The 57671-nt window shown below is 41.2% G+C and carries 49 protein-coding genes (1 of these 49 cut by a window edge); 22 read left to right on the top strand and 27 right to left on the bottom strand.

Annotated elements, in window-relative coordinates:
* Position 1 precedes the first annotated feature (1 nt).
* Positions 2 to 1096 carry a type 1 glutamine amidotransferase domain-containing protein gene (locus J4E76_RS02225; RefSeq protein WP_208500933.1) on the bottom strand — a complete coding sequence of 365 codons (1095 nt, stop codon included), beginning with the start codon at positions 1094 to 1096 and terminating at the stop codon, positions 2 to 4.
* A gap of 144 nt (positions 1097 to 1240) precedes the next feature.
* Here J4E76_RS02225 and J4E76_RS02220 point away from each other — a divergent pair, with 144 nt between their 5' ends.
* Entirely contained in the window at positions 1241 to 1993 is a 753-nt protein-coding gene (locus tag J4E76_RS02220; protein ID WP_208500931.1) for a CPBP family glutamic-type intramembrane protease, read from the top strand.
* 10 nt (positions 1994 to 2003) lie between these two features.
* Here the strand turns inward: J4E76_RS02220 and J4E76_RS02215 are convergent, their stop codons facing one another.
* Complete coding sequence (locus J4E76_RS02215; RefSeq protein WP_208500930.1) at positions 2004 to 4427, bottom strand: ABC transporter permease; 2424 nt, start codon at positions 4425 to 4427, stop codon at positions 2004 to 2006.
* Positions 4428 to 4589: 162 nt separating this feature from the next.
* On the opposite strand from J4E76_RS02215, the gene J4E76_RS02210 reads away from it, so the two are divergent.
* The 3 genes from J4E76_RS02210 to J4E76_RS02200 are packed head-to-tail and all read left to right on the top strand — an operon-like array spanning position 4590 to position 7882.
* Positions 4590 to 5915: a sigma-54-dependent transcriptional regulator gene (locus tag J4E76_RS02210; RefSeq protein ID WP_370592787.1), complete on the top strand. Its 1326-nt coding sequence runs from the start codon at positions 4590 to 4592 to the stop codon at positions 5913 to 5915.
* Positions 5905 to 7224 carry a PAS domain-containing sensor histidine kinase gene (locus J4E76_RS02205; RefSeq protein WP_208500926.1) on the top strand — a complete coding sequence of 440 codons (1320 nt, stop codon included), beginning with the start codon at positions 5905 to 5907 and terminating at the stop codon, positions 7222 to 7224. Before J4E76_RS02210 ends, J4E76_RS02205 begins: the two co-directional genes overlap by 11 nt.
* A 1-nt stretch (position 7225) precedes the next feature.
* Positions 7226 to 7882 (top strand): HAD family phosphatase, encoded by a 657-nt coding sequence (locus J4E76_RS02200; RefSeq protein WP_208500924.1) that lies wholly within the window; start codon positions 7226 to 7228, stop codon positions 7880 to 7882.
* Between the two features lie 200 nt (positions 7883 to 8082).
* Here J4E76_RS02200 and J4E76_RS02195 read toward each other — a convergent pair whose 3' ends face one another.
* The 6 genes from J4E76_RS02195 to J4E76_RS02170 form a co-directional block, all read right to left on the bottom strand.
* On the bottom strand, positions 8083 to 10080 hold the full coding sequence (locus J4E76_RS02195; RefSeq protein WP_208500922.1) for a M1 family metallopeptidase: 1998 nt from the start codon (positions 10078 to 10080) through the stop codon (positions 8083 to 8085).
* Positions 10081 to 10232: 152 nt separating this feature from the next.
* Entirely contained in the window at positions 10233 to 12899 is a 2667-nt protein-coding gene (locus J4E76_RS02190) for an ABC transporter permease (protein ID WP_208500921.1), read from the bottom strand.
* Positions 12889 to 13200, bottom strand: coding sequence for a PadR family transcriptional regulator (locus J4E76_RS02185; protein WP_208500920.1), 312 nt, complete (start codon positions 13198 to 13200; stop codon positions 12889 to 12891). Before J4E76_RS02185 ends, J4E76_RS02190 begins: the two co-directional genes overlap by 11 nt.
* 221 nt (positions 13201 to 13421) lie before the next feature.
* Complete coding sequence (locus J4E76_RS02180) at positions 13422 to 13574, bottom strand: hypothetical protein (RefSeq protein WP_208500919.1); 153 nt, start codon at positions 13572 to 13574, stop codon at positions 13422 to 13424.
* A gap of 402 nt (positions 13575 to 13976) precedes the next feature.
* Positions 13977 to 16709, bottom strand: a complete 2733-nt coding sequence (locus tag J4E76_RS02175; RefSeq protein WP_208500918.1) for a prolyl oligopeptidase family serine peptidase — start codon at positions 16707 to 16709, stop codon at positions 13977 to 13979.
* 83 nt (positions 16710 to 16792) lie between these two features.
* Entirely contained in the window at positions 16793 to 18874 is a 2082-nt protein-coding gene (locus J4E76_RS02170; protein ID WP_208500917.1) for a winged helix-turn-helix domain-containing protein, read from the bottom strand.
* 144 nt (positions 18875 to 19018) lie between these two features.
* Between J4E76_RS02170 and J4E76_RS02165 the strand changes: the two genes are divergently transcribed.
* From J4E76_RS02165 to J4E76_RS02155, 3 genes are all read left to right on the top strand, one after another.
* On the top strand, positions 19019 to 19864 hold the full coding sequence (locus J4E76_RS02165) for a hypothetical protein (RefSeq protein ID WP_208500916.1): 846 nt from the start codon (positions 19019 to 19021) through the stop codon (positions 19862 to 19864).
* 168 nt (positions 19865 to 20032) lie between these two features.
* Positions 20033 to 21064 (top strand): AI-2E family transporter, encoded by a 1032-nt coding sequence (locus J4E76_RS02160; RefSeq protein WP_208500914.1) that lies wholly within the window; start codon positions 20033 to 20035, stop codon positions 21062 to 21064.
* Between the two features lie 223 nt (positions 21065 to 21287).
* Positions 21288 to 21686, top strand: coding sequence for a hypothetical protein (locus tag J4E76_RS02155; RefSeq protein ID WP_208500912.1), 399 nt, complete (start codon positions 21288 to 21290; stop codon positions 21684 to 21686).
* A gap of 47 nt (positions 21687 to 21733) precedes the next feature.
* Here J4E76_RS02155 and J4E76_RS02150 read toward each other — a convergent pair whose 3' ends face one another.
* The 3 genes from J4E76_RS02150 to J4E76_RS02140 all read right to left on the bottom strand — a co-directional run bounded on the left by J4E76_RS02150 (position 21734) and on the right by J4E76_RS02140 (position 25399).
* Positions 21734 to 22186 carry a cold-shock protein gene (locus tag J4E76_RS02150; RefSeq protein ID WP_208500911.1) on the bottom strand — a complete coding sequence of 151 codons (453 nt, stop codon included), beginning with the start codon at positions 22184 to 22186 and terminating at the stop codon, positions 21734 to 21736.
* A gap of 150 nt (positions 22187 to 22336) precedes the next feature.
* The gene (locus J4E76_RS02145) at positions 22337 to 25069 is read right to left on the bottom strand and encodes an ABC transporter permease (protein WP_208500910.1); all 2733 of its coding nucleotides are present in this window, start codon (positions 25067 to 25069) and stop codon (positions 22337 to 22339) included.
* Positions 25070 to 25399: a PadR family transcriptional regulator gene (locus J4E76_RS02140; RefSeq protein ID WP_208500909.1), complete on the bottom strand. Its 330-nt coding sequence runs from the start codon at positions 25397 to 25399 to the stop codon at positions 25070 to 25072. It abuts the gene before it with no gap.
* Positions 25400 to 25638: 239 nt separating this feature from the next.
* Here J4E76_RS02140 and J4E76_RS02135 point away from each other — a divergent pair, with 239 nt between their 5' ends.
* Positions 25639 to 25983, top strand: a complete 345-nt coding sequence (locus J4E76_RS02135; protein WP_208500908.1) for a PadR family transcriptional regulator — start codon at positions 25639 to 25641, stop codon at positions 25981 to 25983.
* Positions 25983 to 28622 (top strand): ABC transporter permease, encoded by a 2640-nt coding sequence (locus J4E76_RS02130; RefSeq protein WP_208500907.1) that lies wholly within the window; start codon positions 25983 to 25985, stop codon positions 28620 to 28622. Before J4E76_RS02135 ends, J4E76_RS02130 begins: the two co-directional genes overlap by 1 nt.
* A 5-nt stretch (positions 28623 to 28627) precedes the next feature.
* On the opposite strand, the gene J4E76_RS02125 is transcribed toward J4E76_RS02130, so the two are convergent.
* From J4E76_RS02125 to J4E76_RS02095, 7 genes are all read right to left on the bottom strand, one after another.
* Positions 28628 to 30007: a GH1 family beta-glucosidase gene (locus J4E76_RS02125; RefSeq protein ID WP_208500905.1), complete on the bottom strand. Its 1380-nt coding sequence runs from the start codon at positions 30005 to 30007 to the stop codon at positions 28628 to 28630.
* Positions 30008 to 30127: 120 nt separating this feature from the next.
* The gene (locus tag J4E76_RS02120; protein WP_208500903.1) at positions 30128 to 30583 is read right to left on the bottom strand and encodes an RES family NAD+ phosphorylase; all 456 of its coding nucleotides are present in this window, start codon (positions 30581 to 30583) and stop codon (positions 30128 to 30130) included.
* Positions 30583 to 31083 carry an antitoxin Xre/MbcA/ParS toxin-binding domain-containing protein gene (locus J4E76_RS02115; protein ID WP_208500901.1) on the bottom strand — a complete coding sequence of 167 codons (501 nt, stop codon included), beginning with the start codon at positions 31081 to 31083 and terminating at the stop codon, positions 30583 to 30585. The genes J4E76_RS02120 and J4E76_RS02115 overlap by 1 nt, the downstream gene beginning before the upstream one ends.
* A gap of 99 nt (positions 31084 to 31182) precedes the next feature.
* Positions 31183 to 31311 carry a 30S ribosomal protein THX gene (locus tag J4E76_RS02110; RefSeq protein WP_208500900.1) on the bottom strand — a complete coding sequence of 43 codons (129 nt, stop codon included), beginning with the start codon at positions 31309 to 31311 and terminating at the stop codon, positions 31183 to 31185.
* Between the two features lie 71 nt (positions 31312 to 31382).
* A complete protein-coding gene (locus J4E76_RS02105; RefSeq protein WP_236017259.1) occupies positions 31383 to 32474 on the bottom strand; it encodes a sialidase family protein in 1092 nt (363 codons plus the stop codon).
* A gap of 83 nt (positions 32475 to 32557) precedes the next feature.
* Positions 32558 to 32830: a MoaD/ThiS family protein gene (locus tag J4E76_RS02100; RefSeq protein WP_208500898.1), complete on the bottom strand. Its 273-nt coding sequence runs from the start codon at positions 32828 to 32830 to the stop codon at positions 32558 to 32560.
* Between the two features lie 101 nt (positions 32831 to 32931).
* Positions 32932 to 33303, bottom strand: coding sequence for a cupin domain-containing protein (locus J4E76_RS02095; RefSeq protein WP_208500896.1), 372 nt, complete (start codon positions 33301 to 33303; stop codon positions 32932 to 32934).
* Positions 33304 to 33635: 332 nt separating this feature from the next.
* On the opposite strand from J4E76_RS02095, the gene J4E76_RS02090 reads away from it, so the two are divergent.
* The 5 genes from J4E76_RS02090 to J4E76_RS02070 all read left to right on the top strand — a co-directional run bounded on the left by J4E76_RS02090 (position 33636) and on the right by J4E76_RS02070 (position 40519).
* On the top strand, positions 33636 to 34445 hold the full coding sequence (locus tag J4E76_RS02090; protein WP_208500894.1) for a 1-acyl-sn-glycerol-3-phosphate acyltransferase: 810 nt from the start codon (positions 33636 to 33638) through the stop codon (positions 34443 to 34445).
* Between the two features lie 15 nt (positions 34446 to 34460).
* Complete coding sequence (locus J4E76_RS02085) at positions 34461 to 35414, top strand: GNAT family N-acetyltransferase (RefSeq protein WP_208500893.1); 954 nt, start codon at positions 34461 to 34463, stop codon at positions 35412 to 35414.
* An 87-nt stretch (positions 35415 to 35501) separates the two neighbouring features.
* Positions 35502 to 36596, top strand: a complete 1095-nt coding sequence (locus tag J4E76_RS02080; protein ID WP_208500892.1) for a carboxylate-amine ligase — start codon at positions 35502 to 35504, stop codon at positions 36594 to 36596.
* Positions 36597 to 36704: 108 nt separating this feature from the next.
* A complete protein-coding gene (locus tag J4E76_RS02075) occupies positions 36705 to 39980 on the top strand; it encodes a S41 family peptidase (protein WP_208500891.1) in 3276 nt (1091 codons plus the stop codon).
* Between the two features lie 32 nt (positions 39981 to 40012).
* Positions 40013 to 40519 carry a hypothetical protein gene (locus J4E76_RS02070; RefSeq protein ID WP_208500890.1) on the top strand — a complete coding sequence of 169 codons (507 nt, stop codon included), beginning with the start codon at positions 40013 to 40015 and terminating at the stop codon, positions 40517 to 40519.
* 255 nt (positions 40520 to 40774) lie between these two features.
* Here J4E76_RS02070 and J4E76_RS02065 read toward each other — a convergent pair whose 3' ends face one another.
* From J4E76_RS02065 to J4E76_RS02055, 3 genes are all read right to left on the bottom strand, one after another.
* Positions 40775 to 42985, bottom strand: a complete 2211-nt coding sequence (locus J4E76_RS02065; RefSeq protein WP_208500889.1) for a DUF5916 domain-containing protein — start codon at positions 42983 to 42985, stop codon at positions 40775 to 40777.
* A 103-nt stretch (positions 42986 to 43088) separates the two neighbouring features.
* The gene (locus J4E76_RS02060) at positions 43089 to 43739 is read right to left on the bottom strand and encodes a hypothetical protein (RefSeq protein WP_208500888.1); all 651 of its coding nucleotides are present in this window, start codon (positions 43737 to 43739) and stop codon (positions 43089 to 43091) included.
* Between the two features lie 118 nt (positions 43740 to 43857).
* Positions 43858 to 44214, bottom strand: coding sequence for a DoxX family protein (locus J4E76_RS02055; protein WP_208500886.1), 357 nt, complete (start codon positions 44212 to 44214; stop codon positions 43858 to 43860).
* A 111-nt stretch (positions 44215 to 44325) separates the two neighbouring features.
* Here J4E76_RS02055 and J4E76_RS02050 point away from each other — a divergent pair, with 111 nt between their 5' ends.
* The 5 genes from J4E76_RS02050 (at position 44326) to J4E76_RS02030 (ending at position 49839) form a co-directional block, all read left to right on the top strand.
* Positions 44326 to 45447, top strand: a complete 1122-nt coding sequence (locus J4E76_RS02050) for an AraC family transcriptional regulator (RefSeq protein WP_208500884.1) — start codon at positions 44326 to 44328, stop codon at positions 45445 to 45447.
* Between the two features lie 89 nt (positions 45448 to 45536).
* The gene (locus J4E76_RS02045) at positions 45537 to 46544 is read left to right on the top strand and encodes a dienelactone hydrolase family protein (RefSeq protein ID WP_208500883.1); all 1008 of its coding nucleotides are present in this window, start codon (positions 45537 to 45539) and stop codon (positions 46542 to 46544) included.
* A 233-nt stretch (positions 46545 to 46777) separates the two neighbouring features.
* Positions 46778 to 47143 carry a hypothetical protein gene (locus tag J4E76_RS02040; protein ID WP_208500882.1) on the top strand — a complete coding sequence of 122 codons (366 nt, stop codon included), beginning with the start codon at positions 46778 to 46780 and terminating at the stop codon, positions 47141 to 47143.
* Positions 47144 to 47229: 86 nt separating this feature from the next.
* A complete protein-coding gene (locus J4E76_RS02035) occupies positions 47230 to 47916 on the top strand; it encodes an SGNH/GDSL hydrolase family protein (protein ID WP_208500881.1) in 687 nt (228 codons plus the stop codon).
* 60 nt (positions 47917 to 47976) lie between these two features.
* Positions 47977 to 49839, top strand: a complete 1863-nt coding sequence (locus tag J4E76_RS02030; protein WP_208500880.1) for a cation:proton antiporter — start codon at positions 47977 to 47979, stop codon at positions 49837 to 49839.
* Here the strand turns inward: J4E76_RS02030 and J4E76_RS02025 are convergent, their stop codons facing one another.
* Complete coding sequence (locus J4E76_RS02025; RefSeq protein WP_208500879.1) at positions 49840 to 50745, bottom strand: hydroxypyruvate isomerase family protein; 906 nt, start codon at positions 50743 to 50745, stop codon at positions 49840 to 49842. It lies immediately after the preceding gene.
* 73 nt (positions 50746 to 50818) lie between these two features.
* Here J4E76_RS02025 and J4E76_RS02020 point away from each other — a divergent pair, with 73 nt between their 5' ends.
* Positions 50819 to 51880 (top strand): bestrophin family protein, encoded by a 1062-nt coding sequence (locus J4E76_RS02020; RefSeq protein ID WP_208500878.1) that lies wholly within the window; start codon positions 50819 to 50821, stop codon positions 51878 to 51880.
* Positions 51881 to 51889: 9 nt separating this feature from the next.
* Complete coding sequence (locus J4E76_RS02015) at positions 51890 to 52606, top strand: DUF6090 family protein (protein ID WP_208500877.1); 717 nt, start codon at positions 51890 to 51892, stop codon at positions 52604 to 52606.
* Here the strand turns inward: J4E76_RS02015 and J4E76_RS02010 are convergent.
* From J4E76_RS02010 to J4E76_RS01990, 5 genes are read right to left on the bottom strand one after another with little or no spacing between them, the layout of a single operon-like run.
* A complete protein-coding gene (locus J4E76_RS02010) occupies positions 52603 to 53118 on the bottom strand; it encodes a hypothetical protein (protein ID WP_208500875.1) in 516 nt (171 codons plus the stop codon). The two genes, J4E76_RS02015 and J4E76_RS02010, sit on opposite strands and share 4 nt — an antisense overlap.
* Before the next feature lie 55 nt (positions 53119 to 53173).
* Positions 53174 to 53758 carry a YqaA family protein gene (locus J4E76_RS02005; RefSeq protein WP_208500873.1) on the bottom strand — a complete coding sequence of 195 codons (585 nt, stop codon included), beginning with the start codon at positions 53756 to 53758 and terminating at the stop codon, positions 53174 to 53176.
* 57 nt (positions 53759 to 53815) lie between these two features.
* Positions 53816 to 54199 carry a response regulator gene (locus J4E76_RS02000; protein ID WP_208500871.1) on the bottom strand — a complete coding sequence of 128 codons (384 nt, stop codon included), beginning with the start codon at positions 54197 to 54199 and terminating at the stop codon, positions 53816 to 53818.
* A complete protein-coding gene (locus tag J4E76_RS01995) occupies positions 54196 to 56079 on the bottom strand; it encodes a sensor histidine kinase (RefSeq protein WP_208500870.1) in 1884 nt (627 codons plus the stop codon). Before J4E76_RS01995 ends, J4E76_RS02000 begins: the two co-directional genes overlap by 4 nt.
* Complete coding sequence (locus J4E76_RS01990) at positions 56076 to 57410, bottom strand: M24 family metallopeptidase (protein WP_208500868.1); 1335 nt, start codon at positions 57408 to 57410, stop codon at positions 56076 to 56078. Before J4E76_RS01990 ends, J4E76_RS01995 begins: the two co-directional genes overlap by 4 nt.
* A gap of 118 nt (positions 57411 to 57528) precedes the next feature.
* Here J4E76_RS01990 and J4E76_RS01985 point away from each other — a divergent pair, with 118 nt between their 5' ends.
* Positions 57529 to 57671: the 5' end (the start) of a hypothetical protein gene (locus J4E76_RS01985; RefSeq protein WP_208500867.1), read on the top strand. The gene runs 892 nt beyond the window's last position; 143 of the gene's 1035 nt are visible here — the first part of the coding sequence; it begins with the start codon at positions 57529 to 57531; the stop codon falls past the right edge of the window.

Raw genomic sequence — 57671 nt, 5'->3', positions numbered from 1 at the left:
TCTATGCGTTATTCTTTGAGAAAGAAACTAATCCGACTATGCTGAAAAATCGTCCAACTTTTCCTTGCATAATCGCCAATACACCATGTGTAGCAATGACGATTCTATCGATTGGTTTGTTACCTTCTAATGCCATAGACATTATTAGTTCTTTTGCTTGCTCTGAGCCCTCCTTTTCGAAAACCTCTAACACTTTTATTGCATTCTCTTCTGCAGTGATTTGCCTGGGCTTAGGTGTATATCCCAATTGTTCAATCATTGTTTCTGCCAGTTTCCAGGTAGACCATGGATTTTGACCTGTGATCAAATTTTTGTCATGACTAATATTCTCCAAATACATCAGCCCTTCATTAAACCGTGCACCCTGAGCGGCAAGTTTGTCCTGAAGAAGAAAAGGAAATATTGTCTTTGCATCTTTGATTAACAGTAACTCCTCATTGTTTGTAAATCCACTTACAACTTTGTTTTCAATTAGCGGACGACCATTGTCTAAAGTTACATTGACCAAAGCGGCTGGTCCATGGCATACAGCACCAATGACTTTACCAGATTGATAGTGATTCAGCACTAATGCCTGGATATCTTTATTCTCCGGGAAATCAAACATCGCTCCTTTTCCACCCACAAAAAACACAGCTTGATAGTCTTCTGCAACCACATCTTTCATCGCAATGGTATGACTTGTTTTATATTGAGCAACCGAATCATTTAAAAAGGCGTAATCGAATTTCCCCATGTCGTCATCATCAAGAACAACTGGTGGTCTACCACCTAGGGGGCTTGCTATATCAACATCGAAACCATTGGCTTTAAAGACATAATAGGCACGCGATAACTCTGTTAATTCATAGCCAGTACTTTTACCACTGGCTCCCATTTCAGCGCTACTGGTTACTACAGCTAATATTTTGCCTCGATGCGGGATAATGTTTTCTGATAGATATGACAGATTCTCAACCGAGCTTGTTTTCACATCTATTTCTGCTTCTTCTGAGGGAAGTAAGCTAATAAACCAGATTCCAAAGGAAGCGAGTACTACTATTAGACTGGTAATTGAAATTATTGTCCATTTAAGGATGGGGCGTTTTTTAAGCATGACGTTTTACTTTGTTGTTTAGCGAAACAAAGTAACGGAGGCTATAAAAGCTGACGAATTTATAATTCCGTCAGAGTTAATGATCATTACATTGGAGACTTATTGGCTTGATACCTAAACTTGTGACCAACCCATACTGGCATCATGAGATTAAATTTATTAAGACCAAGGTATTACTGGAGCGAGTTCAAACGGCTGAAAGCATTCGTCATTGCTCCAGATCACAATCCATATAAATCCTTGACCATATCAGAGAAAATTGAAGGTACGTGGTTCTTATTTGTCGTGAAATTCTTGTTAGCGATCATTGTTGGTGTAACAATTGGGATTTTTTTCGACCCTGAGAATAAGACTACAATTAGCATGGCGGCCCGATTTTCCGCTTCAGAACTCTTCTTTGTTACAGTAATTGCACTTCCTTTATTGGAAGAGGTTGGCTTTCGGCTGTCACTCAGGTTCAGGCCAGTTTTTTTGGCTTTAACCTTGGGTGTATTCGGTTATTATATCGCTAGTAAAGCCCTTTATCATGTCAAGCTAAGTGATATCCACACTCATTTTACTGAACGAGTTACCGTCATAGGAGCAATTCTTATAATCAGTTACCCCTTGCTCTCCATTCCGAAGGTTAAAAAGAAACTTGAGCGTTTGTGGCAAACGCACTTCAAATGGATATTCTATATCTTTTGCTTAACATTCGCTTGGATGCATATCTTCAATTATGAATTGAGTACGCGCCACTTACTTCTCATGCCTCTCATTACTTTACCAAAGCTGGTAAGCGCAGTATGCTTTGGTTATGCCAGAATAAACTATGGGTTCATTTATAGCTTCGCCATACATGCAGCCAATAATATTATTGGTTTCATCTCAAGCGTGCTCATTTCAAGTTCAGATTGATGTCAATCATCTATTCCACCTGCAAAGTCACAGCTGGGTTTGTACGTGCTGCTCTGAAAGAGATGTAGCCAACAGTTATCAATGTCAACATGAGGGTTACGGTCAATCCAATGGCAAACAGGTCCCAGCTTAGGGGTATTCTGTAGATATAGTTATCTAGCCATAAGGTCATTGCCTGATATGCCAACGGAGCACTTAAAAGAAAGGCTATAAAGGTCAGCACATAGAACCTTTTTGAAAAGCTAAATAGAATCTGTCCAAAAGAAGCGCCCAACACCTTGCGGATACCAATCTCCTTGGTACGCTTTACCGCCATGAAAGAAACCAAACCATATAGGCCTAAGCAACCGATAATGATGGCGACCAATGAGAAGATTCGAATGCTCTTGAGCATAATGTCTTCTACTATGTATGACTCTTTAATGAAGTCATCAACTGTTTCGTATTGGAATGAACGCGATGGAAAAACTTGAAGCCACTCACCTTCTAGCCTTTTCAATACCTTAGGTAAGTTGCTCGATGCCACCTTTACATTGGCAGTATTCACCTGATCACGCCAAGGGAACATAATCATTGGCTCAATAGGTAAGTTCAATCTGTCTATATGAAAGTCCTTTGTGACACCTATGATTCGAGCCTGAGTACCATAGCAACGTAACAGTTTGCCAATCGCTTCCTGAGGACTGTCTACCTCAAGCTGTTTTACTAGGGTCTCATTAACGATATAGTTGTCAATGGTGTCATTGTATTCATCGGCACGAAAATTTCTTCCTGCAACGAGTTCTATACCATAAGTATCAAGATATCGGTGATCAACCCACTTGTTCCTAACCCTAATATCGCCCTTGTCCTCGTGTCCTACTTCTCTAAAGGAAGTTGAATAGCGACCAGCATCCATTGGAGGTCCTGACGCAAAGGAATAAGAGGTTATTTCCGGCATGGACTCCATTGCTTGTGAAAGACGGTCCATCTGCCTTTTATCAGGACTAAAAGTAGTGATGGTAATCATCTCCTCTTTATCAAAGCCCATTTCCTTGTTCACGAAGTAATCCATTTGGACAGAAACCACTATGGTGCCAATAATCATTAATTGTGTGATGGAGAACTGGGTAAGTACCAATGCTTGACGCAGGTTTAATCCAGACTTATTCTTAGTCAATGCCGAGAAACCACTTCTTAGGGCTTCCGAAGGACGATAAGCTGAGAGTTTTATAGCAGGGTAAATACCGGCTAGAAGACTCACAAATAAGATAAGGCCTATACCGAATACCCATACAGAATTATCAATCTCCATGTTCATTTGTACTATGGAGAGTAAATCATTCCAGCCATTCAATGCCAATTCCGTCAGCCAGATGGCCAGAAAGAATGATATAGTAGTGAGAAAAATAGTCTCCGCGAGAAACTGCAGGATTAATTGCAGCCTACTGCCTCCCAACACCTTTCTTACACCCACTTCCTTAGCACGCGTTACTACCTGAGCAGTCTGAATATTAATAAAGTTAATGCATGCTGAAAGGGCAATAAACAAGCTTAGCGCCCAAAAGGCTATGGATATTGAAGGATCGTTTGTGTAGTTACCTGAAAAGCCCCACTGTGGATCACCGTGAATATCTTTAAGGTTGATCAGGCTATATGTCGTGATTTCTGCGTCATCCTTAGCTCGGTACTTGTCTACCATCTGGGGAAAGCGAGCTTCAAAATCTTCTGGTCTTTGCCCCTCTTTTAAAACCACATAGGTCAAACCAGCAGAAACATTCCCCCAATTATCCCTATCCCAGTTGTTCATACGATAATAGATCTCGGTTGATGTAAGCATCTGGAAGGGTGTATTACTATTACTCGGAGGTGTATCGATAACACCTGTGATATAGACTCTCATAGAGTCAAACAAAGCGACTTCCTTACCCAAGAGTCCAGCTTCCTTGCCTACGAACTCTGGGTAATACTTTTTGACCATGCGCTTGGATAGCACTAAAGAACTTGGATCGTCTAGAGCTGTTCTTTTATTGCCTGCTATAAAATCGTAATCGAAATACTTCAAGAAGGCACTATCTGCAAATAGCATCTTTCTGTCCTCTTCAAAAACCTTCTCGGCAGAGCTTCCTGGATCAATTGTGACTAAAGAAAAGTTAGGGCCGATAACCTGAATAGCTGCCTCTAGTTCTGGATATTCGTTACGAATAGACTTGACCAACATAGACTGGGTGTTTCCAGTTTTCAAGAGTCTATTTGGATAGTTCTGGGTTAGATTGACACGATAGATTTGATCGCCCATAGGCTGATCCATATCAAAGCTGTTTTCATATCGTTCCTGAACATATAAGAACAAGAGACTTGTTAGTCCCAAGGTGAGCGCAACCACGTTGATAGCCGAGGTAACTCTGTTTTTCCATAAGTTTCTGATAATCGAAAGGAAGAATGTCTTAGTCATAATTGTAGGTATTTGACCATATAAGGCCAAAAGGCTGCCATAATATTTAACTATCAGATATTCAGTTGATTAAGTTGATTTATGATCAAGAAACCCTAAAAAGTGATCGCTCTGGTACAATCAACTGTTCCAACCTAGAACAGTAAATTACTATATTTATCCGTGGATATACTGGCCCTAGACGATGATCCTTTAATGCTTCATACAATTCGTATGGTTTTAGAAGAATCGTTCGGAGAAATTCATGCCCTCGAACACCCCAGTGCCGCACTTCCCCTTTTAGAAAGCATAGACATCAAAGTCATTCTTTTGGACCTCAATTTTGCCATTGGTGATTCTGACGGTGCTGAAGGACTGGCATGGATAAAGAGGCTCAAAGAAATGAGACCTCATGTTTCCATCATTGTGTTAACTGCTCATGGATTTCTGGATATAGCAGTTAAGTCTTTAAAGCAAGGTGCCAACGACTTTTTGGAAAAGCCTTTCTCAAATGAAAAGCTGGTTGCTACTGTTCAGGCTGGCTTAAACCTTTCTAATTCTCAACGTGACTTAGCAGCCGTCACCTCTAGCAGAGATTTATTGATCAATCAGTCCAACCAGCTAGGCAGTATGGTTATGGGCCAGTCTAAGAGAATGGACCAGGTGATGCACACTGTATCTAAAGTTGCAAGCACAGATGCGTCAGTGCTGATTACAGGGCCGCATGGAACAGGAAAAGAAGTACTAGCACGCCTTATACACCAGCAATCGACACGTGCGGCACAGCCCTTCATTAATGCAGACTTGAGTGCTGTCTCCTCCGGTCTGTTTGAATCTACCCTATTTGGTCATGTTAAAGGAGCTTTTACGGATGCCAGCGAAGACAAAACAGGCATGATGGAAGGCGCTAACCTGGGTACACTCCTCTTGGATGAAGTAGGAAGTATTCCTATCGAATTACAATCTAAACTCCTTTCGGCATTACAGAATAGAGAGGTGAACCGCGTTGGAGAACATCGGCCAAGAGCCATAGATATTAGATTAATCAGTACTTCTCATAAATCCATGGAGGCTTTAAGCGATCCATCACAATTTCGGCAAGACCTACTGTTTCGAATCAACACAGTTCATATCGAGCTACCCCCACTTCGCAATAGAAAGGATGATATAAAACCTTTGGCCGAACACTTTCTTTATCAATTCAATAGAAAATATGACAAGGGCTTTGGGTTGACCAAAGAGCAATTCAAAGACCTAGAAGACTATCATTGGCCAGGTAATATTCGTGAGCTTAGAAACAATATCGAGAGGATGGTAATCATGGATAATACGGAAGCTTTTAAAGGAGATGACCATACAGAAGCTCCTGCTGACAATCTTTATGAGGTTGAGAAACGAAAAATAGTTGAGGTCATGGAAAGGCACTCGGGAAATATCACTCATGCCGCTGCAGAACTTGGGATTGGCAGAAACACTTTATACCGAAAAATGAAGAAGTATGATCTTTAACAAAGGCTTCTTACTCATTTTTATTCGCGTTTTGCTCATTGTTGGGGCTACCATTGGTTTGGTCTACTCCTATCTAGAAACTGAACTGTCCATAACGCCATATATGTTTGGCGGACTGATTGTAATCTTCTCTCTTGAACTTACCTGGCGCCTGCATCTGCAAGAGCGCAACTGGGCAAGCTTTCTTCATTCCATCAAATATGGAGACTTCAATCGCACCTATCAGAATAAAACGAATTCTAAGGAGCTTCAAGGCGCTTATGATTTGATAACCGAGAGTATGGAGACTCTCCAAACCAATAGAGAAGCTGAATTTAGGCTACTCCAAACGGTTTTGAGGCATGTTTCTGTAGCGGTAGTATGCTATGACAATGAAGGTAAGGTTAGCTTCACTAACAAAGCGTTTGACCTGTTGTTGGAGCTCCCGGGGCTAATCAATCTAAATCGTATTAAGGAGGAATTCCCAAAAATTCATCAAGTTATGATCTCCAAGGACCGAATGCCTGCGGAATGGATCGACCATAACAACGGACAAAAGCTTTTTGTAAAGACAGAATCATTTAAGCTGAAAGACAAATCACTGAAGTTGGCCTCCCTTGCTGACATCCGAAGTTCTCTAGATGCAAAGGAATTGGATAGTTATCAAAAGCTAATGCGTGTGATGACGCATGAGATCATGAACTCCACTACTCCTATCCTTTCATTAATTAAAGTGGTAAACAAGAAACTGATTCAGGATGATGAGCTTATCTCATTAGAGCCTAAGGATCAAAAGAACATGGCAACTAGCTTGAGAGCCATTGAGGAACGTACTTCAGGCATGCTCAAGTTTGTAGAGGCTTATAAGCAGATCAATCGCCCCATTGAACCGCACTTGGAGACTATTGATAGCAAAGTGTTGATTGAATCAGTTGCCTCTCTGATGGATACCGAAGAGAAAGTCAAGTTCATAGTAGAGAATAATTATTCAGGCAAGCTCCATATTGATAGAGCACTGATGACACAGGTGTTGATCAATCTGATTAAGAATGCAAAGGAAGCCATTTCAGAAGTTGATGATCCATCGGTATGGCTCAGGCTTTATAGCATTGCTGGTCACATTATCATTCAAGTGGAAGACAATGGGCCTGGAGTACCTGAAAATGCCATCTCAGAGATCTTTGTGCCATTCTATACAACTAAAGCCGAAGGCTCTGGTATTGGACTCGCGCTATCTCGAAAGATTGTGAAAGCACATGGTGGTGTACTCGAATACAATCGTCTTGCACAGGTCACGAAATTGTCAATTGCACTACCACAAAAAAAGTAAAATGCTGAAAGCCGTAATCTTCGATATGGACGGAGTGATAATAGATAGTGAGCCACTCCACTCAAAGGCGTACCACGCGATGTTCGAAGAAGTTGGCATCTCCGTGTCCCCTGACCTCTATGAATCGTTAACAGGTAAGTCTACCATTAACGTCTGCAATCTATTGATAGAGCACTTTGAGTTAAACCGAACAGCTCAAGAAATGGCGGTGATAAAAAGGAGGCATTTTGACTTCATTTTTGATAATGACAAGACCTTTGACTTAATAAAAGGCGTAAGGTCTCTTATTCATAACTATCACAGCAATGGTCTCACACTGGTATTGGCCTCATCCGCCACCATGGTGAGTATAGAGCGAACCTTCAATCGGTTTGGCCTAAATCCTTATTTCAAAGCGAAGTTGAGTGGCTCAGAACTCAAAGAATCCAAACCCCATCCAGAAATCTTTATTAATGCTGCCACCGCCACAGGATTTAGTCCTGAGGAATGCATTGTAATAGAAGATGCTACCAATGGTATTGAGGCAGCTAAAAGAGCCGGCATCTACTGCATTGGTTTCGACAGTATACACTCCAAAAATCAAGATTACAGCAAGGCTGACTTAGTGATCAATGAATTTGATTCAATACACTTTGACAGACTCCAGAATCTTTTCTAATCCATCAGAAGGTTTTATAGACCCTGAAATGAATTCAGGGTGACGTTTTTTTTGTTTGCCGTCATTCTGACCCCGTTTTTCAGGGGGAAAGAATCTCCTGATTGTTTGCGGATTCCCTGCCTATCGGCAGACAAGGATCTCATTATGTTGAACGAGATCCTTCGGTCGTACCTCTCTCAGGATGACGAAATAGAAGAGGATTAATTATTCGTCCATACGTTATCCTTTGGATCCTTATCAGGAAATCTTCCAGCAGGATCAAGCGTGATTTTTGAAATCTTTCTTCCTCCGAAAGTCATTTTTGCTTTATACGTTCTGTTGCCATTCATCCAAACATCTACTGGAAAAGTAACTATGGCCGTATTATCATCCATCATCACTGCGTTCTTCATGGATCTGATCTTGGGACCAGAGGCTTCAAATTCTACTTTCAATACTACAGGTGATGGCATTTCTCCAGCTTGATGTACAGTAACCTCTGTCGTACTGCCTGTATTAACGTTTTGGATTGATCCTTCAACAGATTCTGTTGTCCATAACCAGTAGTACCAAAACCACTCTAGGTTCTCACCCAGTTCGTTATTCATAAAGAAGATATAATCCCAAGGTGATGGGTGTTTAAAGGCCCATACCTCTGAATACTTTTTCATCGCAGCAATCACCTTATCGTCCCCTACAATACCACCCAGCATGGATAACATTGCTGGTGCTTTGCTGTAGGTTTGATAACCATAACCATTGCCTCCGTAATTAGCATTCCACATCATAGCAGCCTCATCTTCCCCACCACTTACTCTACCATAACTTCTTCCTCTATTATCCAAATTAAAAGGTTGACCTCTGCTATCATTCCTTGAAAGAATGTTCATATAGGAATTGAATCCTTCATCCATCCAGCCATAGCGTGTTTCATTCGTTCCCAACATCATTGGCCACCATTGGTGTGCAATTTCATGATCAGCAGCTCCTTGATTGGAGTTCACAACCATAGGATATTCCATACCGGCACTAGGTCCATCTTGAAAGGTCAACTGAGGAAAAGCGTAGGGAGCCCAAAGGTTAGAGTAGAACTCTAAAGCATGTCTCCCTATTTCTCCAGCTCTAGCAAATCGTTCTGCTCTTTCTGGTAGGTAGAACATATGAATTGGGATTTCTCCTTTACCCGGAATCGTAGCACGCGTGGCTTTCCAGATAAATTCAGCTGAGGTTGCCCATGCAAAGTCATTCACTTGATCTGCTAAATAATGCCATGTTAGACTCTCTCCATTAGTAGTCGCTTTGCCAGCGCCTCTTTCATCCTCTCCTACAATAGTAATTTCATCGTCAGAGTCAGTAATCTTTGCAATGCGTTCTCTAATTGGCGCCATTAATACCTCTTCAGGGTTTTGAAGTACTCCCGTCCCACTCACTAACCAGCCAGCAGGTACAGTGATTTTAACATCAAATCGGCCAAAATTATTGAAGAACTCAGCTGGCCCTAAATAAGGCTGAGTTTTCCAACCCCTTAAGTCATCAAATTTGGCGACTCTCGGAAACCATTGTGTTGGCTGAAAAAGTCTTCTTTGCCAGCGTTGTGTCATTCTGTGGGCATTGCCTTTTTCTCCACCCGGTAACTTCGTGTTCCAATCAATTTCTAAGGTTGCTTTAGAGTTTGCTGGAATGGGTTTGGCCAAAGTAATGTAGGCTACAGTTTGTTGTAAACCATTAGCTTCTAAACGTGGGGCTAATCGAATTCCCCGCTGACGTGGTCTTGGAATTGGTGCGAGATCGACCATATCTCCATTGACCATAATTCTAGTCACTACCATGCCATCAGTTGTTTCAGCTGGCCTGGATGATCCACGAGGTACATCTGCTCTAAAAATGTTATGATCTAGCTTTAAGACAATCATTGTCATAGGCTCAGGGCTATTGTTATGTAGCGTAATCGTTTCACTACCAGTGATCACCTGTGTATTTGGATTTATGCTTGCATTAATGTCATAGTCGGTCTGAATTTGCCAATAGTTAGCACCAGGGCTTCCCGTAAAGTCCCGTGTGCCAGCGGCAAAAGCCTTACGAATAGAGTTAGTCATTGGCACATCGGTGCGAATGGCTCTCTTGGTGGTTTCAAGAGATGTCCGAAGTGGAGTTTTCTTTTGTGCAAAGGCTAGTGTGCCTGAGCATAGAAATAGACAGATAAGTAAACGCGAGATCATGATAATTGCTCTTTTAGTTTTGACAATGATTCTAAGCTAGACAATTCAACTGGAATTTTGTAAGCATTATTATGCGTAAGGTTAGGCTGCCATACCAAGCGTATTATAGACTCTGAAATACCTCGAAGCTTCGGGGCAGGGTGACATAAACTTTAATCCTGTTTCAAAATGGTCACCGGATTGATGAACACCGTTTTGATGATATGATAACTCGTGGTCAGGAGCACCATCGCTAATAATGCAATAGTCACATTGAGGTAATAGGTGAAATCTACATCAACGTGATACGCATAATTATTCAGCCACTGTTGCATGACCAAGTTGCCGATAGGAATGGAGATCACCAAGGCCAGCAACAAATTGCCCAGATAGTCCTTGGTCACCATAAAATATAAGTTCTCTCTAGAAGCACCTAATACTTTCCTGATGCTTACCTCCTTCTGGATGAATTGTACGGAGAAGGCGATTAAGCTGATCAAACCAAGCGCAGAGGCCACGATGGCAATGATGGTAATGGGCCAAATGAGTGTTTTTAGATTTTGTTCTCCACTGTATTTGGTGGCCATATGATTATCCAATAGGTAATACTCCAACGGCAACTCGGGAAATTGCAAAGCCCATTTGTTACTTATAAAAGCGATGGTTTCGACTTCTTCAGACTTGGCCATTTTAATCATGATTCTGGAACCGCCAATGCGCTTCTTTACAAAAACCACAGGTTTGACTTCCTCATACAAAGACTCGAAATACGGGTCTTTAACAACGCCAATGACCTGCTTTTTACCCATTGAAGGGCCATTATTTCGTCCATAGAGTTCAATAATGCTGCCTATTGCGTTTTCTTCAAAGCCGAACAGTTCAGCTGCCTTTTCGCTAATGATGACAGCATCTGTCAAATCAGAAGTAATGGCTTCGCTAAAGTCTCGACCTTCCATGAGTTGAAAGTCAAATAGGGAAATGAAGGATGAGTCAACGGCCATGTATATCATTTCTACTTTATCTGCCTCTGACATATGATCTGCCCTGAACTTGCTGGTGGGCATTGGCCTTCCTCCAGGTACGCGAGCGCCAGAACTTACACTTAAGACATTGGGATTTCGCAACAACTCGGTTCTGAGTGTACTTTCATCCAAGCCCCTTCTGGACGACACCACCATTATCGCACTTTGATCAAAGCCGAGATCTTTATCGTTGATATACGCTACTTGACCAGAAATCACCAAGATGGCAAACAACGAGAACGTAGCAAACATCAATTGAACAATTACGAGAACTGACTTGAAGCTAAACCTTCCATTCCCTTTCGTCAAAGTGATCTTACCTAATAACTCAGAGCTTTTGAAACTCGAAACCATCAGTATAGGATGTAAGGCAATAAATCCGCTGAAGAGCAATAAACCCAATGCCAATAGAGAGACTTCTTGCACGGATAATGAACCCATGGTCAATTCAGTGCCTATACTAATTTTCAGCATTGGCAAAAGAAGATAGATCGAGAGAATGGATAGCCCCAGTGCTAGAATGGTTTGGAAGAGTGATTGGGAAAAGAACTGCATAAAGAGATCATTCTTGCTTGCACCCAAGACCCTCTGAACGGCTACAGATTTTAGCTTTCTTAAGTTGTCAGCCGTGGTGAGAATCAAATAATTGAGACAGCCCACTATTAATAGAAAATATGCTACTGCAGTTAAAATTTGCACAAATTGACTACTTCCACCTGCTTCTATTTCGTTTTTAAGTTGAGACTTTAAATGAATATCGGTGATTGGCTGCAGCCTAAATTCCACTCTTTTCATTCCTTCAGACAATGGCAATGTTTTGATATACTCGGTGTTGGTACGCTTTAGGAAGGCTTCTGCTGCTTGATCAGAATTGAACTTTAAATAGCCCCAGACCAAATTAAAATCCCATGAACTCGCTACAGGTCCTCGATACCAAGGGTTAAGACTGCCTCTGTAATTGGCAATCAGCTTAGGTCGAAAATGAGAAGTTCTGGGAAAGTCTTTGATCACAGCTTTCACTTTAAGATTAGCAAACTGCCCATTGATTTGTAGGTAGGAAATGACCTTACCCACTGCATGGCCTGAATCGAAGTACTTGTTTACAATGGACTCGGTTAAAATCACATCATTGGGTCCAGTCAAGGCATCCTCACTATTTCCTTCTAGAAACTCAAAGCTCAACACATTAAGCAGTTCTCGTTCGGCAAAGTAGAAGCCTTCTTCCAGATATGAATCTTCATTGACTTTTATACCAGCATCTACCTGAGTCCTTACCATTCGAAAACCTGTGGCAATCTCTGCGTTGTCAGCAATAAGCCTTGGCAACAAGGCTGGTGGTATGGTAGCACTCTTATTTAGTATACCTCCATCTGATTCACTGTCTACTACAAGTCTATAAATTAAGTCTGGTGTTGGGTGCTGATGATCATAACTTCGTTCATGACTGACATAAGCTTTGGTCAATAAAAAAGTACTGATGCTTATCCCAAGAATAAACATCTTAGTGCTGAAATAGCCAATGCTTTTCGTAGATCGAAAAAGGACTTTGATATTTCTATAAATCATGTGTACACTGAATTGAAGTTTTGTATTGGCGAACCTTGATTCTTTACTTCCCAGAAAGCGAAGCAGGAATAACAGTGATTCGCGAATCAATTGAAGATTCGCTACAAGCTTTGAATGGCTTTGTAGTTTCCATTGATAGATTTCTTCTAAATCTCCGATAAAGACTTCGTAGTCATGAGAATCAAGAATGAGTCTCAACGCTTTCTTGATCCACCTGGGAAATGGCTGTTGCTGTGAGTTCTTACTTGACATCCGGAATGAGTTTCCATAAGAATTGACGCTCAGAATTAATGTGCATTACTGCTTCTCTCGCTTTATCAGAAGCATTAAAATGACGTTGCCTACGACCGCCTCTCTCTGCTGTTGGAATGCCAAACTCTGAAGTGACCAGCCCTTTCTTTTCCATCCGCTTGAGTACAACATGTACAGCAGACAATGTAACGCTCTTTCCCATAAGGTCATCAAACTTTTTAACCAAGTCGACAGCAGTCACACCATCTTCTTGTAACAGTATAAGCAGTATTTGCTCTTCAAAGTGTCCGAGATTCACCATTTCACTAAATTATCTAGAGGTTCAAGCGCCAAGCGTTCACTATATGATCAACAAGTTACCATAAAATATATTATGAACACCTGTTAATGATATATAAAACTTAAAGAAATAGTGTACTGTATTTCGTTCGTCATCCTGACCGAAACATAGTGTAGCGAAGCCTGCCTGTCGGCAGACAAGGATCTAAGGCTAGTCTTTCTAATCTTCAAAGAGATTACCGCCTATGCGGCAATGACGTTCTTTTTGTTTGCCGTCATTCTGACCCCGTTTTTCAGGAGGAAAGAATCTCTTGATTTTTTGGCGATTCCCCTCCTATCGGCAGACAGGGGTCTACCCAATTGAAGGACCAGATTCTTCATTTCGCTAGGCTCCATTCAGAATGACGTTAACGATGTTTTGTGTCTTTCAATTATACGTCATCCTGAGTGCAGCGAAGCCTGCCTATCGGCAGACAAGGATCTAATACTAGTCTTTCTAAGACTCAAAGAGATTACCGCCTACGCGGCAATGACGTTCACTTTGTTTGCCGTCATTCTGACCCCGTTTTTCAGGGGGAAAGAATCTCCTGGTTGTTTGGGGGGTCCATGCCTGCGGCAGGCAGGCTTCGTTCGTACCTCTATGCGCCAACGCTGTAGCTAATGCGCAAGCGTTGCACCAACGCCCTAGCTAATGCGCAAGCGTTCGGAATGACATCAAGGGACTAAGAGAGACTAAGAACAGCATAAAAAAGCCCAACGCTTAATGCGTCAGGCTTACAGAATATTTTGTTCTCGGCCTTACTTCTTCTCCATCATTTCAGGCTTGATCTTCTTCTTGTCTAAGTGCTTTACGCCTTCTTTCATCCATAGCGGTGCCTCTGCACCTTTTAGGTAATGATCGAAGTATTGCTTCATACGAACCTGAAAGTCTTTCTGATTGGCTTCTTTGCCTAAATGATGCGGTTCATCTGGATAAGACAATAGAATTACTTCTTTGCCCAGTCTTCGGGCAGTGGAGTAATACTCAAGACCTTGTACCCAGTCAACAGCGCCATCAGCAGTACCATGCAGAATCATAAACGGAGTATTGATGTTTTGCGCATGATGGATTGGAGACTGACTTCTATACAGTTCCATATTGTCCCATGGACTTACACCCATTCTACCTTGAGACCACTCTAAAATAGGCCCATTCAAGTTGCCTGAACGTTTGTAGGCCACATTGTACATGCTGATCAGGTTGGTCAAAGGTGCTCCAGTAATCACACAAGCGTACATATCTGTTTGAGTGACTATAAATGAAGACTCATAACCTCCCCAGCTATGTCCTTGTAAACCAATTCGTTCTGGATCAGCATAACCAAGATCTATAACTGCCTGAGTTGCACTAGTCACATCATCCAAAGCTGAAGAACCCGGCAATCCCACATCGTAAACAATGTCTGGCATTAACACCAAATATCCATTGCTTGCGTAGGTAGACATATGAGGTCTATCGTCATAGGTAGGCATAGAATACTGATGGTGTCTTTGAGACATTCGCTCATAGAAATAGATCACCATAGGGTACTTCTTCCCATCTTCATAGTCTGCTGGTAGAGCCAGCGTAGCTTGAAGTTTATGTCCTCTCTTATCGGTATAATCAACAAGCACACGCCTTCCCCACTTGTATTCAGATTGTTGAGGGTTGGCATCAGTAACTTTCTTCGGTCGCTTTAGAGAGAGGTCAGCTACCCAATAATCAGGAAAGTCAACAAAGGTCTGTTCGGTAAACATCACTCTATCGGCACTCTTGGCTTTGGTCAATCTTCCGATCATCTTATCCTCATAGCGAAGTGCTTTCGGCTTCTTACCCAATTTCACCTGATAGTAACCCGATTTCTTAGTCCATTCGCCATATGCCGAAAGCAAAAGAGGCTCAGACATGTCGAAGCCTTTGGCTTCAGGATCTAATTGTACTGCCCTGAAACGAATGCTTTCATCATCTCCCATTCCCTGCGTAATGTTGGTTGTCTCATTGTCATTTAGAGAGATTGCCCACAGGTCAAACTTGTTATTGGCAAGCACCCATTTGCCATCATCGGACCAGCCCGCTATCCCATATGTTAAAAGTTCGGTGGGTTTGTCGAAGTCTTTGTCAATAAAGCTTACACCAGCTTTTTTACTTAGGTTATCAGTCGCTCCGCTCTCAAAATTATAGCTCATTAGCTCCCCTTCTTTGGTAAAAATTGCCCACTGACCGTTAGGTGAAAGGTTTACGCCAAAGTAATTTCTTGCTGTAATCAGTTGCTTGGCGCCTGTCTCAGTATTAACACTGTACAAGTCAGCATAGCCAGCAGGGTTATTCACATCATTGCGGTATTTCGTATTGTCAAAACCCAGAGCCCATTTGCTGGACTCACTAAAGTTGACATTCCGCATATTATCATGCTCAAGCTGAAAGAAAGTCTTATTGTTCAGATTCAGAACGGCAGTATAAGTAGCCCTTCGGTCTCTATTGGCCTGAATTATTTGACGCGATTGAACCTGCTCATCTTTCCAGTGCCAAACATCGACATTGGCTTTCAGCATATCTTCCTTCTTAACCTCCTCTGCCTGTTCCTTCACTCCAAAAAAGATCTGAGAACCGCTTTCATTCCAAATCAATCTTCCGTATTCACTGATTACCATGGCTTCGGAAAAGTTGGCATCATTCACTCCAGAGTAAGTCGATTGTTGAGGGCTTGTCATTCCAGCTGTTAAGCCAGATGCCCAATAAAGCGTATTACTGCGCTGCGCCTTACCTTTTTCTTTTTCTCCATAAAGCACCGCTATCATATCTCCAGCATCATTCCAGCTCATCTGTGCATAGCTGTGAGAACTCGTGTGCATAGGGATGGTCCTCAAACTATTAAGGTCGACCATATAAAGGCCATTGCCACTGCCTTCATCAGCATCCACTATATATGCGAATAGGCTTCCAACCTTATTGAAAGCGTAACTGGATACATTACCAATATTGAGGCTTTGGTTACCATTTAAATCCTTGAGGATTAAGTCACTGCCTTTATGCTTTGCTTTCGGGTCATTGGCATATTTATGTATGGCGATGTAATTAGAGGCTTTCGAAAAGCTAAAAGATCGAGTGCCCTTCACATCGCTGGCTGTGTTATCAGAGAGCTTTAAAAGCTGCAAGTGACTTTGCACAGGCTTTTTACTCGCCTTTAACTTATCAGCCTCTTTCTTAGCAGGGTCCACTAAGTAAGCAAGCCATTGACTATCATCAGAGAAAGCCACCTGCTTACCATTGATGGTTGTTCGCAGCGTATCTCCATCTATAGTGCGTACATGAAGTCTTGAATCTCCCTCATTGGGAGAATAGGTATAAGTAGCCCAATTACCATTGGGGGAAATACTAGCATTTCTAATGCGGTTCCATTGTGCGTAATCTTCTAGGTTGAGTGCTTTTTTCTCTTGACTGTGACCCAGTTGGCCAAAAACAAACAGTGCAAGAATAAGGGTATAAAAGCGGTGACTGAGGATGGTTTTCATGATTGGTATATTGGTTGAGAATGCGTCTTAAAGACACGCTAAATATACTACATAAATAAACCCATAGACAAGGGGATCGGGACTCACCGAAAATCCACCATCATGATCTCATCTTCACTTTGCTCAATTTGAACATAAAAGACGCTTTGACCATCGGGACTGGCATAGAGACTGGGGCTTGCGCCTTGAATACGCTTCTCTGGAGTAAACACACTCACAGGAGGCAATTCCTTATCATAGGGCTGAAGTAAAATCTGCAGGCCAAAACTCCTATCAATATAGACGATGCCTTCCTCAGTAGGAATCCAATTGCCCCAATCAACATTACTTAAATTCGGAATGAAGAGTTCTTCGCTACCCTGATCATTGACTCTCCATATGCCGATCGTATCTATCTTAGTATAATAAACTAGTCCGTCTTTAGGACTTTCGTGCATAAAGTAGCCACCATTCTTAGTTACTGCCTTAGGCTCATCATTAGAGTCCATCGGCTGATTCCAAAGTTGCCATGAGCCGTTGTGATTAGATGCGAAGTAAAGACTATTGCCATCGAGAGCAGGCCGAGCATTGACCTGATCGCCTTCAAGGTCAACCAATGGGCTTATCATCTTCGAAGCAATATCTAGCTGATATATCGTGTGATCTCCATCTATCCTAGCATCGAATGTGATGTACTTAGCATCTGCAGACCATGACGGCATGCTTATATAGCTACCGTTGAGTGATGTCAGCTTTGTAAGGTTGTTATCACGAAAGTCCTTTATCCAGATTTCGAAATGCCCCGATCTATCTGAAATGAAAGCGATCTTATTGCCATCGTGGGACAAGGATGGGTGGATTTCGGCACGTGTTGAGCTAGCCACCTGTGAAGGTTCAGAATAGCCTCCCTCATTTTTCTCAATTGACCAGATACGGGTTTGATCCCGAAGACTTTTATAAACCATTCGATCTCCCTTCTTCGAAAACCTTGGCTCTGTCGGAACACGGTCATTAATATGAAGCCTAGAAATGTCACCACCTTCAATCCCTACTCTCCACAGTGCCCAAGTCCCAGTTCTATTGGAGGAAAAAGCAATTTGTCTTCCCTTGTCAAAGATGTCTAGGCCAAGTATTTGTGCATCATCAAAAGTGAGGCGTGTCAAATCTCCGCTGATCAGATCCATTCTATAGATATCTCTTTGCTGACCACTTACCGTTCTGCGGAATATGAGCTGCTCTCCATCTGGCGAAAACACAGGGTCTCTATCTGCTATTCCACCCTTTTGGGATACTGCCTCTGCGGACACTTGAGTTTCAATATCTAAGAAGAAGATCTGTCGCTGTTCATATTGAGACTTGACATCGGAAAAAGCGATGGTCTTTCCGTCAGGTGACCAAACGAGGTCCTCGGGAGACTGAAAGCAAGCACCAATTTTAACCTTTTCCCCACCAAAGCTTGGCTCTTTGAAAATCTCGCAACTACCATTTTCGGCACTTACATAAGCCATATAATTACCATCTGGCGACCAAACTCCATAAGCCTGCGGACTTGTCAACTTTGTGAATTTGATTTGACTCAGGTCGCCCAAAAGCTTTATGTAGACATCCGCATCATTACTACCTGGTTCCGCATAGCTGAATGAAATCTTTTGGCCATCTGGAGAAATGGACAAGGCGCGCTCTGGACCTACTAATGTGGATACCGGAACCGGGTCGTAGTAACTGGAATAAATATCTCTAGAAAGAGAGCTGACAAGGCCAATGGTACTGGCGGTTAGTATTAAGATTAATAGCCAAAGCCATCTCCTACTTGGCGTACTGCTGACCGTACTTTGTGATGGATCTAATTTCTTAGTCGGTGAATAGTTTAAGCTCACAGGAGCCACCAAACGATATCCTGACTTGCTGATGGTCTCGATGTATTTTGGAACCAAGGGATCGTCATCAAGGGCCTTCCTTAGTTTGGAGACACCCCGAGTCAATGCATTGTCTGTCACATAGACTTCAGCCCAGACTTCATCATGTAACTTCTTTTTGCTAACGACTTGACCTTTGTTGGCAACAAGGCAAATCAAAATCTCCATTGTCTTGAATTCCAACTTACGACTTTCAGTTCCTCTGGAAATACTCAACAACTCTGGCTCAACCAGCCAATCTCCTACTTTGAATGACTCCTTTATACCCATTTAAGATTTTGATACAATATACGGTAGATAACATTTTGGATTGGTCAAGTCACAAAATCGTCACATAAAAAGTCTCGTTCCTTCCTTTTTAGAGTTGCCTAAAACCCAAGATTTGAGAGGTTTTAAACAAGAAAACTCATAATCATGAAGAAAAACTCAAAAACAATACTGTTGGCCTTGGTGCTGGCCTTTATCTCTAATGGTGCAATTGCCCAGGGCTTGCATCCATACAAACAGAAGTTTGCTGATATGCAGACTTGGGCTCCAACGGGTCCTAAGGACATTAACTTTAAAAACTTCCGCCCCTATAGAGCGGTATATGGCCGAACATATACAAATGCTAAGGGAGAAAAAGTAAATGACCAAATTATCATGTCTGCACAGCATGTCTACTGGTATGGAAAAAGAGTTATCCTTTTCGAATACCATGATGTTGGTGCTAAAGACTTTCCAGATACCAATGCGAGAACGCAGTTCTATTATCTGGATGAAAAGACACTTCAAATGTATATGGCTGTAGGGCCGAAAGCGGGTACACCTCAGGATTATACAAGCGTAAGAGTGCTCGATGATAAAATCACTACATCGAGGATTAATACGGCTACGGGAGAAGTTGATTTTAAGGAACTGGCGACTACGGATCCTAGCTTTGGCTTTCGTCAGCTCCGCTTTCTTATGTGGGGTGCCATGGACTTGGAAGTCGGCAAGAAGATCAAATTACAACCCTTATATAATGCCCCATCGGCACAAAGTACACTGGCTGTTGGAATTGTAACTGAACAAGTGGATTATACAATGCCTGATAGAAAGAAGAAGAGACCATTTATCGTGGAAAACACCAACAACCCTACTTCTGCTATCATGCATCAATTTCATATCATCAACGAAGCGCCTTATGTGTTGGCTCAGGGGCTTTATAATGCAGATCAAAAGAAAGTGACAAGTTGGTGGTTGAAGCTTCAGAGCTTTGAATACCTGGATGGGAAGTAGATTAGCTTCTTTTTTGGATTGAGTTCTGCAAGGCAGTGGTTCGAGTTTTCGGATCACTGTTTTTTTATATCCGCTTGTCAATGCCAATTCACTAAGATCAGCTTAGGTCAATTGGAATAACTAGCTTCATGGATTACCTTCACGCATCAGTGACCCAATTCTAACTCCATGAAAAAGCTTGCTTACAGTGTCATCGCGATAGCCGGTGTCTTAGCACTACTCATTTATGCTGAAAGTATTCTCATCCCGCTTGTCTTCGGGGTGATCTTGTGGTACTTGGGTACTTCGTTAAAGTCTTTGACCACAAAGATTCCGGTGATTGGCAAAAAGCTTAACACTACTATGGTCAATGTAATAGTGTTTATTATTCTGGTCGTGGGCTTCGCTGGTCTTTCGAAGTTGATCACCTCTAGCATTGACTCTTTAATGCTATCATACGAGAGCTATAAAGTCAACATTAACAGCTTATTAGATCAAGTCAATGAGAGTTTTAATATAAATATTCAGGAGCAGTTCAATACAGCTCAAGACGGCTTCGATTATGGTGATATCCTAGGTAGTATTGCCGGATCGATATCTGGCATTTTGGGTGATGCCATCATTATTCTTGTATACGCAGCATTTATGTTCTCAGAAGAGACCAGTTTCAAAAACAAGCTCACCAAGATGTTCAATACGCCAGATGAAGAGTCAAGGGCAACTAAAATCATGAACAAGATTGGGAACTCATTTGGTGATTACATTAGGCTCAAAACCTATGTGAGTTTACTTACAGGGGTTGTGGGTTATATCTTCTTGGCCATTATGGGTGTCGACTCTCCCTTCTTTTGGGCCTTATTAATGTTCTTACTCAACTATATCCCTACCATTGGTTCCTTGGTAGCGACTGTTTTTCCTGCTGTATTTAGTTTGATGCAATTCGGTGAGTTTGGTCCATTCTTTATCATTCTAGTCGGCTTAGGCCTTATTGAATGGGTAATTGGAAATGTTGTGGAACCTAAGATTATGGGCAATTCTCTAAATTTGAGTCCCTTGGTTACCATTCTCGCACTGATCGTTTGGGGGCAAATTTGGGGCATTACAGGAATGCTCTTAAGTACACCGATCACTGTTGTAATGGTGATAATATTCTCTCAGTTTGCTCAAACGCGAAGGGTGGCGATTATACTTTCTCAAAATGGAGACATTCAGCAAGACTAGTCTGTTGCAAGCCTAAAGGCGAAAATATTAGTCATGCATACAAACTTATTGGCTGGTTTACCCGACATATCTCTACGGTTTCATTAACTTGCATCACAATTATGCTTAAACAAAACCTGAGGCCTAAAATATAACTAACTGCTGCTGGCCTTAAACATCGATTTTTTGTTCAGCTCTAAGCCTCTCTAAAAACAAATGGACCTCTCTAAGGTCATAACAAATTATGCGAAACGATAACCTCCAGATTAGTGCTTTCTATCCTTTGTGGAAAAAATACAAGCCTGTAGTTCTGAAATTAATGGTAGATGCCGAAAATGGACCTCAGTCTTACCCTCTTTCAAAGCATGAGTTTACTGATCTAGCTCCTAAGAAGAACATTGTATACTCGTTTAAGATCGATATTTTCGAAAGCAAGCCTTTGGTAGCAATCAAAACTTCTTTGGTAGCACAGGACTTTATGGAAATGATCAGACAGTCTGGCAAAGCCATTGAACTTATGAGTACTGCTACGTATCACATCGAATTAGACAAGCAGTTTATGCTCAATATCAGCTGCACTCCTGTAGTTAACGAAACTGAAGATGCCCCTGAAGAAGAGGCAGAAAAAGAAACGGAAGAATAATATTCTTCCGTTTTTTTATTTTTTAGCTGTTGAGGTAATTCAGAATATCAGCGAATAACTTTCACACTAACGGCATTCATACCCTTCATTCCTTTCTCTAAGAGAAAACTCACTTTATCCCCTTCTTGAATCGGCTCCATTAAGCCATTAACATGAACAAAGAAGCGTTCTTGCGTTCCATCTTGATTGATAAAACCGTAACCTTTAGAGTCATTGAAGAAAGACACTTTGCCTCTTCGCTCGGCCGTCATATCTTCTTTCTCCTGCTTAGGAACTCCTATTTCAATACTTGAAGCTTTGACTTCTTTCTTCTTGGCTAGTGGATCTGGCGGAGTGTCGGAGATATTACCGAACTCGTCAACATAAGCCATCATTTCATCAAGACCACCACCAGAAGCATTAGCCTTTCGCTCCTCCTTCTTCATTTCTTTTTCTTTACGCTTCTGTAAGCGCTTCTTCTCTCTTTCTTTCTTCTGGAACGTGTTTTGTGATCTTGCCATTCAGTCTATAAATCTTTGATAATTAGGTTCAGCGCAATTTAGCCAATTTGCTTGGCTTTACTTAATCTATTATACCAAAAGATTTCTACTAATACTTTTTTGATAAACTTAGCGGACCTAGGAAGCAGCTTAGACGAAGGGTTGGATATCCTAAGTATTCTTCAATACAGTTGCCGGATTTTTCTTCGCGTTAGCAAAAGATTGATAGCCAATTGTCAGTACTGCAAGTACCATGGTCAGTGCAGTAGCTAGCACAAATACCCAGGCTTGAATGGGCGTATGAAAAGCAAATCCGTTGAGCCAACTATCCACCAAGAAGTATGATACTGGGATAGCAATTAAAATTGAGACCCCGACCAAAATGGTAAACTCTGAAGAGAATGTAATCACTAGATTTGAAACCTTCGCTCCAAGGACTTTTCTTATACAAAGCTCTTTTAAGCGCTGTTCTGCCGAAAAAGTCGCTAATCCGAATAGGCCTAAACAAGCAATCACCATCATCATCATGGAGAAAAGGTTTAGCACCTTGCCCATCCTTTTTTCTTCTCTGAAAGTAGCCTCAAAATCCTGATCCATAAAGCTGTACTCAAACATGGTTTCAGTATCCACATTATGGACTTCAGATTCAACTTCATTTAAAAAGGAACTTAGGCTTTCTGAAGAGTTGATAAGCTCAGAATTCAAGCGTAAGGAAATGAAAGCTCTTCCCAAGCCATAATTCCAGATCTTGTCATTTTCCTGATGCATGATAACCAATGGTTCTATGTCTTCTTTGAGGGTGTTATAATTGAAATCTTTTACGATCCCGATCAGTTCCAACTCCTCTTCATTGTCAAAAGCGCATACCACCATTTTTCCAATTGGGGAATTTTCTTTCCAGGTATCGGGAGTTCCCCACCCTAAAGCTTTGACGGCCCTTTCATTCAGGACAACACTGTACTTGTCATTTACTCTAGTCGGATCGAAATTCCTTCCTGCGATAAATTCAACACCTAACAAGTCTAGATACTCACCCTCTGTTCTAAAATTGCTCATATCAGCAATACTCGGTTCCGGACCTTTCGTCTTATAACGTTCGCCATCCCAGACATTAGCAGGCGTGGCATAGGACGTACCAATAGCTTCAATTGTGGGATTGCTGGATAATTTTGATTTCAGGACATTCAATTGACTCCCCAATTGTTCCATATTATGAATCTGAAGAACATTGTCCCTGTCAAAGCCCAAATTAAGGCTAGAAGCGTAGTTCAGTTGACGCTGAACAAAGAATGTGCATATGACTAAGGCAATGGATATCGTAAACTGAAAGATGACCAACCCATTTCTCAACGTTTTGCCTTTAAAGGCAGTACTAAGACCTCCCTTAAGCGCCTGCACAGGTCTAAAGGATGAGAGATAAAATGCTGGGTAAGCTCCTGCAAGTATGCCGAGTACCAACACAAATGTTATTGTCAAAGCAATAAATACAGGGTCGACAATTAACTGGCTTATATCCAGCGATTTATTAGACAGTTCATTAAAAGAGTCAGTGGTCAACCAAACCGTAAAAAAAGCCACTATAGTACTTACAAAGACGAAAAGTACTGATTCAAAAATGAATTGATAGATCAAACTCCTTCTGTGAGAGCCCAGCACCTTTTTAACGCCAATTTCTTTAGCTCTATGCCCAGAACGAGCTGTTGATAGATTCATGAAGTTGATACTTGATAGAATCAAAATCAGGACACCAATAGCTGTAAAGATTTTGATCGGTTGTGGTTTTCCTGTTGGACCAAATCGATGACTATCCGGTTCGTTAGAGAGGTATAGATCTCTTAAAGGCTGTAAGTAAAGTGTCCAAGGGTTACCATTGGTAAACTCTTCATAGCTCTGATTAAAGATTCTAGTTGTTGTGGCGGGTGCGTATTTTGGAGGAACAGCCTGGATCTTTTCGGTCAAAGCTTCAATATCCGTCCCCTCTTGTACCAATCCGTAGGTTGAAAATCCAGTCCAGATCCATTTCCATTCACTATCCTTGAACATTTCAGGGTAACTACTAAAGGAAACCAGGATGTCAAACTGCAAGTGCGATTTAGTAGGTATATCCTCAATGACAGCCTTAACGGTATATGATCTCCACTCGTCATTGAATTCTTTTACCTCAATAAACTTACCTACCGCTTCTTCATAGCCGAAATAGCGTTGGGCAGTTTCTTGTGTAATTACAATGCTAAGTGGATCTTTCAGCGCGTTGTCGAGATTTCCTTGTATTGCTTTGAATGAGAATACTTTAAAGAAGTTTTCTTCGGCACCAAAGAACTTAGTCTCTTTAACCAATGAGAAATCATCAGCTCCATTGGTCATACGTAGCGTCTGAGGTCCTAAGCTCAAAAGACGAGTCAGCTCTTCAAATTCAGGCGCTTCCTCCTTGAGTGCAAGCGCAACATTGGGTCCTGTAGAAGCAAATTGCTCATCCCAGGCATTCCAAATCATTGGTTGATTGACACGATAAATACGATCCCCTTTTTCATGGAAAGTATCGTAGGTAGATTCTTCATGGATATATAAGCCTATGAATAGGCAAGCCGTTATCCCTAAAGAAAGACCTAATAAATTGAGAATAGTGAACTGCTTTTGTTTTCTGGCACTTCTTATGGCCATTTTGAACATGTTCTGAATCATAATCACGTTGTTATTCTGAGTTTTGAAAAGTCTTATTGAAGAGAAACCAAAGAGTAAATGCACTGTATCGACCCAATACATTAGTCGTGCATATGTTTTACCCTTTACTTCTAATCGATGATCATACATTTCCTTGAGATCACCGAAGAATTCTTCCAGATAGACATCTGGCAATAGTTTGGAGAGTATCCAATTGGATAGTTTTGACCGATTATTGCTCATCTACTGACCGGCATTTAATTGAGGAATCAATTGCCACATCTTTTGGCGGACATCTTGGGAGGCTTTGAGCTGTTTTAGGCCAGTTGGAGTGATGGAAAACAGGCGCTTTCTTCGGTCTCCCCTTTTTTCGGTATTACCTCCCATCTCTGACTTTAGATATCCTTTATCCTGAAGTCGATAAAGTGTGATATGAATAGCTCCTAAGAGTATTGATCTGCCAGAATGCTTCTCTACTTCATTCTTAACACTTACTCCATAAGCCGTACCCTCCAAAATGCAAACTGCCAGTAGCACAAGTTCTTCAAATTCACCAAGTCCTTTATCTTTCATAAGATATACATTGTATGTTATACAAAATTATAACTAATGTATTTGATAAACAATACCATCAAGAAATTTCTCCCATTAAACTGCTCGCTTTCCGAACGCTTCTTGTACAGATTTGAACGATTTGATGTTTCTCGTAAATCTTAAATAGCCCTCTAGTCAATTCTAAATACACTTTTCTACTTTGGTAAAGTATTTGTTATACCGAAATAGATGTAATAACAAAAACAATCATTAAATCTATGCGAAGAAGTGATTTAGGTGAATTTGAAGAACTCGTTCTACTCACCGTGGCCGTCCTGACCCCCTCTGCTTATAGCGTAGCAGTAGCCGAGGAACTTGAAAAACAGATGGATAAGATAGTAACCACAGGTGCTGTTCATTCTGCGCTACAGCGCTTGGAAAGGAAGGGCTATTTGGATTCAAGTATGGGAGAAGCCACTAAGGAACGCGGTGGCCGAAGAAAGCGCCTCTTTACCGTCACAACCCTTGGTAGTCGTATGCTTCATTCTGTAAAGTCGATTCGTGACAATCTATGGGGCAAAATTGAGCCTGGCACCCTACCCTCATTAAACCTTAATCATTAATGAGCAATCCTCACTACCACCCTCCAAAGTGGCTAGACAAGCTTATTGAAATGTTGTGTCCTTCAGACCTACATGAAGAAGTTCTTGGAGACTTACATGAACGCTATCATTATATGGCAGTTAAGAAAGGTTCGAAACCTGCCAACTTAAGATATGCTCTGGAAGTCATGATTTATTTAAAGTCGACAGCACTCAGTCGAAGCAAGTCAAAACATTCAAAAACACATTTTGCCATCATGATCAAGCACTATTTCATTACAGCAACCAGAAACATCGTCCGCAACAAAGCTTTTTCATTCATCAACGTGATGGGTTTAGTCTTAGGGATAAGTGCCTTCCTGTTGATTAATCTATGGGTAGATGATGAGAAGTCTGTTGACAATTTCCATGAACACCAGAAGGACTTATACGCGCTTTATTTGACCTCAGAAATTAATGGTGAGGTCTTCGGAGATTATGATATTAAAGAATGGGAGCTCTTTAGTAATAGAGATGTTTGGCTAGCTGAAGAGTTACCCAAAGTAATTCCTGAAATAAAGCACATAGCTACCTATATCACAGGTTATGAGCTTCCATGGGGATACCCTAACACCTTCCAGATTGGAGATGTAAAACATCGACTTGAAGGAGCAATTACTGGAAATGACTTCTTTAAGATGTTCTCTTATCCAATCCTATATGGCGACAAAGAGAACCCTCTAACCAATGCCAAAACACTTGTTATTTCAGAATACATGGCATCCATTTTCTTTGAGAACCCTCAAGACGCTGTGGGCAAAACAATCCGCTATGAGAACACGCTGGATATGAAAATCACTGGTGTTTTTAAGAACACACAAGCCAATAGTTCCCTTCAGTTCGATTACCTAATCAGTTGGGAAGATGCCGAACGCCTGCCTATTGTCATGTCCGATAACAAAGCCCCTACATTCATACAATTGCATGAAAATGCTGACCCTAAATTAGTTGAGCAAAAGCTTCGAGCATTCGATGACTCTCGTAACAATCCCGCTTACGAAAACTTAGAATTAGGATTACAGCCTTATGGAGACCAATACCTTGTCTCTAAATTCGAAAATGGAAAGCCCACAACGGGTCGAATCGAGTATGTAAGAATCTTTAGTGGTGTTGCCATATTCGTCCTCATCATAGCCTGTATTAATTTCACCAACCTAGCCACTAGCCGTTCACTCAAAAGGGCAAAGGAAGTCGGTGTACGAAAGGTGATTGGTTCCTCTAAAAAATATCTCATCTGGCAGTTTCTGGGCGAATCCGTAATGTTGACCACCATTGCCATGATAATCTCACTTGTTTTGGTCAGTGTAGCCTTACCCGCCTTTAACAACTTTACAGGGAAAGAAATGCTTTTGCCTATAGGCGACCTAACATATGGTTTATACTTGATCGGAATTATTGTCTTAACAGGTTTTTTATCAGGTGCCTATCCAGCAATCTTCTTATCCTCATTGCAGCCCGCCAAAGTATTGAAAGGCCTCGCAAGGTTCACTAAGTCGGCAAAATTTTTCAGAAAAGGTTTGGCGATATTTCAATTCAGCTTGTCTATCCTGCTCCTGATTGCAACTTTGGTCGTTTCGCGCCAGACTGACTACATACAAAACACGAATTTGGGTTATGAAAAAGAAAACGTGATCTATGTTCGCGTTGAAGGTGATTTGGTAAGTAAGTACCACCTGTTTAAGGAACGCCTTTCGACTAAACCAGGCATAGCAATGGTAGACCGGAGCAGCGAAGCGCCACATGATATGGCTTTTGAGATTGCCGGACCCTTTGCCTGGGAAGGAATGGAAGAAGGACGTCAAATGAGCTTCAAGCCAACTTCAGTTGGCTTTGACTTCCTTGAAATGATGGGCCTAGAGATTGTGGACGGCAGAGGCTTCGATAAGACAATACCTACTGACACCGCTGCTTTTATGATCAATGAAACAGCCCTAAGATTGATGAACCTTGACGAACCATTAGGTAAGAGAATTTCTGCCTGGTCAAAGCAAGGACGGATTATTGGTGTGTTAAAAGACTACCATACCCATTCACTTCATGAGCCCATCAAACCCCTGATTGTAGATGTCAAAGAAGATTTAAACTTTGGAATCATTATGGTAAAAACCCTTCCCGGTCAAACGGAAACTGCCTTGAAAAGCCTGGAAGAAGTCTCGTCCATTATTAACCCCAACTACCCTCTCGATTATCAATTCATGGACTTAGAGTATGCCGAACTATACAAAAATGAAAAAGTCGTCAGCAGTCTTTCCAACATATTTGCCATTCTAGCAATTATGATTTCATGTCTTGGGCTTCTAGGCTTAGCCATGTTTTCGACTGAACAGCGGATTAAAGAAATTGGAATTAGAAAAGTGTTAGGTGCCTCAATCTCAAGCATAATCAGATTATTCTCGAAGGATTTTCTACAATTAGTAGCCCTCTCGTTTATCATTGCAGCACCTATAGCGGCTTATCTTATGAAGGACTGGCTACAAGGTTTTGCTTATAAGATAAGCCTGTCATGGTGGATTTTCGCCCTTACAGGAATAATGGCTTTAGGAATAGCTTTCTTAACTGTGGCCTATCAAACTTTCACAGCGGCCAAGTCCAACCCAATCAAAAACCTTCGGACAGAATAAGTCTGTTATTCAAATCCGTTTTTATCAAACACTTGGGCAAACCATAAGGCAGAAGCTTTTGGTGTTCGTTCAAGTGTTTGATAGTCCACATAGTTAATGCCGAATCGCGATCCGTAGCCATGGGCCCATTCAAAGTTATCGAACATGCTCCAGGCAAAATAGCCTTTCAGGTCAACGCCACTTTCAATGGCTTCATGACAACCCGTCAAGTATCCTTTATAATATGAGAGTCGCGTTGATGAATCATCAACAGCGCCATCAATCATTTCATCATCGCAGGCAAAACCATTCTCTGTAATATAGATTGGTGGCTTATCATAGCGAGCGTTGATCCACTGAAGCAAGTTTCTACAGCCCCATGGCACAACCGCCCAATCCATCGCAGTGAGTGTCCAATCAGGATCAAGCGTGAGACTTACTCCCTGGTCTTCAGAAATTCCTCCATTACCCTTAATGTCATTCTGTGAACTGGATACATCATTAGCGGCATACATTGTTGTGTAATGATTCAGCCCAAAGAAATCGGATGAGTCCTTTAGCATTTCAGACTCTTCTTTAGTGAATTTTGGAAGCCTATCTCCTAGTCTTTCCTTCATTACCTGTGGATAGTCTCCAAAATAGACTGGATCCGCAAACCAAGCTAAAAAGAACTGTAAGGCGCGCTCAGCGGCCTCTTTATCTTCTTGGCTATCTGTCAGTGGCTCTCTCCAATCGCAGTTGTTGGTAATCCCAATTACTCCTTCTTGTGAAGCATACTTACTGCGATATAGATCAACAGCTTTTGCATGTGATACGAGAATGTGATGTGCAGCCAGATACGGCTCACTATTAGACTTTCTGCCCGGTGCAAAGCTACCGTGCCCATATCCCAGTACCGAAATCACCCAAGGTTCATTGAATGTGATCCAGTTTTTTACACGATCGCCAAAGCGTTCGAAACAGAGGTCAGCATATTCTTTAAAGTAATCTGTCACTTTTGGGTTTAACCAGCCATCTTCTTCTGTTTGAAGAGCCAGAGGCAAATCCCAGTGATAAAGTGTAACCCATGGTTGAATATCATTGGCTAAGAGCTCATCAATCAAGTCAGAATAGAATTGAATTCCTTTCTCATTAACCGCCCCTTTGCCTTCAGGCATAACACGCGCCCAGGCGATTGAGAAACGATAAGCTTTAAAGCCTTGCGATTTCATCAAAGCCACATCTTCCTTGAACCTATGGTAATGGTCAATTCCAATATTACCATTGTCCATATTCTTTACCCTGTTAGGAATGGTACAGAAGGCATCCCATATCGATGGACCTTTGCCATCTTTATCATGTGCACCTTCAATTTGGTAGGATGAGGTTGCTGAACCCCATACAAAGTCTTTAGGAAAATGTTTCATATTCGCGTCTCTGTTACAAACATAAAAGACTATAGAATATCATCAATCTATTGATGTCAGAAAGTATGGGCTGTCGTAATATTGATGTAGTCCTAATCCCTATTAAGAATGGATTACCGGCTATTTAAGCCTTCTATCAAAGTACTCCTCAATGATTTCGACCTGCCGAACATACTTGTCGAAGTCAGGAAAATCAGGAAAAAGAAGAAAATTACGTTCGCGAACCGACTGAACTGATGGGACTATCGCTGCTGCATAGGACTTTGATTCAATCACCTTTCTTATACTATTGGCAAGCTGATCAGGGTACGGCACGTCTGACCAATTCGAAGGCAAGTCTTCCTCCGAAATATTCACTATTGGCGCATCTTCTTTGATTTCAATTACGCGTAAGACCCTGTTTTTCGGAATGAACTGACCTGTATTAGCTAGTGTCTCGAGCTTCGCTAAAGCGATGTTTTCTGAGGTATACACCACCCACATATCTCGCTTACTCCATCGGCCTGAACTATAGAAAGATCCTCTGGGCGGAAAGAAACTGCTAAACTTATACTTGTCGATTTTGTAGACGAGCATTAACCGTAAACGTTTTGCTCAATTCTATCAATTGCATTGAGTACGGATAGGCGACCTGTTTCGGTCTTTAACAATTCAGCTGGTTTTCTGTCTCCTAAAGAAGTAATTCGAGTGTCTAGCCAATCGTAGAAATCATCTTTATCACCTTCAAAGGCTTCAAGGCCCTTTCGGTAAATCTTCATAAGACTAGAAATCTTATCGACCGTATCCATCTCAAGTAAGTCTTCTTCCTTGGCACGATAAAAGGATGATTTGCTCATATCGAGCATCTTGGCAATATCAGTAACAGGTAGATTTGTGATACCAGGAATTGCTGATAAAAATGCCCCTGGAATTTCAACAGGCTCCATACCATCATAATTAACCAATGCATGAAATGCAACGGTCATGCGCTTTCCCTTGATGTTAAAGTGCCTTCCAAAATCAGTACTATCATCACTGATTTGAAACACGCCACTGAAGCGCTGAACATTCTGAAGATCTCCTACCGACTGTCTCATATGAAACTCATTTATTCCCAATTGGGACTCAAATATATAAACGAGTTTCGAGAATAAAAAGTTTAACGGAGTTGAGAATAAAGAGAAAGTCTCTAAATATTACTTCTTAGCCTTCTTTTTCTTTGCGGCTGGTACTTCGACCTTAACGTTTTTCTTACGTGGTCTTCTAACGCCAAATGTACCCATACTGATTTTTCCCTTTTTGGTTTTAATATCTCCTTTACCCATAAATTTTGATTATTCGTGTAATGAAAGATACTAATTGAAGCAGAACAATTCAAGTCATTGATAATCAACCATTAATCAGCCTGCACAAATTCTACGCTGTGAATCATTGGTAGATTATTACTGAGCGTCTCCCAACGTTCACCGCCATTATCTGATAAATAGAGGTTACCGGTCGTAGTTCCAAAGGCCAAAGTCTCTCCTTTTAAGCCTAATGCATGTCTATAGGTAATATCAAATGCCGAACCTTGCGGAAGGCCTTCTCTGAAATGCTGCCATGTTTTACCCCCATCGTCAGTGCGGCTTACGCACAGCGACTGATCGATAGCCACTCTCATAACGTCACTTACACCCGGTACCACCCAGGCCACATCAGGGTTAGTATCATGTGCTGCTATCGCAAATCCGAAGTTGGCAATCCCATCTTTTTCCGTGATATCTGACCAGTTTTTGCCCCCATCTACTGTTCTAAATATGCCGCAGTGATTTTGTTGCCACATTACCTGAGGATTCGCTTTGCACCAATCTACCAAGTGTGGGTCTTGCCCATACTCTGAAGACGGGTCTGGTAAATAATCAGCCCTAAGGCCTTTATTCATTACATGCCAACTGTCTCCTCCATCATTCGATTCGAAAACGCCAGCACAACTAATACCTATATAAAGGTGATCCGAGTCATTTGGATCTACTAAGACTGAATGTAAGCCGGGATGATCTCTTCCCCCACCAAACCATTGTTCTTTACGGCTTGGGTGATCCCACAAGGCCCTAACTAATTCAAATGAGTCTCCATTATCGGTACTCTTGAATAAGCCACCTGGTTCTGTACCCACGTAGACTGTTCCAGGTCTATCAGCACCTCCATTAGAGAATGCCCAAAGCAGTTTTGTAGAAGCAGGAATGCCATCTTTGATCTCCTCACCATCAGGATACTTTGGTGCTTCAAGCTCTTCCCAGTCTTTACCATTTTTGGATCTATGGAGTTTGCAGCCCCAGTGACCATGGTCGAGCAATGCCCACCAAGTACCAGTGACTTCATCTATAGTTGCTATAGTGACGGGAATTCCTATAAACGAGGTATGCTCATACTCCCATTTACCTAAACTAGATTGTTTGTAAGTGATTAGCCCCTTTCTGGTACCAATCAAAAGATGATTCTGAGCCATGATATAGTATGATAAAGATTAAAAAATCTATTGCTTAAAAAGTATACTCAACCATTGACGATCATTGCCCTAAATAAGGGACATTAACCTCCTGACAGGGCCTGCATCACATAAACTTCATCTCTCTCATCCAATTCATCCTTCAACCCCTCTCTATCCTTCACCATCTCATTGCCAATGAAGATATTAACGTGTTTCCGTAAAGTCCCATTCTCATCTACGATGTAATCCTTTAAGCCAGTATACCTCGTTTCAATTTCATTCAAAATCTCGGATACCGTCTTACCACTTACTTCAAGGGGTGACAAATCAGGATAGAATCTCTTGAGATTGCTGGTGAACTTTACTACTGCCATATTATTAATCGAACAAATCCATTGAATTTATAAAATCAAAATTGATGTTTCAAACGATTATTAGTCCGTTGGGTTGTTGCTCGTCAATGCCACTGGTTCGGCTAAATCCATTTTTGATCATTATGCGTGCGTTCGTGAACTACCTCACCGGTGTGCTTTGTCGAGGCTGGCTCAAAAAGCAGAACCCATACCTCTTCATCTGCTCTAGTAAATGGATTGTGTTCAACACCTTTCGGCACAATGATCATATCTCCTGCTTCTAAAACTTCGGTTCTATCGCGAAATTCCATAAACAGTTTGCCTTTAAAAACTTGAAAATATTCGTCTTCATGCTCATGACTGTGCCAAACGAAAGCCCCCTGAAGCTTAGCCAGTTTAACCTGCTGACCATTGAGTTCTCCAATGATATGGGGTTTCCATTGTTCTTGAAATTGCTCAAACTTTTGAAGTATAGTTTTCTTTGAAAGGTCCATAAGGCGAAATTATAAAAACCTGTAAGCAGTTTTCGGATAGAATGATCAAAGGTGTATTAATTCTTGTCACTGGTAAAAATTCAGTCTTGATGATCTTTTTTGCATACAGTACTGGAGTCATTTGACTTTGATCAAGCGCTTCACTATCACTAGAATTATTCATCAAAAGAGATTGACTATTTTAGATCTTCCGTTTTTGCCGAATAAAAACTATTTTCATTGACCGGAAAGTGGCTAACTGATTCACCTCAAGGGCTTTGTCAATTCAGGTTTGATTTCTGGAAGATTTGCCCTTATAATTGCCATTTATTCGGCTGCACTAATTAACCTTAATGGAGAAATTCGTAGATGTACGAAAACTAATTCACGGCAAGAATCCAAAGCTATTGAAATGGCTACCAGGGTTCGTTGTTCGCTATGTCGAGCGGATCATTCACCAAGATGATATTAATGAATTTATGGCAGCACATACTGAGGCAAACTCTTATGAGTTTAGCAAGGCGGTCATGGAGAAATTTAATGTAACGCTGGATATTCACGGACTCGACAACGTACCTCGTCCTCCAGAAGGAATCATCTTTGCTGCCAATCATCCCCTAGGCGGTTTTGATGCACTGGCCATTATCACGTCACTTAAGGAAATCAGGCCCGACATTAAGTTTATTGTCAACGACTTCTTGCTGAGCCTCAACAATCTGAAAGACAGTTTCATAGGTGTAAATAAGGTAGGAAAAAACAAGGCAGAATCCTTACAAAAAGTTGATGAGCAGTTTGGCTCTGACTATGCTACATTTATCTTCCCTGCCGGTCTCGTCAGCAGAAGAACAAAAGGGGTAGTTAAAGACTTAGAATGGAAGAAAACCTTTGTGGTCAAAGCGATAAAATATAAAAAGCCAATAGTTCCAGTGTATATTGAAGGAAAGCTCACCAATCGGTTTTATAGATTGGCCAACCTTAGGAAGGCACTGGGCATCAAAGTAAATATCGAGATGTTCTATTTGGCTGATGAGTTTTACAAGCAACACAATACTAAAATGAAGATTACTATTGGTCAACCTATACCGGCATCGACTTTCGATGAGTCAAAAACCGACAAGGAATGGGCCCAATGGGTAAAAGAAGAAGTATACAAGCTTGCGTAAGCTTAAATAAAATAAATGAAGCAAAGCAAAGACCTTAAGCCTATTATTCCTGCAGTTGAAAGAGAACTGATAGAAGACGAATTGAGAAACGACCGTTTTGTCAGAAACACCAACAAAGGAGGCAATGAGATATACATTGTAAACCATCATAACTCACCACATACGATGCGTGAGATCGGTAGGCTGAGAGAGATTTCTTTTAGAGGTGCGGGAGGCGGCACTGGGCATGAAATTGATATTGACGAGTATGACACAACAGACAGGTGTTATGAGCAATTGATTGTTTGGAGTCCTGAAGACAAAGAAATCATTGGTGGCTATCGCTTTATTACAGGAGACAGGGCTTACAACCCAGAGACGGGAGACTTCGATCTATCTACTGCCCATTACTTCGATTTCTCAGAGCAAATGAAGAAGGAATACCTTCCCTACTCTATTGAATTGGGTCGGTCGTGGGTCCAGCCTAATTACCAGCCTTCGGTCAATCCACGTAAAGGTCTTTTTGCTTTGGCCAATATTTGGGATGGTCTTGGTGCACTGATTGTCAATTACGAAGGAGAAATGAACTACTTCTTCGGAAAAGTAACTATGTACACGTCATATAATAAGGAAGCAAGAGATATTCTCCTTGCTTTTATGGCCAACTACTTCCCGGACAGAGACAAGCTATCAGCACCTAAAGAAGAGCTTCTTTCCAGTTATTCTGATGAGTTGTTCAAAGCCAATTTCGATGCAGATGTCTCATTTGAAGATGGTTTCAAAGTACTGCAAAAGCTTTTGAAAGAAAGAGGTGAATGGATTCCTCCATTGATTAACATCTACATGAACCTCTCTTCAACCATGATGTCTTTTGGCACTGCGTTTAATCCTGATTTTGGTGGTGTTGAGGAAACGGGTCTTATGGTGACTATCCCCGACATTCATCAATCGGTAATAGATCGCCATTGTTCAGGTTATATAAAACCCTAGTCAGGCGTAAAACCGAAGTATTCCATTGTTTGATTAATGATATTCCTTTTTATCTTAGGTCTGTTATACTCAAATTAATTGAATTCGATGGACTTCACCTTAGGTATAGAAGAAGAGTACATGGTCATAGATCCAGAGACGAGAGCACTCGTTTCGCATGACCAGAAAATAGTAACAGAAGCACAGAAGGTTATTGCGGGTCAGGCTACACCAGAAATGCATGAAGCCATGGTCGAAGTTGGTACCAAGGTCTGCACTGATATTAAAGACGCCCGCAGACAGATTACTTTTCTTAGAAAGAGCATCTCTGATATCGCTACTGGACTGGGTTATAAAATTGGAGCTGCAGGCTCACATCCCTTCTCCCATTGGAAAGATCAGCCCATCACGCCAAAGGAGCGCTATCAGATGTTGATCAGGGAACTTCAAGATACCGCCAGAGCCAATCTAATCTTCGGCTTGCATGTGCACGTGGGAATAGAAGATGAAACCATGAGGCTTCATGTGGCCAATTCTATCCGTTATTTTTTGCCACATATCTATGCCCTGTCCACTAACTCACCATTTTGGGAAGGGAGAAATACTGGTTTCAAGTCGTTCAGACCCAAAGTATTTGACAAGTTTCCAAGAACGGGTATTCCCGATTACTTTGAGAGTGTTTCGGAATATAACGACTATGTAAACCTCCTTATCAAGACGGGTTGTATCGATGAGGCGACTAAAATCTGGTGGGACTGTCGTATTCATCCTAAGTTCCCTACGATAGAGATCCGAATTTGTGATATTCCATTGACCATTGACGAAACCATTACCATAGCAGCATTAATTCAAGCGCTTGTAGCCAAGTTGGTGAAGCTTCGTCAAAGCAATATGAACTACATGAGTTATAAACGCTCGCTGATAACGGAAAACAAATGGAGAGCATCCAGGTATGGAATTGACGGCAAGTTGATAGACTTTGGAAGAGAAGCAGAAGTACCAATGCACGAGTTAGTTAGCGAGTTTGTGGATTTTGTGGATGACGTTATTGACGACCTTGACTCAAGAGAAGAAGTTGAGAGCGTGTTTAAAATTCTAAAAAATGGTACAGGTGCCGATCGTCAATTGCAGGTCTTTGAAAAATCCGGAGATGTTAAGGATGTAGTTGACTACATAACAGAGCAAACCGTTTTAGGTATTTAGTGACCCAGACCGCTTTCGGTTTACCTTAAGCATCAGAGCTGTTCCAATTCCCCGCATTATTCCCTACATTGAGTTTGGTCAATTTAACTTATCAACCAAACATCAATCATGAAGAGAATATCCTCAACCCTGACCATTCTGGTCGTACTATGCCTTTTTTCAACTAATGTTTTTGCCCAAGGCACACGCTTATTGCGACAGCCTACAATGAGCGATTCAAATATTGCCTTTACCTATGGAGGTGACATCTGGATTACAGACCTCAATGGTCAAAACCTAAAAAGAATTACCAGTACACCCGCTATTGAAAGCGAGCCTCAATTTTCTCCTGATGGCAACTGGATAGCCTTCTCATCCAATCGCTCAGGCAACACGGCAGTCTATATTGTCTCGAAAGAAGGTGGCACCCCTAAACGTCTCACCTGGCAACCTTCAGCTGCAATAGTTAGAGGTTGGACACCAGATGGTAAGCGTATTCTTTATGCTTCCTCTAGAGAAACGGCTCCTTCTGGTTACAACCGTCTTTGGACGGTTCCAGTAGCAGGTGGGCCATCTACCATGCTAAGTCATCAATGGGGCTTTGACGGATCGTTTTCGGCCAATGCAAGGCAAATGGCTGTGGATAAAATGAGTCGCTGGGATGTAGAGTGGAGAGCTTACAGAGGCGGTCAAAACACTCCTTTAATCATTCTGAACCTAAGAGATCAGAGCGAAACACTCATTCCGAATGAAGAGAGAACCACTGACATCCAACCCTTATGGATTGGCAATAAGGTCTACTTCCTATCTGATCGTGATTGGAATATGAATGTCTGGTCTTATGATGTAAGGTCTAAAGCACTAAACCAGGTCACCAGATTCACCGGAACGGATGTAAAGTCCCTAAATAAAGGAGCGAATGGACAATTAATCATTGAACAGAACGGCTATTTACATACTGTCGATCCGTCCAATGGCAATACCACTCAATTAAACATTAATGTTGTTGGAGACTTCCCATGGGCTGAAACCAAATGGGAAACAGTATCGAATAGAGCCACTGCCGTGGCACTATCTGCCACGGGTAAACGTGTAGTAATGGAAGCTCGAGGAGAGATATTTACTGTGCCGACTGAATTTGGGGATGCCCGTAATATCACCCAAAGTTCTGGAGCTGCTGACAGGAGACCAATTTGGTCGCCAAAGGGCGATAAAATCGCATGGTTTTCTGATATGGATGGAAAAGGTTACAGACTATATCTAGCCGATCAAGATGGACTATCAGAACCTACCAGTTTCAGTATTGGAGAGTCTAAATTAGGATGGGAACCTAAATGGTCTCCAGATGGCAAGCACATCGCCTTTGTGGATGATGATGTCAGAATCCGTGTAATGGACATGGAAAACGGGAACCTTCAAACGATTGGTGTTGGTGGTACAAACTTAGAAAGAGGTCGCTCAGGTCTAGCTTGGGCTCCAGATTCCAAGAAATTGGCTTACACCAAAGCAGGAGAAAATATGTTTAGAAAGGTAATGGTTTGGGACAGTCAGACGAACACCACAAGTCAATTGACCAACGACTTTGCGGATGCTTTTGCTCCATCTTGGGACAATGACAAGAAACACTTCTACTTCTTAGCTAGTACAAATGTGGCTTTGGGCTCGGGATGGGCCAATACCAGTTCAATTACAGCCTCTCCTAGTTATTCACCTTACGTAATCGTTTTACAAGAAGGTGTTGACTCACCCTTCATTCCACGTAGTGACGAAGAAGAAGTAAAAGCAGAAAAGCCTAAAAAAGAAGATAAGAAGGAAGAGAAAGGCAAAGAAGAAAAGAAAGAGGAAGCTAAAGAAGATACTGGAATCAAGATAGACTTCGAGGGCATTGATAGAAGAACAATCGCCCTTCCCCTACCTTCTGGAAACTATACTACCACTGCTCCTGGACCAGCAGGCTCTGCGTTCATAGCTGAGAGAAAACCTGGATCATTTAGCCAGACACTTCACAAATTTACTTTAAAAGACCGCAAAGCGAAGGAGTACTTGACAGGAGTAGGAACATTCACCTTATCAGCAGATGGAAAGAAAATGTTGGCTCGTGTAAATGGGCGTTGGGCAGTGTCTGGAACAGCTGGACCAAGTGGAAAAGGTGGAAAGCCTGTGAGAGTAAGTCTTAAAATGAAATTGGATCGTTCCGAAGAGTGGAATCAAATGTTCGAGGAAGCATGGAGATATGAAAGAGATTATTTCTATGACCCAAATATGCATGGCAGAGACTGGAATGCTGTATACGATCGCTATGCACCATTGATTCCATATGTTAAGCACAGAGCCGACCTCAACTATATCTTTGATATGATGAATGGAGAGCTTTCTGTAGGACATAGCTTTGTTGGCGGAGGTAATTACCCTTCAATTGACCGCTCTACGATGGGTATGCTCGGTGCAGACCTTTCAATCAACAAAAACAGGTGGCGTATCGATCGCATTTACACCACTGAGAGTTGGAACCCAGGTTTGACAAGTCCTTTGGACAGACCGGGTATCAAAGTGACTGAAGGCAATTATTTGGTTGGTGTGAATGGCCAAGAGCTCACTTCGGGTCAAGATCCATTTGAATTACTGGATGGTACTATGGGCGAGCAGACTGTCTTGCATATTAACGACAAGCCTGAATTTGAAGGGGCTTGGAGAGAAGTCGTTGAGCCTATTCGAAGCGAGAATGCCTTACGACAAAGGGCTTGGGTGGAAGACAATAGACGAAGAGTAGATGAGCTATCAAACGGTAGGCTGGGCTACATCTGGGTGCCAAATACTGGCGGACCAGGCTTTGTAAACTTCAACAGATACTTCTTCGCGCAGCAAAATAAGGAAGGTGCTGTTATAGATGAACGCTTTAATGGCGGTGGCCTCCTTGATGATTATATGGTCGACTTAATGACTCGAACTGTTAGAGCAGGACTAACCAATGAAGTCCCTAATGGTCAAGCGATGAGGTTACCAGCTGGAATCTTAGGACCAAAAGTCCTTTTGATCAATGAATTGGCAGGTTCTGGAGGAGACTTCTTCCCATGGGTTTTCCGTCAGCAGCAAGCCGGAGCATTGATTGGTGCAAGAACTTGGGGTGGACTGGTAAAATCCTCGACACACTATCGATTTATTGATGGCGGTTCAATGACCGCTCCTGATAATGCTGTCTTTGACCCTATCAACAATGTGTTTGTGGCAGAAAACGAAGGTGTACCCGCTGATATTGAGGTAAGGCAAGACGCGAGGTCTTTATCCAATGGCGGGGATCCGCAATTAGAGCGAGCCGTACAAGAGGTCTTAAGGCAATTGGGTAATACACCAAAAGCCAAGATCACACCACCACCTTACCCTACGCCAGCCAAGAAAGGGAATTAGAATTGAAGACAATTAAGTACATAATCACATTAATGCTACTACAAAGCATTAATGTGATTGCTCAATCAATTCCCGAAGGCTATAAGCTTTTAGGTGAGGTGAGTGTGAATGACTATCAAGAACCTCGAAATCTCTTTGTCTCTAGGGATGGGAAAATAGCCGCCATTGAGTTTGGAGGCAGAAATAGCACCATCCAAATATTGGATACAAAGAGTTGGGAAGTACTAGGAGAATTTAAAGCAAAAGGCTGGGCATATCTTTATGATTCTTTTGTGGATAAATCAGATAGCAAAGTCCTTTACATAACCGGCAGAGGGAATAAGTTGCATAGGTACAACTATGAAACCAATGAATATGACCTAATAAGTAGAAGGAAAGTTAAGGACCCGGTATACACTGACCCGTTTACTGTAGGGTTTGCATCCACCTCTTATCATGGACAAATCACTATGCACATGCTTCCAGAGCAATTCATAATTACCTGTAATCATCAAACTGCAAAGATTTATGTTTGGGAAAGTTTAGTCGCTGATAAATAATCGGCTGTCATTCTGAGGCACGAAGAATCTTTACCATTAACACTGAATCGGACTTTCCACGTGCAGAAGATCCCTCCTATGTCGGGATGACCAAATGAAAGGGTTATTCTAAAGCGAACTTCGCGTTCGTCATTCTGAGCCTGCCTGGCGGCAGACAGGTGTAACGAAGAATCTTTACCCTTAACGCTGAACCGGACTTTCTATATAGATAGGAACCCTCCTTCGGGATGACTAAACTATTTGATTTAGTACCTCTTAGAAGTTCAGCCAGTAGGTAAGTTTGAATACAAGGGCCCTAGACTTAGAGGAACCAATATTGATAAAACCTTCGTCATTAGTAGCCAAGTAGTTGTCGGTATATACCAGAAAGAAGTCTGATACAGGTGCAAATCGCCACTGAAGTCTTGAATTGATATTCAGGTTCTCGATTTGAGTATTGTACTGCACAAAGGTGGTCCAAAAGAGTTTCTTAGTGAATGTGAAGTCGAACCTCGGTCCTATTAAGAATAGATTGGCATCACTATAAGGGTCAGGCAATCTAATTCTATTATAAGCAAAGTTGATACTTGTAAAGCCGAGTGGTTGATAACGAATATTCAAGCTTCCTTCCAGGTTGATTCGTGTTCCATTGAAATAATCACCAGAACGGGTACTTACTCTAAAATTCACAAGTTTTCGCTGATCAGAATTGTAACTGGCAATAATCAAATTATTATGATACCCGGTGCCACTTGGCAGCGCCAAGCCACCCGACCCACTTGGATCAAAGCCGTTAAATAGAAAGGTATATTGCCTTCTTAAGCGTGCACTAAAACGTGCCGAACTCCTCCAGTTAATATCATAGAGAATATTCATATCCCAGTCCAAAAAGCCAAACTCATCATTCCAGACCATATCAAAATCAAAGCCCGGCCCATGACGCTGAATGCCACCTTTCTCAGGAAAGAATGAATAGCGCACTGTATTCGCTAATTGTTGGACATCTCTCCTCCTGACAAAGCCCACTTCAGGATTGTAGTTAGCACCAACTCTTTGGGTAAAAAGCCTCCAAGACCACTTCGGCACACCATAGTTCACTTCAAGACCCATGGCATAAGCATCATCCGGTTGGATCTCATCAATTGACTGGTGATAAAACACTTTGCCGTTCCATACATTATCGGCAGAAGCATGGTTATAGTCCACACCCACAGTCCTATTCCATTCCGTGTAAAGGTTTGGATCAAATGATCCCGGATCATCAAAAGTCTGCTTATTGACTAGTAAAAAGGAAACATTTGATCGTGCGAATACCTTCTGTTGAAGAGAGAGCACAGAATAATTGTAAGAAGGCAAAGCCGCATCTCCTTCCCTTCCAGCTTGCATCGAAAGGAAGCCTAGTCGTAAGTTATCATTGACCTTACCACTCAGTCTGACTCCAGCCGGTATTGGGTTTTGAATATTCTGTCCTGTAGTCTCATCCCTTGCTACTCCAATTCTTCGAGAGAAAAATGGACGTGTGCCTTGGTTTCCATAGTTCGCAAACAAGTCAGCATTTTCTAAAAAGAACTGCCTTCGTTCGGGAAAGAAGATCTCAAAACGGTCAAGGTTCGTCACTTGCCGATCCACCTCGACCTGTGAGAAATCAGGGTTAACAGTAACGTCAAGGTTTAGACCAGGAGTTACGGCATACTTAAGATCAAAGCCAGCATCAAAATTCGTTTGAGAAGGATTTCCAGACTGAAAGTTCTTGCTTATTCCAGACGCTACATAAGGTATAAATGAGATATTAGAACCGGGCTTTTCAGTCGGTTTATCCCAGTTCATTTTCCTCATGGTTGCAAGGTTAATGATTGAGAAATTTCTTGAAATGGGAGACCATGTAGATCGTTCAGCATACTCACTGTCAACACGATAGAAGTTTACATTCCATTTTGTCTGCCCTTCGGCAAAACGGAGCGTTTTTAAAGGGATGGCCATTTCGGCTACCCAATAACCGTCCTCTTGCCTTGCCTCACCCCTCCATTTATTGTCCCAGTCTAGACTGAATCCACTCCGGCCACTTCCACCATTTGAAATAAGGCCTTCTCTTCTAACGCCAAAAGGGTTAATACCGAAAATGAAGGCATTCGTATTGTCTTGAAATGCATCAATCAGAAAAGAAAAGGAATCATTGGCATCTCCAAAAAAGTCACGTCTAAGAGATGGTGTTATATAGCCCCTGTCACCATCTGGGTTTTGCATGACTCCCAGCACATAGATAAACTGATCGTCATATAGCACCTTTGCAACTGACTGAGCATAAGCCAGCGAAGTGTCCATTGGAAAAAACTGTTGGAAATCATAAGCGGAGTCAGCGTATGACCAGATTTCATCGATCTGACCATCAATAATGATCTTTTCATTAACTCTCTTAATCTCTATATCCTGACCATAGGTGAAAACGCTCACCAGTAAGATGAGCACCCCAAATATCCGCTTCCGCATGCTGCAAAACTAAGTCATCTTTTCTTTCTAAAACCAAGATTTACATCAGTGGAAAGCCTTTCTGGATTCGAAGCCAAAATTGAAAGTATGCGGGCTTATAAATTCACTCCTTGGGAAGAGATAGTTCTGGGAAGGTAAGGTTCTGATATTTAGGCAAATTAACTCGATCCCTTAGCTTCGAGAGCGTCTCAAAAGGATAATCTATCAAACTGATTCGGATAAGGAAGTCTGGGATACCCTTACCGGGGTCACTCATCATTTGGTAGGTCACGATCACATGATCGCCTACTGGAGCCAACTGCCAATACCCTTCCATTACTGGCATTCTAACCACCTTTTTAGTCTCAGGAATATAGTCAGGAACACCTTTCATTGATATCGTCAATATCCCTGTCAGAGGGTCTTGATCGAGTTTCATATGTACAACAGCGTCTCTATCTCGAAAAGGCCACCGGACATGATTTCTAAAGTAGATGTATTCCTCCCAAAAGTTATCTGCGCTCAACACTTTTGCCTCAGTGCAATTGTAAATCCAATTTGGGCCATCTTCAATACTTTTCATCAGAGCAACCAAATTGCTTAAGGATGTTTCTACTTTAGTCACCCCTCTGAAAACTTTCAATCCACTTTTGGAATCAGTCTTTGTGTAAACTGAAATACCGTCATCCTCCTTACTGAGGTTCCAGGCCGAAGAATCAACGGTATCCACCGTATTAATAAGAATAATGGAGAATGCGATCAGCCAGCTTCGCAAAAAGAAAAGGGTTTAGTTTAAAAAGGTCTTTCCTAATATAATCAATTATTAGGACAACCTAATTTTCATTCTGACCAAGAAAGCCGATCGCAATAATGATCGGCATTCTAGTTTTAGCCTATTTGAGCTCTGGCTTTCTAAGATAGCTTAACGTAATCAACAATACCATTAGAATCATGGTGACTGTGGTTCTGCTCTCACCATGAATGATATGTGTTATAGAAGCTCCCAACATGATCACCGCCATTCCCAATGCCGCCTTATAAGCGTACTTTGGAAATAACAGAAGAATGGCGAGAATCACCTCCAAACCTCCAACGATGTAATAGGTCCCATCTGGATAGGACCATCTATCAAACTGCTTTTGCCATGCTTCTGGATTGGTAAACTTTGCCTGACCTGCTAGGATAAACTCCAGCGACAATAGAACTTGCAATACCCAGGAAAACACTCTTTTTACTTTCGGTTTATTCATAAGACTTCTTTTTGAGTTTGGTTAAATCTTATGATTTTGGATATTACATCTGGTGCAACTTATAAAGTGACACACAATTATGAGCCTTGATAGTTAGCATTGAACTTACCCATGGATTCAGAAATATTTAAACAGACCATTTTACTCTTCATAGCCTGTCTAGGGCTGTTCTGGTCGGTCTTATTATTCACTCATAAAAGAGGTCATAAAAAGGCAAACCGATTTTTAGGCTTACTAATGGTCATCCTATCACTTCGGATTATGATGAGAGGCTCATACACTCAGCCACTTAGGGATTATTTCATTTTCCTTCTATTTCTTTCACATGGATTGGCTTTTTGGATTGGTCCCTCTATCCTCTTTCATGTTCGTGAAATGATGGGAAAATCGGTAAGCAGGTCTTTGCTCATGAAGCATTACGCTACCGGATTGATAGTCGCATTGATTAGCATAATAGGTTTCATTTTCAGAGATAACCTCATGACTATGGAAATAACTTCTGCATTAAAAGCTGGCTTCATTATCTTCATATCCATACAGATCATCCATCTTTTCGCCTATATAGGTTTTGCTAGAAAGGAGGTACTGCACTTTGAAGACAGTTTAGGAAATTACTTTTCTTCGACTACCAGAATAAGCCTCATATGGGTTAAACAGCTTACCCTTGTCACAGGGCTATTCGGACTAATCGTCCTTACCATGCAAATCCTTATAGTTTCTGGTGGTTACTATCAATTCAACAACAATGCGGATTTCCTATATCTCTTGCTTATTGCCGGTATAGTCTTGACACTAGTTGTCAAATCATGGAGAAGACCTGAGATCTATTCCTCAATAGGATATAATGGTGATCAAAACAGGGATTCTGAATTATCTGTTGATGTAAAGAAGAAGCTACATAAGGATCTGGATTTGCTTATCCGAGAAGAGAAGGTTTACACAATCTCAGAATTGAAATTAAAAGACCTTGCCGATGAGCTGAGTGTTCAGCCCTATGTACTTTCTCAATTCTTGAATTCAGAGTACCGAAAGAACTTCTTTCGATTTATCAATGACCTACGCATTGAAGAAGCAGAACATAGACTTAGATCAGGCTATTTAGTCAAGGAAACAATAGCTGGTCTCGCTTATGAAGTTGGGTTTAACAGTAAGAGCACATTCAATAGAGCATTTAAAAGCAAGAATGGCCTCACACCTACAGAATTCGTAAAGACGAAAATAAGTAGCACATAATCTGAGTTTTTCAGCATTGCCGTTCTCAGAAAAGTCATTACGAGTTTTATTTCCTATTGGCTAAATTGAGACTCCAAAACAGAATTATTATGAATCGATTTTTTCTTGCTACGGCAATGATTCTTATCCTGGCCTCCTGCAAAACTGAAGATGACAGTGGCGGACCCCTAATAGACTTAACAGGTAAAATTGTTATTCCAAATGCTACTCGGGACACAGTACTATTCGTCAATGCCATTGACAATATCCAGCTACCCATATTTATTTCAATACCATCATCATCCGTCAACTTACCTGGCACAGTAGTAATGCATGGTTCTGGCGGTAATTGGCAGGATTCAGATACCAATAATGATGGTGTAGATGATACCATTGTGCAATGGGAGCTCTCTAACCAAAATGATGAATGGAAATCAATGCTCGACAATGAGAATATAGTATCGGCTTTCCCAGGGAGTTATTTCAGAAGAGGCACAGTTGAAAACGAAGGAGAATGGAAGAACCCACCGCTTCAGTTTCAAATTAGCGCCTCATTTGTCAGGAATTATGACGCTTTCAACACCTTAGAGTTATTGAGAAGCCTAGTTAGAGAAGACGGAACGCCTATAGTTCAATCCAATAACGTAGCGATTTTGGGCTTCTCCCATGGAGCTACTGCCGTACAGAGCACTTTATTCGATACCCAAGCCACCCCTGTTGACTGGGAATGGTCTCAATCATATAGCGGCACATTGTATACCAATGAAATTCGAAGTCCAGCTCCTACGCCTGAGTCTGGAGGCTTTGTCGCTGGGGTGATGTATTATCCTGGCTCATTTCACAACAGCTATTATGGCAATCCATGTAATGGAACTAGTATTTTTCAGACGACAATCGATTTCATGATCCACTTGGCGTCTGAAGATCCACTGACCAGCAATTCTAATTGCATGTTAGAGACAGTCTCTAACAATGGTGGCGGTGTAGCCACAATCCATAACTATCAGGATGCCAATCATGGTTTTGATAACAAAACAAATGGCGTAGACGGACAAGCAAATACTTTGGCCAGACAGCGTAGCATGACCTTTTTGAAAGATAGATTAGGAATTGACTAATTGCCAACTTCATAGAATTTGATGTAGTCAACTCCTAGCTTTTCGCTCTCCAAAGTCATAAGCGATTGGATTAGTGCTCATCAATAGACCACAAAAGAGTACTAAGGAATGAATCATCTTTCTGGTTTCTAGAGAGTAATATACGGTTCTCTTGATTGTTATCGATTTGAAGCGGAATTGCATATTCGATTCTTTTTAGACAAATTGATCCTTCCAAATCAATCTTTACTGACATGAAGAAGCCTCTGATCCTCTTAATTTCTGGGTTTTCGGTAATCATTCTCCTAAGCTTGACACTCCGTCCTGTTCCTTCACTTCCCGAAAACGAGTTGACAATTGCCAATGGCATTGTTTCCAACATTTATGAGGGTGGCGAAAATGATATTGTATTTAAGCTCAGAGAAAGCAATGATATGTTTTACATCAACCGGGGCCTAGAACAAGGGCTTAACATTGATGACCTAAAAAAGCGACTATTGGGAAATCAAATCACCGTTAAGTATCCAGAATATTGGTCTTTGTTAAGTAATGGCACTAGTCATCATATTTCTAAGGTTGAGTACAAAGGGGAAGTCGTTTTCTCAGAGCTGAAGCACTGAACAAGTTTCAGGCATTTTGAATCCAAAATCTATACCCAATCAGCCAATAAGGGTTTTTCTCTACTGAGAGGTTTAACTTCTTAAGAATGAGAAAACTACTACCATTTGCTTTATCACTGTTTTGGTTAATTAACAGTGCATATGCTCAAAAAGTCTTATTTATAGGCAATAGCCTGACATATTCAAATGATCTACCGGGTATTGTTGAAGAGCTCGCAAAAGATCTTGGGGAGCATATCGATTCACAATGCATATGTCTACCTAATTATGGCCTTGAGGATCACTGGAATGATGGGTTAATCCAAGGCTTGATCAGCAAAAACAAGTTTGACTATGTAATCTTTCAGCAGGGTCCATCCTCACAGTCTTATGGAAGAAGCTCACTTATAGATTATGGTGGGAAAATCTCAAAGCTAGCAATAGAAAACGATGCCAAGCCGGCTTATTTCATGGTTTGGCCTTCTGTACAATACTATCAAACTTTTGAAGGTGTGATAAAGAATCACACTGATGCTTCTCAATTAAACAAGGTATTGCTTGTGAGAGGTGGTGAAGTCTGGAAACACTTTCATGAAAACTTCGAGAAGCTATCCCTTTATCAGCCCGATCAATTCCATCCTTCTGTTACAGGAAGCTTTCTAATGGCGCTAGTCCATATAAAAGTCCTTTTTCCATCTTCGGACCTCACATCATTGAAGTACAGAAAATTCAAGCGATGGATATCAAATGAAGAATCTTTCAATCAAATGATCGAAGTACTGACAAACCTCTAGGTCTTTCATTACAATTCATTAATTTACTCGTTGCTTGATTTGTGGCAGTAAGGAAAATTTATGGATTCACTCGATTATTACCCCCTATTTCTTGTTTTCGCGATTGCATGGTTAGTACCGCTAACACTTTCTAGGTTAGAAATAGGCAAGCTGCCAGCTGTGATTGTGGAGATCATTATGGGAGTAGTCATTGGCCCTTATGTTTTTGACTTAGTGAATGAAACGCCATATATGGCCTTCTTGTCAAAAACCGGTTTTCTACTTCTGATTTTCCTTGCGGGTCTAGAGATCAATGTCAACAAAATCATTTCGTCCTTCCCGAAAGGTAGAATCAAATGGATCGATTTCTCTACCAATACCCTTCTTGTCTCCATCGTCATCTACTTTGGTTCATTGGTCCTATCCATTCCTTTTGCGTGGTTGGTTAGCCTTTTTATACCCTTAGACATTGTGTTTTTCAGTATGCTGCTGCCCACTGTGGCTTTAAGTATTACTGTACCAATATTGAAAGCGGATGGTGAATTGAAAAGGAAGTTTGGTCAGATAATGCTCATGGAAGGTGCCATTGCTACGGTAATGAGTATAATTCTTATTTCGATTTACTCAGGTGTTTTGAAAAATGGCTTTGAGGTCGAATTATTGCTATTTGGTGTGATCTTCATCGTGTTCATTATCACTTATATCGCTGGCAAGCGATTAGTTAAAATGAGGACTTTTCAAAAGTTACTTTACAGACTTGAGCATGCGGCTAGTCAAATCAAAGTAAGGGGTACTATGGCACTCTTATTTCTATTTGTAATCGTAGCACAAGCCATAGGTACAGAACTAGTTATGGGCGCCTTCTTTGCTGGAACATTGCTAAGCATGTTTGTAATAAAGGAACGCTCAGCCCTACTTTTTAAACTTGATGGCATGAGTTATGGATTCTTCATACCCATCTTCTTTATAATGGTAGGCGTAAACCTTGACCTTTCGGCTTTAAGTCAGTTCCAAGAGTCTATTCCATTCATACTCGTTTTAATTGTAGGCTTTTTCTTAACTCAGATAATTCCAGCCTTAATTATGGTCGGTATTTTCGGACTAAAGAAGGCCTTATCTGGAGGGGTACTTTTAACTGCACGGTTAGGACTTACAATCGCTGCCGCTCAAATCGGCCTTTCATTGGAGGTAATTGATACAGCCGATAATGCGGGAATAGTGGCTGCTGCCATCATTACCAGCCTAATATCTCCTCTCATATACAGAACACTAAGCAAAAAGAATCATGAAGAATTCCATAATATTATTCTTTTAGGTGGTAGCAAGTCGAGCTTATATCTAGCAGAGCGCTTTAAGATGCATAATCTTTCATTTATCACACTTTTGCAAAAAGAGGACGTCATGCCTCTATTCGAAAAGAAGAGTCTTCCATTCCAGAAACTAAAGCAAATAACTACGAAGGTTCTGGATGAATTAGAAATAAGAACTGGGGACTTAGTAGTAATCTTAACCGAATCGAATACTTTGAACAGGGAATTGACACATCACATTCACGGTGCCTTGGGCCACAGCAAGATTATTACTAGAAAGCAATCGGCCGACCATGAAATGTTAAGCCCTGAAAGTAAGATAAAGCTTGTTGACCATGATGAACTGATCGCCAATCATATCGAGGATATCGTGATGAGACCGAATGCTGTAGACTCCTTGTCAACTAGTTTCGATGTGTATCGAGTTGAAGAAGTTTTGGTGACTAAGCCTTCGATTGATAGAAAGCTTGTTAGAGATATTGCCTTCCCTCCATCAGGGTCTCTAGTAATTCTACGAAGAGGTGGTGAAGTATTTATTCCTCACGGAAATACTCATTTACTCATCGGTGATGTAATGACAGTGATTGGAACTAGCGCTGCTCTCGCAGAATTTAGGTCCATCATGGAAGCCTAGCTAGAAACTATCACATTTTCTATATGCCTCGATAACAGCTTTCTCCCCTTCGATCCCTTTTAAAGAGTTACCATGTTCCATACCTAAAATATCACGATACCCTTTTTCATAAATGTATTTGAAGACGTTCGGATAGTTTATTTCACCTGTAGTAGGCTCCTTTCTACCCGGATTATCTCCTATTTGAAAGTAAGCGATCTCGTCCCAAGATGATTCAATGTTTGGGATCAAGTTTCCTTCAGTAATCTGTTGGTGATAGATATCATATAAAATTTTGCATGATGGGCTGTCCACAGCCTTACATATCTCATAGGCCTGAGAGGCTTTCGTCAAAAACAAGCCGGGATGATTTCTCGGGTTGAGAGGTTCCAAAACCATTACCAGATTATGGGCTTCCAGTATATCACACGCCTGCTTTAGGGTCTCTATGACATTGGCAGTTTGATAGCCCATGTCCTTCCTTAAATCCAGATGGCCCGGCACAACAGTCATCCATTTGGCATTGACACGTTTAGCTACTTCGACAGACTCTTTTATCTCCTTCAAAAACTCGGCTCTCCATTGACTTCTACCACTGGCTAGGTTAGGCTCATTCCAATAAATGGTGTGTGCTACAAAGACCCCCATGGCCATTCCGTGCCTCTCCATTCTGCCAGCAATCGCCTTTTGATCTTCTAAAGATCGCTTCTTCATGTCATTATCTTCTAGCGATTTAAATCCTTGCTCAGCCATGAAATCTAATTCATTGAGAAAACCGTCAGGAGCTGAATTCTTGAACATCCCGAAATGCGGTGCATAGTTCAATTTGAATGATTCATTCTGATTCGAATTAAACCAGCTATTGACACCAAAGGTCAACCCCGCTGTGGCAAAAGTGCTTGAAGCAATAAAATCTCTTCGTTTCATAAATTGGATTTGATGGCAATCAATATACAAAATATCAAGAGCTAGTTATATTTAGAAAGACAAACCCTTCAACATGTACACCAAAAAGAAATATTCGAAGCGCGACATGATGCGTTGGACAAAACGTGAAACACGTTTCTTCTTGTTTTTCGCATTTGTCATTACCATTCTTTATGAACTATTAGGACTCCAGTGGATGCAACTACCATGGACCCCGATTGCGCTCGTTGGTACAGCGGTAGCCTTTTTGATTGGCTTCCAAAATAATGCAGCTTATGGCCGAATATGGGAGGCTAGAATGATTTGGGGTGGTATTGTCAACAATTGCAGGACTTGGGCAATGATGGTAAGAGATATGGTTAACAACGAGCATGCCGTAGAACCAAGGACTAATGACTCGCTCAAAAAAGAGCGTACAATATTGATTCATAGACAGATAGCATGGATGAGTTGCCTACGATATGCACTAAGACAGGGTAAGCCATGGGAAACCATATCAAAGTCAAAGTCTCATAAAGAATGGACCGAAATGCTAAACTTACCAGAGCTCAATGTTCCCTTGGAAGAAGAACTGGGTCGCTTACTTTCTAAAGACGACTTAGCCTATGTAATGTCAAAAAAGAACAAAGCCAATGCAGTTCTTACCCTTCAGTCAAAACACATTCGAGAACTCAAAGATGCAGGGCTAATTTGGGAATTTTCTTTTTTAGAATTGGAAGGTGTACTAAAAGAGTTCTTTACCCTTCAAGGTAAATCAGAAAGAATAAAGAACTTCCCCTACCCGCGCCAGTATGCAACACTCACCTATGACTTTGTCAACCTGTTCATCTTCTTATTACCCCTTGGTGTCGTTCCTGAGTTTTCGGAAATTGGTGTTAAGCTGATCCAAAATGGTCATGGGCTGGGTGAGTATTTTGTTTGGCTTGCCGTGCCATTCTCTGCACTTGTATCATGGATATTTAATACCATGCAACGCATAGGCACAGCTGGTGAAAATCCTTTTGAAGGTTCGGCCAATGATGTACCGATTACTACAATGGCTCGTGGAATAGAAATCGATATGCGAGAGATGATTGACGAAGAGGCCGATGAAATACCAGAGCCATACCCTGCTGTATACGATATTCAGATGTAATCAAAAGTTATGACCCTATTCAGAAAGTGGAAGACGAGTACTCTAAGAAAGAACAATTTCGGGAGGTATCTCACCTATGTCATTGGTGAGATACTCTTAGTAGTGGTCGGTATTTTGATTGCTTTGTCAATTAACAATTGGAGTGAAAGAAGACAACAAGAAGGTAGACTGCGCAATATCTTTTTGACTTTTGAAAAAGACATTGATAATGACATTGCCGACATCGATAGGGTGCTTGATTACTACGGTAGCAATAAAGAAGCCTTTCAGAAGATCATGAACGGTGAGATGAATAAAAGGCAGTTCAAAGAATGTGGTGATTGTACATTTTTAATCACCGGCCACAATTCCTTTATCATTGAGGTCCGTGGTTATGAGGCATTAAAAAGTTTCAATTCAGCTTATGACGAGGATTCGTTGGTAAATCAAATCGTGCAATCAATGACCGCTTCAATTGAAAACATCTCTTCAATTGACGACTTGATCAGAGCGAGTATTACCAAAGATCTTGAGTCCTGGAGAGATCAGTATGACTGGTTCTCTCAATTTGCTCAAGAAAACATAACTGACGAGTACATTGAATTTGCCATAACCGATCAGACCTATAGAAATCAAGCCAGCTGGCGATTTATTCTAATCTATGGTAATTATGTCAGAGAGGTCGAAAAATTCAGACAGCAACTAGTGAGCTTCAAAGAAGCCATTGAAGAACGACTTAATAACTAGGGAGTAATTTCATTGGCGAAGGCAGGGTCAAATAACTCATTGAGATAGCCATCTCTGGTTGTTTCGCTATATCCATCTCTGCATTGCCCAAGGCCGCTTCTCATGATTGACAGGCACCTTCCGGTAACATCTACGGCTTCTCTATGTTCTCGATAAAGAACACAGTGTCCAAGCTCATGAAAAACAATCATTTCTCGCTGTAAGAAGCTTAGTGTACTCCAAAAAGTCGAATCAAGGATAATCTCATTTGGACGAGAACTATGAAAATTGCAACCACCTGCCACATTCGCACCGTCTATATTTCCAATTTGCCCGGTAAGTCCAGAAGCTCTTAAGTCAACCTCTATTCCTCTAGATTTTGCTTCTCTCTCAAAGGCATCAAAGAAGTACCAAAGTCTACTATCAACACCCGGATAACTTTCTGGGTCCACAGGGTCATCTTGTGAATCGCATCCAAGAAAAGCAATCAAGCTAAATATCAAGAGGCATTTGGATAGTAATAACCGCTTCATAGGCAAATTGAGTTTATTCAAACTATTCATATAACTACAAAACCTTGATTTAGTATCAGATTACGCCTTCTAAATTCCATACAATGATCCCATAGACGACAAACCGAATGATTCTGAAGGAAGCAAACATCAGGTATTTCTTTTGCGGATAAGCAAGTGTACCCGTCAACATGCTAACCAGGGCAAAGGGCAACGGTGTCAGCGCTGAGACAATAATTAAACCGCTGCCATATTGCTCATAGCGTTGCTGATACTTGTCGAATTTGAGCCTCTTCTTAACAAAATTCATGAAGAATTCCTTTTCTCCCAGCCTTTTACCAATACGGTAGTTTAACCACCCTGCAAATAGTGACACCAATGTCATTGTGGTCACAGCTGTCAAATAGTAATGCCACGGATCATCACTAGACCAAATCATAAAAAGTTCTGGGGGAAGAATTCCTACAAAAAATTCAGAAATCAGAAAAATGAAGAACATCAGATAGTAGCTGTCAGATACAGCATGTTCTATTACATCATACTGACTTTTAAAAGTGCTTTTAAATATGATAACCAAACCGATTAGGACTAAAAGGTATACGAAACCTTTGATAAGGTTTTGGGAAAAGTAATTATAGAAATCCTTATTCTTATTGGCCATTCAGGACATTTGATCTGTTTAAAGTAATTGAAAAAACTTTAAGAGTATCAAATTTTTTTAAGCCTGATTTAGACTCTCTTTGAATTTGTCAATAATCTCTTTGAAGAAGGTGGGGTTCGTGAATTTATCTATAATCTCAATTTGAGGAAAATCCTCAAATTGTTTCCTCAACTCATTGCTCATTTGACCGCTATAGACATATATCCAAGTGCCGTCATTAGTAAGCTTGTCAAAATAGCGTGAGATTAGATCTGAGCCCTTCATGTCTGGCATCATTTGATCTGTAATCATTATGTCAAAGTTTTCGGAATCTAGCCTTAGGCTTGCAGATTTACCATCAACAGCCTCTGACACCTCAACATCATCGTACATAAACTCAATAAAATCTTTGAGTGTATCCCTAACGGCAAAGTCGTCTTCAACAATCAATAATCTAATCATACTGTTATGCGAATAAATACGCTGGTTCCATCACTACCTCGTGATGTAATTGACAAGTCATGCCCTAGTCGTTGGGCCAATTCTTTTGCAAGATAAAAACCCATACCAGTAATTTCTTGATTCTCGTCAATTTTAGCTTGCTCGGTCCCCATTTTCGCTAACTGCTCATCAGACATACCCACCCCAAAGTCTCTAACTTCGATCATTATCTCATTAGCTTCTCCTCCTAGGTGGATCTCCACAGGTTTATCTATGTTTCGAGTATATTTTTCAGCATTGCCCACCACCGTATTTAGAATATATTTTAGTGTCAGTTTATCGGTTGGATACTTCTTCAAATCCATATCAATTGATGCATTGGCGAACAGTTTCAAACTCCAATTGTCTGAGATAAAGCACTTAATGTCATCGAAAGAAAGTAGATCATTAGACTTCTGATCTAATGACATGAAATAAATGAAGTCATGCAGCATACGCTTAATTGTCTCCACGGCATTGAGAGAAAGTCCAACTATCTTATCTTTTACCTTTTCAAATTTCTCTGGCCTTTCACTGGACATTTTCAACATTTCCATATTCATCTGAAGTGATGCAATGGGCATCTTTATTTCATGAGAAATCAAGGAAAGCATGGTCTGTCTACTTTTTTGATATTCGAAGTCGGCTTCTGCTTGTTTAACTATGTTGATCCTTAAAACAAATGTCCTAAAAAGCGCTAGGTTGCAAAGAATTATAATGGAGCCCATCAAAATGACTCTCAATTCATAATATGGATCTGTAATGTTAAGAAATGAGAGTGTCTGGAACAGTGCCCAGAGAAATACAACAGCCACTGTAATAATCAGGTAGTCAGATGTAGGTTCATCTTCTTTCTTAGCTTTTAGAATAATGAGAATAAAGAATACTATGTATACCAAAATGAATATTAGGTAGTAGCGAAGTATGGAAGTAAAAAAGAGAGAGTCAGTAAATACTGTCAGAAGCATATATATAAAAGTGACAGTTATGAAAGACCACTTCGTCCATTTAGGTGTTTGATTGGGGTACATGAAAAAGATAAACAAGCCACCAAACATTGCAGCCGAATAGGCGCTGAGGTATTCAATGCAGAGTGCAAGATTAAAATTGAAGTCATTGAACATGGCATGTAGTGGATAATAATCTGTTCCTATCATGCGATACATCATGCTCAATGAGAAAAAAGCATAGAATGGAATGGGAAGTGATAAGTGACGATAAACAGTTGAAAAGGCTAACAAGACAATTCCAGTTATAAAGAATCCTCCTGCCAAAAAGAGGCTAATCCCCTGATTAGTTCTGACCGTTCGGATAAGGTTATCGTAAATACCGACTTCTAATGGAAAATATAAACCGGCATTATGATGATCGAAATTTGCGACTTGAATGAGAACATCGAGAGTGCCTGTCTTAAACTCCCTCAAGGATACAATCTTTGGTTCTCTGAAACCCCTATACTCCTCCTTGGTTGTTCCAACTTCTCCAGAAGTCCAAACAAGTGAATCATTTACAATTAACTTATAGGAAGAGAAAGCGTGAGGTATGTATATACCAATGGGAGGTCTGTCTTTATCTACAAGTAGCCGAACCGAATAGGTAGTATATCCCGTTGAGGTAAGAATTTCATTATCAATAGTTTCCGTAGCCCAGTCATGAGGCACTTCCACCTTATTCATAGAAGGTCGGAGCCCTTTCGAGGATTCAATGAGTTTCATCCAGTGAAAATCCCATGTACCGTTAAGTCGCACAGGTTCCTCAAAGTTCTTACCCCTAAGATCAAAGACACTTCGGTTTTGTGCTACTAATTTCTGAAAGGATATTAGCAACAAAAAAGAAGCAAGAAATAGTCTCGCATACCTCATCTTTGGATTACAAGTATTTCTTCCTGCCGGCCATCAATATACCAAACACCGGATTTGTCAAAATAAGCCTCCTCTTCCAGCATAATCCTAATTTCTTTGTCCCACTCCTTGATATAAGTGGCAGCATTTAGTTCAATGGAATATGCCGTATTCAGATGTAATGGGTAGTCTCCAGTCACTGGCACACCTCCTTGTGAATCCCACATGCCCAGCGTGGTGCCTGCTGCGTGTCCATGATAGCCAATGGGATGAGTGTAAATGGAGGGCTTGATTCCTTCTGAAATAGCAGTAGCTCTACTAAGTTTCAACACTTCATTTCCAGTTCTTCCTTCTTTAAAGTTTCCAGTAAAGATATCCTGAAGTCTATTTCCGTTTTTAAACGCCTTCTTTAGAAATCCTGGTGCATCCTTCTCTCCTGGTTTCAACACATAGGCATGTTGTTGCTGATCGGTATTTAACCGGAGGTAAGTAATACCGAAATCGCAGTGGAGCAAGTCTCCAGGTAGAATCACATTTTTATCAGGTCTCTTGCTAAAGGTTCGGAGGTGATCAAAGTTTTCAGGGTCTGCTCGTTGAACGTCAATCGTAGGATGAAACCAGGTAACTAGTTTCAACTCCCTCACCTTTTCTCGCATCCACCAAACCACATCCTCAGTGGTCGTTACTCCCGGTGTGATTACTTTATTAGAAAAAGCCTCTTTAATGATGTCATGAGAAATCCTGACGATGTGGGGATAAACAGCCATTTCAGCTGCAGTTCTAGTCTCTAACCAGCCGATAGCGACTTTCTCGGCAGACACGATCTTATCTTGATGATTTTTGTCCAAAGTCGCTCTGAACTCTTCAAAATCCGTGGCTACAATACCATCTGCCAAACCGAAATATTCGGATTTATTGATACCGATTTTCTTCGGCTTTCTTTCTTTGATTATTTCAGCGAGCCTTGCCCATTGATTAGGCTGTTCTTCCTTATTCCAAGCACTCTTAAAAACAGAACCTACATCATAACGGGCTACGGCCAAGGTCTCGATCGGCTGATCAGCCCCCCTATCAAAAAAGACTAGAATGGTTCTTCTTCTGGCTGCCAGCCATTCCGCAGGTAAAAGTGTTTTAATTACAGGGTCTTCGTTGTATTCACGGGAAATAACAACCCACATGTCAATACCTTCCCGTCTCATAATAGATGGCAGATAATTCTTGACCTTATCTTCCAAAAGGCTATTGATGACACCCGCTCTATCTTTCATAGAGAGTATGTCGGGGCCTAAGTTTTGTGCTTGAGAAATTGTATAAACAGTAAGCAGGCAGAATGCCAGTAGTAGTCTTTTCATGTCGAAGGTTTGATCGTTCAAAATAGGTAAAAGAGGCTTAACATCAAACGCACGGTGTTAATCCTTTGGACAAAAGAAAATGCAAACGAAATCATCCGCGCTTTCCAATCAAACCTCCATGGCAAGTAGAGAATCATTTGCTATTTTAAGGCCAATGAACAAGCCTCACACTCCTCTTCTACTCAGAATTACTTCAGGAAGAATACCACCACTAGTAGTCGGAGTAATGGTTTCCATTCCTAGTCTAATTGCCCTGACCTT

This window comes from Roseivirga sp. E12 (genome assembly GCF_017592825.1).
Lineage (GTDB): Bacteria > Bacteroidota > Bacteroidia > Cytophagales > Cyclobacteriaceae > Roseivirga.
This window is presented reverse-complemented; position numbering and strand designations above follow the sequence as displayed.

Excerpts from the sequence above, each read along its gene's own strand:
- J4E76_RS02225 (WP_208500933.1), bottom strand. The coding sequence starts at position 1,096 with ATGCTTAAAAAACGCCCCATCCTTAAATGGACAATAATTTCAATTACC.
- J4E76_RS02220 (WP_208500931.1), top strand. The coding sequence starts at position 1,241 with ATGAGATTAAATTTATTAAGACCAAGGTATTACTGGAGCGAGTTCAAA.
- J4E76_RS02215 (WP_208500930.1), bottom strand. The coding sequence starts at position 4,427 with ATGACTAAGACATTCTTCCTTTCGATTATCAGAAACTTATGGAAAAAC.
- J4E76_RS02205 (WP_208500926.1), top strand. The coding sequence starts at position 5,905 with ATGATCTTTAACAAAGGCTTCTTACTCATTTTTATTCGCGTTTTGCTC.
- J4E76_RS02200 (WP_208500924.1), top strand. The coding sequence starts at position 7,226 with ATGCTGAAAGCCGTAATCTTCGATATGGACGGAGTGATAATAGATAGT.
- J4E76_RS02195 (WP_208500922.1), bottom strand. The coding sequence starts at position 10,080 with ATGATCTCGCGTTTACTTATCTGTCTATTTCTATGCTCAGGCACACTA.
- J4E76_RS02190 (WP_208500921.1), bottom strand. The coding sequence starts at position 12,899 with ATGTCAAGTAAGAACTCACAGCAACAGCCATTTCCCAGGTGGATCAAG.
- J4E76_RS02185 (WP_208500920.1), bottom strand. The coding sequence starts at position 13,200 with ATGGTGAATCTCGGACACTTTGAAGAGCAAATACTGCTTATACTGTTA.
- J4E76_RS02180 (WP_208500919.1), bottom strand. The coding sequence starts at position 13,574 with ATGGAGCCTAGCGAAATGAAGAATCTGGTCCTTCAATTGGGTAGACCC.
- J4E76_RS02175 (WP_208500918.1), bottom strand. The coding sequence starts at position 16,709 with ATGAAAACCATCCTCAGTCACCGCTTTTATACCCTTATTCTTGCACTG.
- J4E76_RS02170 (WP_208500917.1), bottom strand. The coding sequence starts at position 18,874 with ATGGGTATAAAGGAGTCATTCAAAGTAGGAGATTGGCTGGTTGAGCCA.
- J4E76_RS02165 (WP_208500916.1), top strand. The coding sequence starts at position 19,019 with ATGAAGAAAAACTCAAAAACAATACTGTTGGCCTTGGTGCTGGCCTTT.
- J4E76_RS02160 (WP_208500914.1), top strand. The coding sequence starts at position 20,033 with ATGAAAAAGCTTGCTTACAGTGTCATCGCGATAGCCGGTGTCTTAGCA.
- J4E76_RS02155 (WP_208500912.1), top strand. The coding sequence starts at position 21,288 with ATGCGAAACGATAACCTCCAGATTAGTGCTTTCTATCCTTTGTGGAAA.
- J4E76_RS02150 (WP_208500911.1), bottom strand. The coding sequence starts at position 22,186 with ATGGCAAGATCACAAAACACGTTCCAGAAGAAAGAAAGAGAGAAGAAG.
- J4E76_RS02145 (WP_208500910.1), bottom strand. The coding sequence starts at position 25,069 with ATGAGCAATAATCGGTCAAAACTATCCAATTGGATACTCTCCAAACTA.
- J4E76_RS02140 (WP_208500909.1), bottom strand. The coding sequence starts at position 25,399 with ATGAAAGATAAAGGACTTGGTGAATTTGAAGAACTTGTGCTACTGGCA.
- J4E76_RS02135 (WP_208500908.1), top strand. The coding sequence starts at position 25,639 with ATGCGAAGAAGTGATTTAGGTGAATTTGAAGAACTCGTTCTACTCACC.
- J4E76_RS02130 (WP_208500907.1), top strand. The coding sequence starts at position 25,983 with ATGAGCAATCCTCACTACCACCCTCCAAAGTGGCTAGACAAGCTTATT.
- J4E76_RS02125 (WP_208500905.1), bottom strand. The coding sequence starts at position 30,007 with ATGAAACATTTTCCTAAAGACTTTGTATGGGGTTCAGCAACCTCATCC.
- J4E76_RS02120 (WP_208500903.1), bottom strand. The coding sequence starts at position 30,583 with ATGCTCGTCTACAAAATCGACAAGTATAAGTTTAGCAGTTTCTTTCCG.
- J4E76_RS02115 (WP_208500901.1), bottom strand. The coding sequence starts at position 31,083 with ATGAGACAGTCGGTAGGAGATCTTCAGAATGTTCAGCGCTTCAGTGGC.
- J4E76_RS02110 (WP_208500900.1), bottom strand. The coding sequence starts at position 31,311 with ATGGGTAAAGGAGATATTAAAACCAAAAAGGGAAAAATCAGTATGGGT.
- J4E76_RS02105 (WP_236017259.1), bottom strand. The coding sequence starts at position 32,474 with ATGGCTCAGAATCATCTTTTGATTGGTACCAGAAAGGGGCTAATCACT.
- J4E76_RS02100 (WP_208500898.1), bottom strand. The coding sequence starts at position 32,830 with ATGGCAGTAGTAAAGTTCACCAGCAATCTCAAGAGATTCTATCCTGAT.
- J4E76_RS02095 (WP_208500896.1), bottom strand. The coding sequence starts at position 33,303 with ATGGACCTTTCAAAGAAAACTATACTTCAAAAGTTTGAGCAATTTCAA.
- J4E76_RS02090 (WP_208500894.1), top strand. The coding sequence starts at position 33,636 with ATGGAGAAATTCGTAGATGTACGAAAACTAATTCACGGCAAGAATCCA.
- J4E76_RS02085 (WP_208500893.1), top strand. The coding sequence starts at position 34,461 with ATGAAGCAAAGCAAAGACCTTAAGCCTATTATTCCTGCAGTTGAAAGA.
- J4E76_RS02080 (WP_208500892.1), top strand. The coding sequence starts at position 35,502 with ATGGACTTCACCTTAGGTATAGAAGAAGAGTACATGGTCATAGATCCA.
- J4E76_RS02075 (WP_208500891.1), top strand. The coding sequence starts at position 36,705 with ATGAAGAGAATATCCTCAACCCTGACCATTCTGGTCGTACTATGCCTT.
- J4E76_RS02070 (WP_208500890.1), top strand. The coding sequence starts at position 40,013 with ATGCTACTACAAAGCATTAATGTGATTGCTCAATCAATTCCCGAAGGC.
- J4E76_RS02065 (WP_208500889.1), bottom strand. The coding sequence starts at position 42,985 with ATGCGGAAGCGGATATTTGGGGTGCTCATCTTACTGGTGAGCGTTTTC.
- J4E76_RS02055 (WP_208500886.1), bottom strand. The coding sequence starts at position 44,214 with ATGAATAAACCGAAAGTAAAAAGAGTGTTTTCCTGGGTATTGCAAGTT.
- J4E76_RS02050 (WP_208500884.1), top strand. The coding sequence starts at position 44,326 with ATGGATTCAGAAATATTTAAACAGACCATTTTACTCTTCATAGCCTGT.
- J4E76_RS02045 (WP_208500883.1), top strand. The coding sequence starts at position 45,537 with ATGAATCGATTTTTTCTTGCTACGGCAATGATTCTTATCCTGGCCTCC.
- J4E76_RS02040 (WP_208500882.1), top strand. The coding sequence starts at position 46,778 with ATGAAGAAGCCTCTGATCCTCTTAATTTCTGGGTTTTCGGTAATCATT.
- J4E76_RS02035 (WP_208500881.1), top strand. The coding sequence starts at position 47,230 with ATGAGAAAACTACTACCATTTGCTTTATCACTGTTTTGGTTAATTAAC.
- J4E76_RS02030 (WP_208500880.1), top strand. The coding sequence starts at position 47,977 with ATGGATTCACTCGATTATTACCCCCTATTTCTTGTTTTCGCGATTGCA.
- J4E76_RS02025 (WP_208500879.1), bottom strand. The coding sequence starts at position 50,745 with ATGAAACGAAGAGATTTTATTGCTTCAAGCACTTTTGCCACAGCGGGG.
- J4E76_RS02020 (WP_208500878.1), top strand. The coding sequence starts at position 50,819 with ATGTACACCAAAAAGAAATATTCGAAGCGCGACATGATGCGTTGGACA.
- J4E76_RS02015 (WP_208500877.1), top strand. The coding sequence starts at position 51,890 with ATGACCCTATTCAGAAAGTGGAAGACGAGTACTCTAAGAAAGAACAAT.
- J4E76_RS02010 (WP_208500875.1), bottom strand. The coding sequence starts at position 53,118 with ATGAAGCGGTTATTACTATCCAAATGCCTCTTGATATTTAGCTTGATT.
- J4E76_RS02005 (WP_208500873.1), bottom strand. The coding sequence starts at position 53,758 with ATGGCCAATAAGAATAAGGATTTCTATAATTACTTTTCCCAAAACCTT.
- J4E76_RS02000 (WP_208500871.1), bottom strand. The coding sequence starts at position 54,199 with ATGATTAGATTATTGATTGTTGAAGACGACTTTGCCGTTAGGGATACA.
- J4E76_RS01995 (WP_208500870.1), bottom strand. The coding sequence starts at position 56,079 with ATGAGGTATGCGAGACTATTTCTTGCTTCTTTTTTGTTGCTAATATCC.
- J4E76_RS01990 (WP_208500868.1), bottom strand. The coding sequence starts at position 57,410 with ATGAAAAGACTACTACTGGCATTCTGCCTGCTTACTGTTTATACAATT.